Source organism: Streptomyces sp. NPDC005004 (assembly GCF_053600675.1).
On the sequence record NZ_JBSGAH010000010.1, the window covers coordinates 57,046 to 113,407 of the forward strand.

General features: G+C 68.7%; 55 protein-coding genes, 1 tRNA gene and 3 pseudogenes (2 of these 59 running past the window's edge). 9 read left to right on the top strand and 50 right to left on the bottom strand.

Annotated elements, in window-relative coordinates:
• The 4 genes from ACWEEU_RS16205 to ACWEEU_RS16220 form a co-directional block, all read right to left on the bottom strand.
• Positions 1–1,583 carry the 5' portion of an ATP-binding protein gene (locus tag ACWEEU_RS16205; protein ID WP_451732827.1) on the bottom strand. 904 nt of this gene lie to the left of the window's left edge, so 1,583 of the gene's 2,487 nt are visible here — the first part of the coding sequence; the start codon lies at positions 1,581–1,583; its stop codon lies off the left edge, out of view.
• A gap of 326 nt (positions 1,584–1,909) precedes the next feature.
• A complete protein-coding gene (locus ACWEEU_RS16210) occupies positions 1,910–2,233 on the bottom strand; it encodes an STAS domain-containing protein (protein WP_199587311.1) in 324 nt (107 codons plus the stop codon).
• 210 nt (positions 2,234–2,443) lie between these two features.
• A complete protein-coding gene (locus tag ACWEEU_RS16215; protein WP_451732830.1) occupies positions 2,444–3,292 on the bottom strand; it encodes a 3-hydroxyacyl-CoA dehydrogenase family protein in 849 nt (282 codons plus the stop codon).
• A gap of 183 nt (positions 3,293–3,475) precedes the next feature.
• Entirely contained in the window at positions 3,476–3,613 is a 138-nt protein-coding gene (locus tag ACWEEU_RS16220) for a hypothetical protein (RefSeq protein ID WP_451732833.1), read from the bottom strand.
• A gap of 44 nt (positions 3,614–3,657) precedes the next feature.
• Between ACWEEU_RS16220 and ACWEEU_RS16225 the strand changes: the two are divergent.
• Both ACWEEU_RS16225 and ACWEEU_RS16230 read left to right on the top strand, forming a co-directional pair.
• A pseudogene (locus ACWEEU_RS16225) lies at positions 3,658–3,855 on the top strand (ABC transporter permease); the annotation flags it as partial.
• 13 nt (positions 3,856–3,868) lie between these two features.
• Complete coding sequence (locus ACWEEU_RS16230) at positions 3,869–4,441, top strand: cob(I)yrinic acid a,c-diamide adenosyltransferase (RefSeq protein WP_385747870.1); 573 nt, start codon at positions 3,869–3,871, stop codon at positions 4,439–4,441.
• 63 nt (positions 4,442–4,504) lie between these two features.
• Here the strand turns inward: ACWEEU_RS16230 and ACWEEU_RS16235 are convergent, their stop codons facing one another.
• Genes ACWEEU_RS16235 through ACWEEU_RS16250 form a run of 4 tightly spaced genes read right to left on the bottom strand, consistent with a single transcriptional unit; the run spans position 4,505 to position 7,358 of the window.
• Positions 4,505–4,720, bottom strand: a complete 216-nt coding sequence (locus ACWEEU_RS16235) for a hypothetical protein (RefSeq protein ID WP_451732837.1) — start codon at positions 4,718–4,720, stop codon at positions 4,505–4,507.
• Positions 4,720–5,133, bottom strand: coding sequence for a hypothetical protein (locus ACWEEU_RS16240; RefSeq protein ID WP_451732840.1), 414 nt, complete (start codon positions 5,131–5,133; stop codon positions 4,720–4,722). The genes ACWEEU_RS16235 and ACWEEU_RS16240 overlap by 1 nt, the downstream gene beginning before the upstream one ends.
• Before the next feature lie 54 nt (positions 5,134–5,187).
• The gene (locus tag ACWEEU_RS16245) at positions 5,188–6,666 is read right to left on the bottom strand and encodes a sensor histidine kinase (RefSeq protein ID WP_451732843.1); all 1,479 of its coding nucleotides are present in this window, start codon (positions 6,664–6,666) and stop codon (positions 5,188–5,190) included.
• Positions 6,663–7,358, bottom strand: a complete 696-nt coding sequence (locus ACWEEU_RS16250; protein WP_451732846.1) for a response regulator transcription factor — start codon at positions 7,356–7,358, stop codon at positions 6,663–6,665. The genes ACWEEU_RS16245 and ACWEEU_RS16250 overlap by 4 nt, the downstream gene beginning before the upstream one ends.
• Positions 7,359–7,541: 183 nt before the next feature.
• On the opposite strand from ACWEEU_RS16250, the gene ACWEEU_RS16255 reads away from it, so the two are divergent.
• Positions 7,542–9,368: a glycosyl hydrolase family 18 protein gene (locus tag ACWEEU_RS16255; protein WP_451732849.1), complete on the top strand. Its 1,827-nt coding sequence runs from the start codon at positions 7,542–7,544 to the stop codon at positions 9,366–9,368.
• Between the two features lie 90 nt (positions 9,369–9,458).
• On the opposite strand, the gene ACWEEU_RS16260 is transcribed toward ACWEEU_RS16255, so the two are convergent.
• From ACWEEU_RS16260 to ACWEEU_RS16380, 25 genes are all read right to left on the bottom strand, one after another.
• Entirely contained in the window at positions 9,459–9,905 is a 447-nt protein-coding gene (locus tag ACWEEU_RS16260; RefSeq protein ID WP_385749874.1) for a DUF2550 domain-containing protein, read from the bottom strand.
• 174 nt (positions 9,906–10,079) lie between these two features.
• The gene (locus ACWEEU_RS16265; RefSeq protein ID WP_385749877.1) at positions 10,080–10,457 is read right to left on the bottom strand and encodes a F0F1 ATP synthase subunit epsilon; all 378 of its coding nucleotides are present in this window, start codon (positions 10,455–10,457) and stop codon (positions 10,080–10,082) included.
• A gap of 125 nt (positions 10,458–10,582) precedes the next feature.
• Complete coding sequence (gene atpD, locus ACWEEU_RS16270) at positions 10,583–12,019, bottom strand: F0F1 ATP synthase subunit beta (RefSeq protein WP_385749880.1); 1,437 nt, start codon at positions 12,017–12,019, stop codon at positions 10,583–10,585.
• Positions 12,020–12,937 carry a F0F1 ATP synthase subunit gamma gene (locus tag ACWEEU_RS16275; protein ID WP_385749882.1) on the bottom strand — a complete coding sequence of 306 codons (918 nt, stop codon included), beginning with the start codon at positions 12,935–12,937 and terminating at the stop codon, positions 12,020–12,022.
• A gap of 21 nt (positions 12,938–12,958) precedes the next feature.
• Positions 12,959–14,551: a F0F1 ATP synthase subunit alpha gene (gene atpA, locus ACWEEU_RS16280; protein ID WP_385749885.1), complete on the bottom strand. Its 1,593-nt coding sequence runs from the start codon at positions 14,549–14,551 to the stop codon at positions 12,959–12,961.
• 125 nt (positions 14,552–14,676) lie between these two features.
• Complete coding sequence (locus tag ACWEEU_RS16285; protein ID WP_385749887.1) at positions 14,677–15,492, bottom strand: F0F1 ATP synthase subunit delta; 816 nt, start codon at positions 15,490–15,492, stop codon at positions 14,677–14,679.
• Entirely contained in the window at positions 15,489–16,034 is a 546-nt protein-coding gene (locus tag ACWEEU_RS16290) for a F0F1 ATP synthase subunit B (protein WP_451732856.1), read from the bottom strand. Before ACWEEU_RS16290 ends, ACWEEU_RS16285 begins: the two co-directional genes overlap by 4 nt.
• A 38-nt stretch (positions 16,035–16,072) precedes the next feature.
• On the bottom strand, positions 16,073–16,321 hold the full coding sequence (locus ACWEEU_RS16295) for an ATP synthase subunit c family protein (protein WP_018544514.1): 249 nt from the start codon (positions 16,319–16,321) through the stop codon (positions 16,073–16,075).
• Between the two features lie 79 nt (positions 16,322–16,400).
• A complete protein-coding gene (gene atpB / locus ACWEEU_RS16300; protein ID WP_018544513.1) occupies positions 16,401–17,237 on the bottom strand; it encodes a F0F1 ATP synthase subunit A in 837 nt (278 codons plus the stop codon).
• A gap of 210 nt (positions 17,238–17,447) precedes the next feature.
• A complete protein-coding gene (locus ACWEEU_RS16305) occupies positions 17,448–17,888 on the bottom strand; it encodes a hypothetical protein (RefSeq protein ID WP_451732860.1) in 441 nt (146 codons plus the stop codon).
• A gap of 279 nt (positions 17,889–18,167) precedes the next feature.
• Entirely contained in the window at positions 18,168–19,490 is a 1,323-nt protein-coding gene (locus ACWEEU_RS16310; RefSeq protein WP_385749894.1) for an MraY family glycosyltransferase, read from the bottom strand.
• A 150-nt stretch (positions 19,491–19,640) separates the two neighbouring features.
• Entirely contained in the window at positions 19,641–20,879 is a 1,239-nt protein-coding gene (locus ACWEEU_RS16315) for a serine hydroxymethyltransferase (RefSeq protein WP_451732863.1), read from the bottom strand.
• A gap of 104 nt (positions 20,880–20,983) precedes the next feature.
• Complete coding sequence (locus ACWEEU_RS16320) at positions 20,984–21,643, bottom strand: arsenate reductase/protein-tyrosine-phosphatase family protein (protein WP_018544509.1); 660 nt, start codon at positions 21,641–21,643, stop codon at positions 20,984–20,986.
• Positions 21,644–21,695: 52 nt separating this feature from the next.
• Complete coding sequence (locus ACWEEU_RS16325; RefSeq protein ID WP_385749899.1) at positions 21,696–22,343, bottom strand: L-threonylcarbamoyladenylate synthase; 648 nt, start codon at positions 22,341–22,343, stop codon at positions 21,696–21,698.
• A 50-nt stretch (positions 22,344–22,393) separates the two neighbouring features.
• Complete coding sequence (gene prmC / locus ACWEEU_RS16330) at positions 22,394–23,233, bottom strand: peptide chain release factor N(5)-glutamine methyltransferase (RefSeq protein WP_385749905.1); 840 nt, start codon at positions 23,231–23,233, stop codon at positions 22,394–22,396.
• 97 nt (positions 23,234–23,330) lie between these two features.
• Positions 23,331–24,407 carry a peptide chain release factor 1 gene (gene prfA, locus ACWEEU_RS16335; protein ID WP_018544506.1) on the bottom strand — a complete coding sequence of 359 codons (1,077 nt, stop codon included), beginning with the start codon at positions 24,405–24,407 and terminating at the stop codon, positions 23,331–23,333.
• 106 nt (positions 24,408–24,513) lie between these two features.
• Positions 24,514–24,738, bottom strand: a complete 225-nt coding sequence (rpmE, locus tag ACWEEU_RS16340) for a 50S ribosomal protein L31 (protein WP_164587688.1) — start codon at positions 24,736–24,738, stop codon at positions 24,514–24,516.
• Positions 24,739–24,993: 255 nt separating this feature from the next.
• The gene (locus ACWEEU_RS16345) at positions 24,994–26,106 is read right to left on the bottom strand and encodes an LCP family protein (protein WP_451732868.1); all 1,113 of its coding nucleotides are present in this window, start codon (positions 26,104–26,106) and stop codon (positions 24,994–24,996) included.
• A gap of 387 nt (positions 26,107–26,493) precedes the next feature.
• Positions 26,494–28,467, bottom strand: a complete 1,974-nt coding sequence (rho, locus tag ACWEEU_RS16350; RefSeq protein WP_385742349.1) for a transcription termination factor Rho — start codon at positions 28,465–28,467, stop codon at positions 26,494–26,496.
• A 407-nt stretch (positions 28,468–28,874) separates the two neighbouring features.
• Positions 28,875–29,792, bottom strand: a complete 918-nt coding sequence (gene thrB, locus ACWEEU_RS16355) for a homoserine kinase (RefSeq protein WP_451732871.1) — start codon at positions 29,790–29,792, stop codon at positions 28,875–28,877.
• A gap of 357 nt (positions 29,793–30,149) precedes the next feature.
• Positions 30,150–31,208: a threonine synthase gene (thrC, locus tag ACWEEU_RS16360; protein ID WP_451732874.1), complete on the bottom strand. Its 1,059-nt coding sequence runs from the start codon at positions 31,206–31,208 to the stop codon at positions 30,150–30,152.
• 6 nt (positions 31,209–31,214) lie between these two features.
• On the bottom strand, positions 31,215–32,507 hold the full coding sequence (locus tag ACWEEU_RS16365) for a homoserine dehydrogenase (RefSeq protein WP_451732877.1): 1,293 nt from the start codon (positions 32,505–32,507) through the stop codon (positions 31,215–31,217).
• Positions 32,508–32,665: 158 nt separating this feature from the next.
• Entirely contained in the window at positions 32,666–34,057 is a 1,392-nt protein-coding gene (gene lysA, locus ACWEEU_RS16370) for a diaminopimelate decarboxylase (RefSeq protein WP_385742341.1), read from the bottom strand.
• 43 nt (positions 34,058–34,100) lie between these two features.
• Positions 34,101–35,099 carry an ArgS-related anticodon-binding protein NrtL gene (gene nrtL / locus ACWEEU_RS16375; protein WP_451732880.1) on the bottom strand — a complete coding sequence of 333 codons (999 nt, stop codon included), beginning with the start codon at positions 35,097–35,099 and terminating at the stop codon, positions 34,101–34,103.
• Between the two features lie 279 nt (positions 35,100–35,378).
• The gene (locus ACWEEU_RS16380; protein ID WP_385742357.1) at positions 35,379–35,888 is read right to left on the bottom strand and encodes a response regulator; all 510 of its coding nucleotides are present in this window, start codon (positions 35,886–35,888) and stop codon (positions 35,379–35,381) included.
• 100 nt (positions 35,889–35,988) lie between these two features.
• Here ACWEEU_RS16380 and ACWEEU_RS16385 point away from each other — a divergent pair.
• The 3 genes from ACWEEU_RS16385 (at position 35,989) to ACWEEU_RS16395 (ending at position 38,438) form a co-directional block, all read left to right on the top strand.
• Positions 35,989–36,060, top strand: a tRNA-Arg gene (locus ACWEEU_RS16385).
• An 847-nt stretch (positions 36,061–36,907) separates the two neighbouring features.
• Positions 36,908–37,378: a GNAT family N-acetyltransferase gene (locus ACWEEU_RS16390; protein WP_451732883.1), complete on the top strand. Its 471-nt coding sequence runs from the start codon at positions 36,908–36,910 to the stop codon at positions 37,376–37,378.
• A gap of 451 nt (positions 37,379–37,829) precedes the next feature.
• Positions 37,830–38,438, top strand: a complete 609-nt coding sequence (locus ACWEEU_RS16395) for a hypothetical protein (RefSeq protein ID WP_451732886.1) — start codon at positions 37,830–37,832, stop codon at positions 38,436–38,438.
• A gap of 73 nt (positions 38,439–38,511) precedes the next feature.
• Here the strand turns inward: ACWEEU_RS16395 and ACWEEU_RS16400 are convergent.
• The 13 genes and pseudogenes from ACWEEU_RS16400 to ACWEEU_RS16460 form a co-directional block, all read right to left on the bottom strand.
• Positions 38,512–39,884 (bottom strand): annotated as a pseudogene (locus ACWEEU_RS16400) (tyrosine-type recombinase/integrase).
• The gene (locus ACWEEU_RS16405; RefSeq protein ID WP_451732889.1) at positions 39,881–40,075 is read right to left on the bottom strand and encodes a helix-turn-helix transcriptional regulator; all 195 of its coding nucleotides are present in this window, start codon (positions 40,073–40,075) and stop codon (positions 39,881–39,883) included. Before ACWEEU_RS16405 ends, ACWEEU_RS16400 begins: the two are co-directional and overlap by 4 nt.
• Positions 40,051–41,370, bottom strand: a complete 1,320-nt coding sequence (locus tag ACWEEU_RS16410; RefSeq protein ID WP_451732892.1) for a replication initiator — start codon at positions 41,368–41,370, stop codon at positions 40,051–40,053. Before ACWEEU_RS16410 ends, ACWEEU_RS16405 begins: the two co-directional genes overlap by 25 nt.
• Before the next feature lie 132 nt (positions 41,371–41,502).
• Positions 41,503–41,760 (bottom strand): SpdD protein, encoded by a 258-nt coding sequence (locus tag ACWEEU_RS16415; protein ID WP_451732895.1) that lies wholly within the window; start codon positions 41,758–41,760, stop codon positions 41,503–41,505.
• A gap of 14 nt (positions 41,761–41,774) precedes the next feature.
• Complete coding sequence (locus tag ACWEEU_RS16420) at positions 41,775–41,969, bottom strand: hypothetical protein (protein WP_023588145.1); 195 nt, start codon at positions 41,967–41,969, stop codon at positions 41,775–41,777.
• A 10-nt stretch (positions 41,970–41,979) separates the two neighbouring features.
• A complete protein-coding gene (locus ACWEEU_RS16425; RefSeq protein WP_392225077.1) occupies positions 41,980–42,171 on the bottom strand; it encodes a mobile element transfer protein in 192 nt (63 codons plus the stop codon).
• The gene (locus ACWEEU_RS16430; RefSeq protein ID WP_451732899.1) at positions 42,171–42,362 is read right to left on the bottom strand and encodes a hypothetical protein; all 192 of its coding nucleotides are present in this window, start codon (positions 42,360–42,362) and stop codon (positions 42,171–42,173) included. Before ACWEEU_RS16430 ends, ACWEEU_RS16425 begins: the two co-directional genes overlap by 1 nt.
• Positions 42,363–42,380: 18 nt before the next feature.
• Positions 42,381–43,010 carry a DUF2637 domain-containing protein gene (locus tag ACWEEU_RS16435; RefSeq protein ID WP_451732902.1) on the bottom strand — a complete coding sequence of 210 codons (630 nt, stop codon included), beginning with the start codon at positions 43,008–43,010 and terminating at the stop codon, positions 42,381–42,383.
• Positions 43,011–43,091: 81 nt separating this feature from the next.
• The gene (locus tag ACWEEU_RS16440; protein WP_451732905.1) at positions 43,092–44,465 is read right to left on the bottom strand and encodes an FtsK/SpoIIIE domain-containing protein; all 1,374 of its coding nucleotides are present in this window, start codon (positions 44,463–44,465) and stop codon (positions 43,092–43,094) included.
• 5 nt (positions 44,466–44,470) lie between these two features.
• Positions 44,471–44,821 (bottom strand): SCO3933 family regulatory protein, encoded by a 351-nt coding sequence (locus ACWEEU_RS16445; protein WP_400903614.1) that lies wholly within the window; start codon positions 44,819–44,821, stop codon positions 44,471–44,473.
• A 126-nt stretch (positions 44,822–44,947) separates the two neighbouring features.
• Entirely contained in the window at positions 44,948–45,676 is a 729-nt protein-coding gene (locus ACWEEU_RS16450) for a GntR family transcriptional regulator (protein ID WP_451732909.1), read from the bottom strand.
• Between the two features lie 89 nt (positions 45,677–45,765).
• Positions 45,766–46,203, bottom strand: a complete 438-nt coding sequence (locus tag ACWEEU_RS16455; RefSeq protein WP_451732912.1) for an ATP-binding protein — start codon at positions 46,201–46,203, stop codon at positions 45,766–45,768.
• A gap of 280 nt (positions 46,204–46,483) precedes the next feature.
• Complete coding sequence (locus ACWEEU_RS16460) at positions 46,484–47,224, bottom strand: GntR family transcriptional regulator (RefSeq protein WP_451732915.1); 741 nt, start codon at positions 47,222–47,224, stop codon at positions 46,484–46,486.
• Positions 47,225–47,309: 85 nt separating this feature from the next.
• On the opposite strand from ACWEEU_RS16460, the gene ACWEEU_RS16465 reads away from it, so the two are divergent.
• The 3 genes from ACWEEU_RS16465 to ACWEEU_RS16475 all read left to right on the top strand — a co-directional run bounded on the left by ACWEEU_RS16465 (position 47,310) and on the right by ACWEEU_RS16475 (position 53,542).
• Positions 47,310–48,404 carry a DUF1152 domain-containing protein gene (locus tag ACWEEU_RS16465; RefSeq protein ID WP_451732918.1) on the top strand — a complete coding sequence of 365 codons (1,095 nt, stop codon included), beginning with the start codon at positions 47,310–47,312 and terminating at the stop codon, positions 48,402–48,404.
• A 789-nt stretch (positions 48,405–49,193) separates the two neighbouring features.
• A complete protein-coding gene (locus ACWEEU_RS16470) occupies positions 49,194–51,011 on the top strand; it encodes a site-specific DNA-methyltransferase (protein ID WP_451732921.1) in 1,818 nt (605 codons plus the stop codon).
• The gene (locus tag ACWEEU_RS16475; RefSeq protein ID WP_451732924.1) at positions 51,008–53,542 is read left to right on the top strand and encodes a DEAD/DEAH box helicase; all 2,535 of its coding nucleotides are present in this window, start codon (positions 51,008–51,010) and stop codon (positions 53,540–53,542) included. Before ACWEEU_RS16470 ends, ACWEEU_RS16475 begins: the two co-directional genes overlap by 4 nt.
• Before the next feature lie 987 nt (positions 53,543–54,529).
• Here ACWEEU_RS16475 and ACWEEU_RS16480 read toward each other — a convergent pair.
• The 4 genes and pseudogenes from ACWEEU_RS16480 to ACWEEU_RS16495 form a co-directional block, all read right to left on the bottom strand.
• Positions 54,530–54,913 carry a DUF6083 domain-containing protein gene (locus tag ACWEEU_RS16480; protein WP_385742299.1) on the bottom strand — a complete coding sequence of 128 codons (384 nt, stop codon included), beginning with the start codon at positions 54,911–54,913 and terminating at the stop codon, positions 54,530–54,532.
• A gap of 138 nt (positions 54,914–55,051) precedes the next feature.
• A pseudogene (locus ACWEEU_RS16485) lies at positions 55,052–55,249 on the bottom strand (IS3-like element ISAar45 family transposase); the annotation flags it as partial.
• A 264-nt stretch (positions 55,250–55,513) separates the two neighbouring features.
• Positions 55,514–56,212, bottom strand: a complete 699-nt coding sequence (locus tag ACWEEU_RS16490) for an HNH endonuclease signature motif containing protein (RefSeq protein WP_451732927.1) — start codon at positions 56,210–56,212, stop codon at positions 55,514–55,516.
• A 45-nt stretch (positions 56,213–56,257) separates the two neighbouring features.
• A protein-coding gene (locus ACWEEU_RS16495) for a DNA adenine methylase (RefSeq protein WP_385742295.1) crosses the window boundary here: on the bottom strand, positions 56,258–56,362 show its final stretch. It continues 861 nt past the right edge of the window; only the last 105 of its 966 coding nucleotides appear in the window; its start codon lies beyond the right edge, outside the window; the stop codon is at positions 56,258–56,260.

The following is a 56,362-nucleotide window of genomic DNA, read 5'->3' on the forward strand; positions in this document are numbered from 1 at the left end:
AACTCATGGTGGAAGTAAGCCTGTTCGGCCGTGTCACCGGCGAGCCGGGCGGCCTCGGTGCCGACGCGCAGGGTGCGCTGCCAGGCGTTCCAGTGGAGTCCGGCGGCGAAGGCGGCGCAGGCCGCGTGGGCGAGCCGTACCGCGCAGTTCTCCTCCGCGTCCTCCTCGCTCCCCTCCCCCTCGGGCCGCCGGCGTACGGCGGGGGCGAGCAGGGCGAGTGCGGCGAGCACCGCGTCGGCCTCGGCGCACACCCGCTCGGGTGCGACCGAGGGGTGACCGGCCCACCAGGCGTAGTGCCGGGCGGCGGTGAGGGCGCGTTCGGCGGCGTCGTCGCCGTATCCGGCGGCCTCCAACTGGGTGCGGATGCTGGACGCGAGCCGGTAGCGGGCACCGGCGCGGGAGACCAGGCCGCAGGCGGACAGCTCGGCGAGCGCGGCGTCGGCGTGGGTGTCGCCCACCAGCGCGGGCAGATGGGCCTGGTGGGGCACCTCGCCCTCCAGCGCGACGGCGAAGCGGAGGGTGGCGCGGGCCGAGGCGCTGAGCCGGGAGGCGATCAGCGGGGCGGGGGCGGCGGCCTCGCCGAGGGAGGGCAGCGGGACCTCCTCGGCCTCGTCCTCCTCGACCGGTACCCCGAACACCGCCTCGACGGCGGGCCGTACGTCCTGGAAGACGCCGTACTCGTCCACCACCCCGGCGCCCGCGCGCAGTTGCTCACGCTGCCGGAGCAGGGCGCCCGCCTGGACGAACCGGAGGGGCAGGCCCTCGGACTCGAACCACAGGTCACCCGCCCAGTTGGCCTCCTCCTCGGTGAGCGCGCGGCCGAGCGTGCGCTCCAGGATCCGCACGCTGGCGGCGCGGTCCAGGCCGGGGAGTTCGACCTCCTCGACCTCCAGGTCGGCGGCGGGGGCGGGGATGTCGGGGGTGGCGCCGAGCAGGAAGGCGCACTCGGGGGTGGAGTCGAGCAGGTCGGCGAGGGAGGCGCCGCCGAACTCCAGGTCGTCCACGACGACGACGGCACCGATCCCCTTGACCAGCGCGCGCAGTTCGTCCGCCCCGGGGTGGCGGGTCGGGGCGTCGTAGACGGTGTGGAAGAGGTCGCGCAGGAGGTCGTCGGCGGTGCGGTGGGCGCCGGTGAGCCGGACGACGCCGTCGGGGGCGAGGTCGGTGCAGTCCTCGGCGACGAGGTCGAGCAGGGCGGTGCGGCCCGCGCCCGCCGGGCCGGTCAGGCGCACGGAACGCCCCCGGGTGAGCAACTGGACGAGGCTCTCGCGCAGCTCCTGCCGGGAGAGCAGCTCGACCTCGTCCTCGTCGGCGCCGGGCGGCAGGGCGGCGTACTCGGCCTCGGCACGCTCCTCGGCGCTGCGCTTGCGGGGCGTTCCGGTGCCCGGGGTGCCGGGCGGGACGGGCGCGATCTCGCTGCCGTCGACGGGGTTGACGGTCAGCAGGAAGTCGCCGGCGACGACGCGGGTCGTACGGGCGAGGGCCGGGGCGCTCTGGACGAGGTCGGCGGTGAGGGAGTCGCGGGGCGGCCGGCGGCTCGGCGCCCGGTCGTGCTCCTCGGCTCCCGGAGTGATCGGGTCCATGGGTTCTCCCCAAAAGCGTCGTGTGCCCTGTCTCGGCCCCCACCGGCCTGCCGCACATCGCGCTGTCGCTTCTGGTCCGGTCCCGCTCGAAGGGATACGAGGCAGCGGGCGACCGAACCTTAAACCTTCGGACGGCATCCGCGACAGGGCGGGGTGCCGGGCGGTCCGAGAGATCACGGTCCGGTGAGGATTGCCCCCGACGTGCGGTTCGGCGTCCGTGTCCGGCCTTGCGGCTTCGCGGCGCACCCCGCCGCGACCGCGCCACGTGACCGCCGTACGTCCGCCGCGAACCGGCGTGCGCGGGCAGGACCGTTACTGCCCGCCGGTCACACCCGGGGCAGCGATTCGACGCCGATGCCGCCCTCGATGGCGAGGATGCGGTGCAGCCGGGTGGCGACCAGCAGGCGCTGCATCTGCGCCGGCACGTCGCGCAGCACCAGGCGGCGGCCGCAGCGGCCGGCCCGCCGGTGGGCGCCCATGATCACCCCGAGCCCCGTGGCGTCCCAGGAGTCCAGTTCGGACAGGTCGAGCACGAGATCGCCGATCCCGTGGTCGACGGCCGCGTGCAGGGCCGTACGGGCGTCCGCCGCGCTGCGGACGTCGAGGCGCCCCCCGACGACCAGCTCGGCGTGGTCGCCCCTGATGTACATATGCGCTCCCCGTTGAGTGCGAGTGGCGTACTCCGTGTCGGTGCTGTGCACCGTCTGACTGTGTGAGGGGCAGAGCGGTTGCTCTTTGTAAGCGAACCGATACCGAATTCACCCCCGGGAGTGATACTCCGGGGGCGCTTGTCCGGATGCGTACGGATCGGTACCGGGTCGACACCGGTCGGTGCCGACCCGGTACCGCGTCGGTACGGATCAGTACGTGTAGAAGCCCTGCCCGCTCTTGCGTCCGATGTCACCGGCGTCCACCATCCGGCGCATCAGCTCCGGCGGGGCGAACTTCTCGTCCTGGCTCTCGGTGTAGATGTTGCCGGTGGCGTGCAGCAGGATGTCCACGCCGGTGAGGTCGGCGGTGGCCAGCGGGCCCATGGCGTGTCCGAAGCCGAGCTTGCAGGCGAGGTCGATGTCCTCGGCCGTGGCGACGCCGGACTCGTAGAGCTTGGTGGCCTCGACCACGAGGGCGGAGATGAGGCGGGTGGTGACGAACCCGGCGACGTCGCGGTTGACGACGATGCAGGTCTTGCCGACCGACTCGGCGAACTCCCGTGCGGCGGCGAGGGTTTGGTCACTGGTCTTGTAGCCCCGGACCAGCTCGACGAGCTGCATCATCGGCACCGGCGAGAAGAAGTGGACGCCGACGACGCGCTCGGGGTGCTCGGTGACGGCCGCGATCTTGGTGATCGGGATGGCGGAGGTGTTGGAGGCGAGCACGGTGTCGGGCCGCACGATCTTGTCGAGCGCGCGGAAGATCTCGTGCTTGATCTCCAGCTTCTCGAAGACCGCTTCGACCACGATGTCCGCGTCCGCCGCCGCGTCCAGGTCGGTGGTCGGGGTGATCCGGCCGAGGGCGGCCTCGGCGTCGGCCGCGTCCAGCTTGCCCTTGGCCACGAACTTGTCGTACGAGGCCCGGATGCCGTCGGTTCCGCGCTTGAGAGCCTCGTCGGTGACGTCACGCAGAACGACGTCCCAGCCGGCCTGAGCGGCGACCTGGGCGATCCCGGACCCCATGAGCCCGGCTCCGATGACGGCGAGCTTCCCAGCCACTCCCACACCCCTTACGCGCTGTTTATGGTTCCTCTCGGCGGACATTAGCGCTCGGGCGCGGCCGTGAGGACCGTAAGTAACGCGTGTCACGGTCTCAGGGCGTGAGACACCCGTCACGTTCCGGTTCCGCCGCCGCGGGGCGTCAAATCCGTACGCTTTCGCACCCTTTGACGGGTGGTTGGGTCAGCGGGGTTCCCGGATCGCGTGGTTCGGGACCTGCCCGCTCGGCAGCTCCTCGATGCCGTCCGGGAGGACGAGCACCTCTCGGGAGACCGCGCCGGGTCGCGCCGGGTTCGCACCGGCTTCGCGCCGGGCGAGCATGGCGCCCCGATGGCGGCGGAGACCGTCTGGTGGACCCGGCAGATCCGATGAGGCTGGGTCCCCGGTGGCTGGACCTGCTCTCGCACCTCGTGCCGTTCCGCTGTCTGGTGGACGCGGTGCGCGACGCCTACGTGAGCCGGTACCCGAGCGCCCACATGCCGTACGGCTCGCTCGTCCCCGTGGGATTCGCCGTGCTCGCCGTGGCGGTGGGCACACGGGTGTTCCGTACGGCCGGGGCGTAACTACGCTGGCCGCATGGTCAATCTGACGCGTATCTACACGAGGACCGGCGACAAGGGCACCACCGCCCTCGGCGACATGAGCCGGACCGCCAAGACGGATCTGCGGATCTCGGCGTATGCCGATGCCAACGAGGCGAACGCCGTGATCGGTACCGCGATCGCGTTGGGAGGGCTGGAGGAGGAGATCGTGACCGTCCTCACCCGGGTGCAGAACGATCTGTTCGACGTGGGCGCGGATCTGTCGACGCCGGTGGTGGAGAACCCGGAGTTCCCGCCGCTGAGGGTCGAGCAGTTCTACGTGGACCGGCTTGAGGCGGACTGCGACCGGTTCAACGAACGCCTGGAGAAGCTGCGGTCGTTCATCCTGCCGGGCGGCACCCCGGGCGCGGCCCTGCTGCACCAGGCGTGCACGGTCGTACGGCGGGCGGAGCGGTCCACCTGGGCTGCCCTTGAGGTGCACGGCGACGCGATGAACCCGCTCACCGCGACCTACCTCAACCGCCTCTCCGACCTGTTGTTCATCCTGGCCCGCACGGCGAACAAGGAGACCGGGGACGTGCTGTGGGTGCCGGGCGGCGAGCGCTGAGGCAGGGAACCGAGGGACACGAGAGAGGGTCGGGACGCCTGAGGTGTCCCGACCCTCTCCCCGCTACTTGTCCGCGTCGCTCGTCGCGTCGCGGTCCGCCGCGGCGGCCGCCGACTCGGCGGCGTCGACCTTCTTCTTCATGTCCGCGTAGCCGGACGGGGTCGCGGTGACGGTCGCCGACGGGCTCCCGGTGCCCGGGGTCGTCGCGGCGTCGTCGTGGCCGCAGCCCGTGGCGAGGACCGCGAGCGCCGTCAGCAGGACGGCCGCGGCGACGCGCATCAGCTGCCCGCCTTGCCGTCGTCGTTCTTCGCGCACCAGTCCTCGACCGAGTTCAGGTCCTTCTGGCGCTGCTCCAGGTTGGTGCGCAGCGACTTGCGGAAGTCCAGCCGGTCCTGGAGGAAGGTGGCAATCTCGGAGTGGTCGGCCTTCTTGGCGTTGTCCACGCGCTGCTGGAGCCGGGCCACCGAGCCGCGCCGGGCCTTGCCCGCGTCCAGCCGCTTCAGGGCGCGGTGCAGCCGTCGGTCGATCTTGGGGACGCGCTTGCACAGCGCCTTGGCGCCGCCCCCGGTGGGTCCGGCGGCCTTGGGGGCGGGCGTGGCGTCGGCGGCCGTGGCGATCCCCGCCGAGCCCGCCAGGACTGCCGCGGCCGCGAGTCCGGCCAGGAGGGTGCGGGCCTGGGGTCGTATGGGCATGTGCCTCTCCTTCGCTTCCGGGGCGGCCGGGCCGGCCGTCCGTCGTGGAAGAAGCTAGGAGCCTTCTTTGGGGAAACTCTGTGACCGGTTCGTCCCGCCCGTGACGCCGTGGGCGGCGGTGCCGATCAGCCAGTCCCGGCGGCCGGGTTGCCCCGGGCCGCCGAGCGGCAGCCGTACCTCGAAGCGCGCCCCGGTGCCGTCCGGTCCTTCGGCGACGGCCACGCTGCCCCGGTGCAGCGCCGTCTGCTGGGCGACGAGGGTGAGACCGAGACCGGAGCCCTGACTGTCCGGGCCGCGCCGGAACCGCTCGAAGACCCGCTGCCGGGCCTCGGGCGGTATGCCGGGCCCCCGGTCGGTCACCGTGAGGACGGCGTCGTTCCCGGCGCGGTGCGCGCTCACCCGTATCCGGGCTGCGCCGGTCGCGTCGCGGCCGTGGGCCAGCGCGTTGGCGAGCAGGTTGTCGAGCAGCAGCCGCAGTCCCGGCTCCCAGCCGTGCACGGACAGTCCCGGCTCCGCCGCCAGGGTGATCCCGGCGTCCCGGTCCCGGCGGCGGGCCTCGGCCACGGCAGCGTCGGCGACGTCCCCGAGGTCGACCGGCGCGAAGGTCTCCGCCTCCACCAGGTCGCCCCGCCCCAGCTCCCGCAGCATCACCAGCAGGCCGAGCAGCCGGGCGTGTTCGATCCTGAGGTCCGCCAGCACCTCCTCGCGGTCGCCGTCGGGCAGCCCGGGGAAGCCGAGGATGTCGAGGTTGGTGCCCATGCTCATCAGCGGGGTGCGCAGTTCGTGCGCGGCGGCGGCGGAGAAGGAGCGGGCGGTGTCCAGGGCCTCGGCGGTGCGCGCGGCCTGCTCGTCGTAGCGGGCGAGGACGGTGCGCAGGGTGGCGGCCAGCTCGTCCACCTCGGTGACCCCGGTGCGCTCCTGCCCGGGCCGGTCCCCGCTGGTGCGCGGGTCGAGCCCGGCCGTACGGCGCGTCAGGCGCCGCAGCGGGGCGCTCGCGCCGCTCGCGACGCCCCAGGCGAGCAGCCCGGACAGCGGCGCGGCGAGCAGCGCGGTCAGCACCACCCGGCGCCGCACCAGTCGGACCTGGGCGCGGTCGGCGGTGTCGGGGGCGAAGACCCAGAGCGTGCCGCGCGCGCTCCCGGCGCGGACCGGCCGGGCCAGGACCTGCCAGGCGCGGCCGCCGTCCCGGACGGTGACCGGTCCGGCGCCGGGCGCGGGCAGCCGGGCGGAACCGCCGGGTTGCGGTCCGCCGCTGAAGGAGACTCCCCCGCCTTCGACGCGCACGCCCACGTCGAGAGCCGCGCTGAACAACTGGCGCTCGCGCACGTCGGCCATCCGGGGGCGGCCGTTCGCGGAGGCGCGCAGCAGGGCGCGGGCGTCGGGGGCGACGGCGGTGGCCCGCCGGCGCAGATGCTCGGTGCCCGCGCCGCGCAGATCGCGCGCGACCAGGTGCAGCAGCAGCCACCCGGAGGCGAGCACGAGCAGCGGCACGGTGCAGCCGACGGCGAGACCGACCCGGGTGGAGAGTTTCACGGCGCCTCCCGGAGGACGAAGCCGACGCCGCGCACGGTGTGGATCAGCCGGGGTGAGCCGTCCGCCTCCAGCTTGCGCCGCAGATAGCTGACGAAGGTGTCCACGGCGTCGGTGCGCACCTCGAAGTCGTAGCCCCAGACGCGTTCCAGGAGCTGGTCGCGGGTGAGCACGAGACCGGCGTTGCGGGCGAGCACCTCCAGAAGGTCGAACTCGCGTCGGGTCAGCTCCAGTTGGCGGCCGTCCCGCTCGGCGGTGTGGGCGGCGGGGTCGATCACGAGTCCGGCCGCGCGCAGCAGTTCGCGGTCGGCGGGCGGGCTGCGGCGCAGCAGGGCGCGCAGCCGGAGGACCAGCTCCTGGAGGGCGAAGGGCTTGACGAGGTAGTCGTCGCCGCCCGCCTGGAGCCCGGCGATGCGGTCGGCGGTCTCGTCCAGCGCGGAGAGCATGAGCACGGGCAGTTCGCGGCCCTCGGCGCGCAGCCGGGAGCACACCTGGATGCCGTCGAGGCCGGGCATCGACACGTCGAGCACCAGCACGTCGGGCGGTTCCTCGGTGACGGCGGCGAGCGCGCGGGCGCCGTCGGGGGCCGTGCGCACCGCGAAGCCGTTCAGCCGGAGCCCGCGTTCCAGGGAGCGGCGGATCGCCGCGTCGTCGTCGACCACCAGGACCGTCCCGGACCGTGGTGCGTCACCCATGCGCTCTCCTCATCAATCTACCTACAGAAGAAGGGAGTTGAGAATTTCCCCGACTTCCCTCCCATATGGTCCAGACCTATTGACCGGTGGTCCAGACCTTTCTATTCTCGCGGCAGCATGGGCGTGAAGGCTCAGTCATGCCCCCCATGCCTCCTGACACCCCCAATACGAGGGAGGCGCAGTATGCGCTTCAGACTCAGAGCCGCGGCCGCAGCCGCGACCCTGGTGCTCCCCCTGGCCGGCCTGGTCGGCATCGCAACTCCCGCGCAGGCCGCGACGAACGTGACGGCAACCTACGTCAAGACCCAGGACTGGGGCACCGGCTTCGAGGGCAAGTGGACCGTCAAGAACACGGGTTCCACGGCCATCGACTCCTGGAAGATCGAGTGGGACTTCCCCTCGGGCACCTCCGTCTCCTCCGCCTGGGACGCGGACGTCACGTCCTCCGGCACCCACTGGACCGCCAAGAACAAGTCCTACAACGGCTCGGTCGCCCCCGGCGCCTCGGTCTCGTTCTCCTTCAACGGCGCGGGCTCCGGCTCCCCGTCCAACTGCAAGCTCAACGGCGACAGTTGCGACGGCACCACGGTCCCCGGAGACGCGGCGCCCTCCGCTCCGGGCACCCCGACCGCCTCCGAGGTCAAGGACACCTCGGTCAAGCTGTCCTGGTCGGCCGCCACCGACGACAAGGGCGTCAAGAACTACGACGTCCTGCGCGACGGCAACAAGGTCGCCACCGTCACCACGACCTCGTACACCGACAGCGGGCTGAGCGCGGCCACGGACTACTCGTACACCGTGCAGGCCCGTGACACCGCCGACCAGACCGGCCCGGTCAGCGGCTCCGTCGCGGTGCACACCACCGGCGGCGGCACCAACCCGCCGCCCGCCACCGGCGACAAGGTCAAGCTCGGCTACTTCACCGAGTGGGGCATCTACGGCCGCAACTACAACGTCAAGAACATCGTGACGTCCGGCTCGGCCTCCAAGATCACGCACATCAACTACGCCTTCGGCAACGTGACCGGCGGCAAGTGCGCGATCGGCGACTCCTACGCCGACTACGACAAGGCGTTCACCGCCGACCAGTCGGTCAGCGGCCAGGCCGACACCTGGGACCAGCCGCTGCGCGGCAACTTCAACCAGCTCCGCGAGCTGAAGGCCAAGTACCCGAACATCAAGGTGCTGTGGTCCTTCGGCGGCTGGACCTGGTCCGGCGGCTTCGGCGAGGCGGCCAAGAACCCCGCCGCGTTCGCCCAGTCCTGCTACGACCTGGTCAAGGACCCCCGGTGGGCCGACGTCTTCGACGGCATCGACATCGACTGGGAGTACCCCAACGCCTGCGGTCTGTCCTGTGACACCAGCGGCGCGGCGGCCTTCAAGAACGTCGTCTCCGCGCTGCGCGCCAAGTTCGGCTCCAGCGCCCTGGTCACCGCCGCGGTCACCGCGGACGGCTCCAACGGCGGCAAGATCGAGGCCGCGGACTACGCGGGCGCTTCCCAGTACGTCAACTGGTACAACGTCATGACGTACGACTTCTTCGGCGCCTTCGACGCCCAGGGTCCGACCGCCCCGCACTCCCCGCTCACCTCGTACAACGGCATCCCGAAGGCCGGCTTCACCACCGCCGACGCGATGGCCAAGTACAAGGCGGCGGGCGTCCCCGCGAGCAAGCTGCTCATCGGCATCGGCTTCTACGGCCGCGGCTGGACCGGCGTCACCCAGGACGCCCCGGGCGGCACCGCCACCGGCGCGGCCCCGGGCACCTACGAGGCCGGCATCGAGGACTACAAGGTCCTCAAGGGCTCCTGCCCGGTCACCGGCACCGTCGCGGGCACGGCCTACGCGCACTGCGGCAGCAACTGGTGGTCCTACGACACCCCGTCGACCATCGCCGGAAAGATGAGCTGGGCCAAGAACCAGGGCCTGGGCGGCGCGTTCTTCTGGGACTTCAGCGGGGACACCAGCAACGGTGAACTCGTGACGGCCGTGAACAACGGCCTGTCGTAAGGAAGTACGAAGGGTCGCACGACCCTGAGCGACGTTGACGCTCCCCCCGGACTTCGTCCGGGGGGACCCCCACCCAGAGGGTGAACGTGGCTACGCCACGTTCACCCTCTGGCCGGGCGGGGCTGCCTCCAGCCACGCGAGAAACCCGGTCAGCGCGTCTTCGCTCATCGCGAGTTCCAGGCGGGTGCCCTGGTGGACGCAGGCGAGGATCACCGCGTCGGACAGCAGGGCCAGCTCCTCCTCGCCCTCGGGCAGCCGGCGCCCGGCCACCTCGATGCGGGAGCGCTCCAGGACGCGGCGCGGCCGGATCGCGTAGGAGAAGACCCGGTACCACTCGATGCGGTCGCCGTTGTAGCGGGCGACGCCGTAGCTCCAGCCCTTGCCGCTGGTGTCCGGGTCGGTGGAGACGTCCCAGCGCAGCGAACAGTCGAAGGTGCCGCCGGAGCGCTGGATCAGCCTGCGGCGCAGGCCGAACAGGAACAGCCCCACCAGCACGAGCGCCACCACGGCTCCGCACACAGTCAGAGCGAGGACCATCGACACCGACCTCCTCGTCTTCCTGGTAGGGGAACTGCGGACGACACCAGGTAATGAAACCGCAGTGCCAGGTAATGGAACCGGAAAAACACCCGTATTCGCCACAGCCGCGACCGGCACCGGAATGTTCCGGGCCGGCCGCGGCTGAATGACATGGTCACACGGCGCGGTGGGTCACTTCGCCGCGGTCGCCGTCCGCAGACGGACATCGGCGCGACGCTCGGCGTCCGCGTCCTCGTCCGCCTTCGCGCGCTCCAGCTCCCGCTCGACGCGCTGGACGTCGATCTCCTCCGCCAGCTCGGCGACCTCGGCCAGCAGCGACAGCTTGTCGTCCGCGAACGAGATGAAACCGCCGTGCACCGCGGCGACGACGGTCCCGCCGTCGCTCGTGCGGATGGTCACCGGGCCCGACTCCAGCACACCGAGCAGCGGCTGGTGACCGGGCATGACGCCGATGTCGCCGGACGTGGTGCGCGCGACGACCAGGGTGGCCTCGCCGGACCAGACCTGGCGGTCGGCGGCGACCAGCTCGACGTGCAGCTCAGCAGCCAAGGTTGGCTCCTCGGGTCACCACCCGGCGGTAGTGCCGGGTGTTGGGTCAATTCTAGTGGGCGTGAAGGAGGGGGCGGGACGGACCCCGCCCCCTCCTCAAGAGCACGAGCTCAAGAGCACGAGACTCAGGAGACGCCGAGCTCCTTCGCGTTCTTCTTCAGGTCCTCGATACCACCGCACATGAAGAACGCCTGCTCCGGGAAGTGGTCGAACTCACCGTCGCAGATCATGTTGAACGCGCGGATCGTCTCCTCCACCGGAACGTCCGAACCGTCCACGCCGGTGAACTGCTTGGCGACGTGGGTGTTCTGGGACAGGAAGCGCTCCACACGACGGGCACGGTGGACAACGAGCTTGTCCTCCTCGCCCAGCTCGTCGATACCGAGGATCGCGATGATGTCCTGGAGGTCCTTGTACTTCTGCAGGATGTTCTTGACGCGCATCGCACAGTCGTAGTGGTCCTGCGCGATGTAGCGCGGGTCCAGGATCCGGGACGTGGAGTCCAGCGGGTCCACGGCCGGGTAGATGCCCTTCTCCGAGATCGGACGGGAGAGAACCGTCGTCGCGTCGAGGTGGGCGAACGTGGTGGCCGGGGCCGGGTCGGTCAGGTCGTCCGCGGGGACGTAGATCGCCTGCATCGAGGTGATCGAGTGACCGCGGGTCGACGTGATGCGCTCCTGGAGGAGACCCATCTCGTCGGCCAGGTTCGGCTGGTAACCCACGGCGGACGGCATACGGCCGAGCAGCGTGGAGACCTCGGAACCGGCCTGCGTGAAGCGGAAGATGTTGTCGATGAAGAACAGCACGTCCTGCTTCTGGACGTCACGGAAGTACTCGGCCATGGTGAGGCCGGCCAGCGCGACGCGCAGACGGGTGCCCGGGGGCTCGTCCATCTGGCCGAAGACCAGGGCGGTCTTGTCGATGACGCCCGAGTCGGTCATCTCCTCGATGAGGTCGTTGCCCTCACGGGTGCGCTCACCGACACCGGCGAACACGGAGACACCGTCGTGGTTGTTGGCGACGCGGTAGATCATCTCCTGGATGAGCACCGTCTTGCCGACACCGGCACCGCCGAACAGACCGATCTTGCCGCCCTTGACGTACGGGGTCAGCAGGTCGATGACCTTGACGCCGGTCTCGAACATCTCGGTCTTCGACTCGAGCTCGTCGAAGTTCGGGGCCTTGCGGTGGATGGACCAGCGCTCGCCCTCGTGCTTCTCGTCGGAGTTCAGCACCTCACCGAGGGTGTTGAACACCTTGCCCTTGGTGAAGTCGCCGACCGGGACGGTGATGCCGTCGCCCGTGTCGGTCACCGCGGCCTGGCGGACCAGACCGTCGGTGGGCTGCATGGAGATGGTGCGGACCAGGCCGTCACCCAGGTGCTGGGCGACCTCCAGGGTCAGCGTCTTCTTCTCGCCCTCGCGCGCCGGGTCGGCGACCTCGACGGTCAGGGCGTTGTAGATGTCCGGCATCGCGTCGACGGGGAACTCCACGTCGACGACCGGGCCGATGACCCGGGCGACGCGGCCCGTAGCCGTCGCGGTCTCAACAGTGGTGGTCATTTATCGGTCACTCCCCGAGCTCGCGTCGGCCAGGGCACTGGCGCCACCGACGATCTCGCTGATTTCCTGGGTGATTTCGGCCTGGCGGGCCGCGTTGGCAAGGCGGGAGAGCGTGTTGATCAGCTCACCCGCGTTGTCGGTGGCCGACTTCATCGCGCGCCGCGTGGCGGCGTGCTTCGAAGCGGCCGACTGGAGCATCGCGTTGTAGATGCGGCTCTCCACATACCGCGGCAGCAGGGCGTCGAGGACGTCCTCCGCCGAGGGCTCGAAGTCGTACAGCGGGAGGATCTCCCCCGTGGGGGCGGCCTCCTTGGCGACCTCGTCGAGACGCAGCGGGAGCAGCCGCTGGGCGACCGCCGTCTGCGTCATCATCGACACGAACTCGGTGTAGACGAGGTACAGCTCGTCCACGCCGCCTTCCGAGTCGGGGGTCTCGATGGCCTTGATGAGCGGCTCGGCGACCTTCTTGGCGTCCGCGTACGTCGGCTCGTCGGTGAAGCCCGTCCACGACTCCGCGACCTTGCGCTCACGGAAGTTGTAGTGGGCGATACCGCGCCGGCCGACGATGAACGTCTCGACCTGCTTGCCCTCGCGCTCGAGGCGCTCGGTGAGCTGCTCGGCCGACTTGATCGCGTTGGAGTTGAAGGCGCCGGCCAGGCCGCGGTCGCTCGTGAGGAGCAGGACCGCGGCACGGGTCGGGTTCTCCGCCTCCGTGGTCAGCGGGTGCTTGGTGTTCGACCCGGTGGCCACCGCCGTGACGGCGCGCGTGAGCTCGTCCGCGTACGGCTTGGAGGCCGCCACCTTGCGCTGCGCCTTGACGACGCGCGAGGCGGCGATCATCTCCATCGCCTTGGTGATCTTCTTGGTCGCGGTGACGGATCGGATGCGACGCTTGTAGACCCGGAGCTGGGCTCCCATGAGTCAGGTCCCTTCCTTACGTCACTTGGCGGCAGTGGCGGGGGTGTCCTCGCCGAGCAGCTTGCCCTCGGAGGTCTCGAACTGCTTCTTGAACTCCGCGATCGCGTCGCCCACGGCCTGCAGGGTGTCGTCCGACATCTTGCCGCCCTCCCGGATGGAGGTCATCAGGCCCTGGTGCTTGCGGTGCAGGAACTCCAGGAGCTCCTTGTCGAAGCGGCGCACGTCCTCGACCGGCACGTCGTCCATGCGACCCGTACCACCGGCCCAGATCGAGACGACCTGGTCCTCGGTGGACATCGGCTGGTACTGGTTCTGCTTGAGCAGCTCGGTCATGCGGGTACCGCGCTCGAGCTGGTTCTTCGAGGCCTGGTCCAGGTCGGAACCGAAGGCGGCGAACGCCTCCAGCTCGCGGTACTGGGCGAGGTCCACGCGCAGTCGGCCGGAGACCTGCTTCATCGCCTTGTGCTGCGCGGAACCACCGACTCGGGAGACGGAGATACCGACGTTCAGCGCGGGGCGCTGACCGGCGTTGAACAGGTCCGACTCCAGGAAGCACTGGCCGTCGGTGATGGAGATGACGTTGGTCGGGATGAACGCCGAGACGTCGTTGGCCTTGGTCTCGACGATCGGCAGACCGGTCATCGAGCCGGCACCCATGTCGTCGGAGAGCTTGGCGCAGCGCTCCAGCAGACGGGAGTGCAGGTAGAAGACGTCACCCGGGTAGGCCTCACGGCCCGGCGGGCGGCGCAGCAGCAGGGAGACGGCGCGGTAGGCGTCGGCCTGCTTCGACAGGTCGTCGAAGACGATCAGGACGTGCTTGCCCTGGTACATCCAGTGCTGACCGATGGCCGAACCGGTGTACGGCGCAAGGTACTTGAAGCCGGCCGGGTCGGACGCCGGGGCGGCGACGATGGTCGTGTACTCCAGCGCGCCGTTCTCCTCCAGCGCGCGGCGCACGCCGGCGATGGTGGAGCCCTTCTGGCCGACGGCGACGTAGATGCAGCGGACCTGCTTCTTCGGGTCGCCCGAGCGCCAGTTGTCGCGCTGGTTGATGATCGTGTCGACGGCCAGGGCGGTCTTGCCGGTCTGGCGGTCACCGATGATGAGCTGACGCTGACCACGGCCGACCGGGGTCATCGCGTCGACGGCCATGTAGCCCGTCTCCATCGGCTCGTGCACCGACTGGCGCTGCATGACCGTGGGGGCCTGCAGCTCCAGCGCGCGGCGGCCGTCGGTCTCGACCTCGCCGAGGCCGTCGATCGGCTTGCCGAGCGGGTCGACGACACGGCCGAGGTAGCCGTCGCCGACCGGCACGGAGAGCACCTCACCGGTGCGGTGCACCGGCTGGCCCTCCTCGATGCCGCTGAACTCACCGAGGACGATGGCACCGATCTCGCGCTCCTCGAGGTTGAGGGCGAGGCCGAGGGTGCCGTCCTCGAACTTCAGCAGTTCGTTGGCCATGGCCGAGGGCAGGCCCTCGACCTTCGCGATGCCGTCGCCGGCAAGGGTGACCGTACCGACCTCCTCGCGCGAGGCCGCGTCCGGCTTGTACGACTGGACAAAGTTCTCCAGCGCGTCCCGGATCTCCTCCGGCCGGATCGTGAGCTCCGCCATCTGGGTTCCCTGCTCTCCTTGTTGGGCCCGAAGTTTCACTTGGGGGGATGGGGACTCCCCCCTGAACGAGGTGAATCCTCTGCACGGCCCAACCAGGGCCGTAGGTACGTCTTGCGTGTTGAGTTCTAGCTCGCCATGCGGCGGGCGGCGTCTTCCAGCCGGTCCGCGATGGAGCCGTTGATGACCTCGTCACCGACCTGCACGCGCAGTCCGCCGACGACGTCGGGGTCCACGTCCAGGTTGAGGTGCATCCGGCGGCCGTAGAGCTTCGCCAGGGCGTCGCCCAGACGTCGCTTCTGCGTGTCGCTCAGCGGCACCGCGGAGGTGACCGTGGCCACCAGCCGGTCCCGGCGCTCCGCGGCCAGCTTGGACAGGGACTCCAGTCCCGCCTCCAGGCTACGTCCACGCGGCGCGGTGACGAGGCGCGTGACCAGACGCTCGGTGACGGGCTTGGCCCGTCCGCCGAGCAGCCGGTGCAGCAGCTCGGCCTTGGCCGAGGCGCTCGCGGCCCGGTCGGTCAGCGCCGCCCGCAGGGCGGTGTCGGAGGAGACGATCCGGCCGAACCGGAACAGCTCGTCCTCGACCTCGTCGAGCGTGCCGTCCTTCTCCGCCGCGGTGAGGTCGGCGATGTTCGCCAGTTCCTCGATCGCGTCCACCAGGTCGCGGGGCTGCGACCAGCGGGAGCGGGCCATCCCGGCCACCAGGTCGGCGGTCTGACCGCTCACCTGGCCGCCGATCAGGCGCTGCACCAGCTCGGCCTTGGCCTCAGCGGGCTGCGCCGGGTCGGTGAGGACCCGGCGCAGGCCGGCCTCGCGGTCGAGCAGCGCGGTGACGGCCGCCAGCTCGTCGGCGAGCTGCGCGGCGTTCACGGACGTGGAGTCCGTCAGCGCGTCGAGACGCTCCCGTGCGGCAGCCAGTGCCTCGCGGCTCGCTCCGTTCATCGCGTGGCCTCGGCCTTCTCGTCAAGCTCGTCGAGGAAGCGGTCGATCACACGGCTCTGCCGGGCGTGGTCCTCGAGGGACTCGCCGACGAGCTTGCCGGCCAGTTCCGTGGCGAGGGTGCCGACGTCCTGGCGCAGCGCGACGGAAGCAGCCTTGCGGTCGGCCTCGATCTGGGCGTGACCGGCGGCGATGATCTCCTCGCGCTGACGCTGGCCCTCGGCCCGCATCTCGGTGATCAGCTCCGCGCCCTGCTCCTGAGCCTCCTGGCGCAGCCGCGCGGCCTCGTGCCGAGCCTCGGCGAGCTGGGCCTTGTACTGCTCAAGGACGCTCTGGGCCTCGGTCTGCGCGGCCTCGGCCTTCTCGATACCGCCCTCGATGGCCTCGCGACGCTGCTCCAGAACCTTGTTGATGTTCGGGAGCAGCTTCCAGGCGAGGAAGCCGAAGACGATGACGAAGGCGATCAGGCCGATGACGAGCTCTGGGATCGGCGGGATGAGGGGGTTTTCGGCCTCCTCAGCCGCAAGCTGAACCAGGGGGCTCATATCAGTGCCTTTCGTCTATGGGTAACGCGGCGGTCGGGTCAGGAGGCCGGGTAGACGAACGGCATGACCAGACCGATCAGGGCGAGCGCCTCACAGAAGGCGAAGCCGAGGATCTGGTTGGCGCGGATCAGGCCGGCCGCCTCGGGCTGACGGGCGAGGGCCTGCGTGCCGTTACCGAAGATGATGCCGACGCCGACGCCCGGACCGATGGCGGCGAGACCGTAACCGATGGAGCCGAGGTTGCCCTTGATCTGGACGCCGGCGGCAAGGGTTTCGAGAGCGGACATGCCGGTTCTTCCTTCTCTTTCAATGACCGGTGGGGGATGGCCACCGGATGTCTGGATGGGTGTGACGGAGCGGGCTGGCTCAGTGGTGCTCGGCGAGCGCGCCCTGGATGAAGCTGCACGTCAGGAGCACGAACACGTACGCCTGGACAGCCTGGATGAAGAGCTCGAAGGCCGTCATCACGATGACCATCACGAACGAGACGGCGGAGTAGGCGATGCCGATGCCGTTCAGCATGTACCAGCTGGCGATCGTGAAGAGCAGCAGCAGCGTGTGGCCCGCGAACATGTTCGCGAAGAGTCGCACGGCGTGCGTGAAGGGCCGGACGAGCAGGTTCGAGAACAGCTCGATCGTCATCGACAGCGGGAGAACCGCGCCGAGCGACTTGTCGTAGCCGGTGAAGTTCTTGAAGGCGCCGACGAAGCCCTGTCGCTTGAAGGTCAGCGAGACCCACAGGACGTAGACGATGAGGGCCAGGATGGCGGGGTACGAGATGATCGCCGTCACCGGGAACTGGGCGACCGGGATGATCGACCAGAGGTTCATCATCCAGACGAAAAAGAAGAGCGAGACGACGAGAGGTACGTACTTCTCGCCTTCCTTCTTTCCGATCGTCTCGTAGACGACGCCACGCCGGATGAAGTCGTAGCCGGACTCGGCGATCATCTGGAGCTTGCCCGGGACAACCTTCGGCCGGGCGAACGCGGCCCAGAAGAAGCCCACGACGACGATGGAACCGAGCAGCGCCAGCAGCATCGTCTTGTTGAAGTACAGGTTGCTGTCCGCGTCGCCCCAGAGCGGCTTGAACAGGAACGAGTGCAGGCCCGGAGCCGGGAAGCCGCACCCGGTGAACAGGTGGCAGCTCGTGTCGAAAGCGAGCGTCTGCGTCGGATCAGCACTCACCGCGGGCTCCTTCATCGTGGCGCATGGGTACGGCAACCTCGTTGTGTCGGCGCGGCACAGGGCCGCGGTTCGGCACGGGACTGGTGGTTCGGATGTGGGGGCGGCTCGGGGGCATCTCGCCTCGCGATGGAACAGGCGTCAGCTGGGATGCCCGCGTCCGCGATGCCGCAGTTGGCACCGGACGATAGCAGGATCTCGCATGTGCCTTTATCCCGGCCCTACCTCTCACGACGGGCGCTCCGTCTTCTCGGGCTTGTCACCCTTCGACGGAGCATCAGGTTCGACGTAGAGGACCTTTGCCTTCATGTGGGCACGTGCCTGCGCGGCGATCCACGTGAGGGTGGAGACGACGAGCACGATGGCGAAGGCGCGGGGGTTGAACAGCGTCGTGTTCTTGAACACGGCGATGAAGATGACCAGCAGCAGGAGTTGGGCCGCGTAGAGCATCAGGCCCATCATCTGGAACAACTGCGGGAAAGACTTGGCGGTGCGCTGCAGCACGAAGAGACCGAGCCCCATGAAGAGGAGCACGACCGCTGTCGCGATGACTGCCCCGATGGCTCCCTTGCCCCCCGCGACCACACCGCTGACGACGGTGGCGATCGCACCGACGGCAACCGTGGGCACGGCGGCCTGGGCCAGAATCCGGACGTCATTGGACGGCATGGCGGCAACTCCGCTTTCACAGGGGGCAGGTGTCGTCATGGACGAGCGTAGTCCCGGGCAGAGCGATCGATTACTCACACCAATGGACCGTCGCATTACGGTCCTTCGGTTCTCTCCGGGGTTCTCGTGAACCGTATCACAAACTATTTGATGAGGTCTTTACCCACCTGGTGTGCCCGGGGTCACACATGAGGGTGATCCTGCGCGTCTGTGCAAAAACCACGCCTACTTGTCTGGTATTGGGGGACTTTGCTCCCCCACGAGTTGGCAATGCTCTAGTCAGATTCTTACCTTGCGACCCTTACCGGAGCGGGGCCGGGAGCCCAGCGCGGTGGCGCCGTTGACGCCCGCGACGGCCGCCGCGACGGGCTCGGGGGACGCCGGTTCCGCCGGGTCGTCGCCGCCGCTCTCCGGGGCCTCGGCGGCCTTCCGGCGCCTGCGGTAGCGCGGCGGCACGAAGCCCTCCGCCCAGCGTGGGGTGCGCGGGGTGAAGCGCGGGAGGAGCAGGAGGACGAGGCCGATGGCGCTGAGGAAGACGACGCTCAGCACGATCCACATGGACGCCGAGTTGACCGAGTAGGCCAGGGCGCCGAAGCCGATCAGCGCCGACCAGAAGTACATGATGAGCACGGCCCGGCTGTGCGAGTGGCCGACCTCCAGCAGACGGTGGTGCAGATGCCCGCGGTCGGCGGCGAACGGCGACTGGCCGCGCCAGGTGCGGCGCACGATGGCGAGGACCAGGTCGGCCGCCGGGATCGCGATGATGGTCAGCGGCATCAGGAGCGGGATGTAGACCGGCACCATCTGGTGCACCGCGCTGCGCTCGGAACCACCGGCGAACAGCTCCATGTTGTCGGGGTCGATCTGGCCGGTCACCGAGATCGCGCCGGCCGCCAGCACCAGGCCGATGAGCATGGAGCCGGAGTCGCCCATGAAGATGCGCGCGGGATGCATGTTGTGCGGCAGGAAGCCCACGCACATGCCCATGAGGATGGCGGCGAACAGCGTGGCCGGGGCGGCCGCCTCGATGCCGTAGGAGTACCAGATCCGGTACGCGTACATGAAGAACGCGCCCGCCGCGATGCACACCATGCCCGCCGCGAGACCGTCGAGGCCGTCCACGAAGTTGACCGCGTTGATGGTGACGACCACCAGCGCCACCGTCAGCAGGGTGCCCTGCCACTGGGTCACCGCGACCGTGCCGATGCCCGGCACCGGGAGCCAGAGGATCGTCAGACCCTGCATGACCATCACGCCCGCGGCGATCATCTGGCCGCCGAGCTTGATCAGGGCGTCGATCTCGAACTTGTCGTCCAGGACGCCGATCAGCCAGATCAGGGCGGCTCCGGAGAGCAGCGCCCGCGGCTCGTTGGAGCGGACGAAGACCTCGTTCAGGCTGCCGAGGTGGTCCGCGACCAGCAGGCCCGCGCACAGTCCGAAGAACATCGCGATCCCGCCGAGGCGCGGAGTGGGTTCGCGGTGCACGTCACGTGCCCGGATCTCCGGCATCGCCCCGGCCACGATCGCGAACTTCCGTACCGGTCCCGTCAGGAGGTACGTCACCGCGGCCGTGACACAGAGCGTCAGCAGGTATTCACGCACGGGCTTCCCCACAGATCTCGCTGGCCATCACAGCCCCACACCCTAGCGAGCGGGGCATACGGATGAGGACTTCCGGGTAGTGACGATGGTTGCACCACCCCCCGTGCACCACCCGCTCACCGGACCGTACGGCCTACCGTCTACCCCTGCTCAGGCGGGGTAGGGCGAAAACGCGCCAGTCAGCTCGCGCACCTCGCCGCGCACCGCGCCGGGAGCGACGTCACCCCGCACCACGCCTCCCAGCAGCGCGGCGACGCGCTCCATCTCCCGCTCCCCCATCCCCTGCGTGGTCACCGCGGCCGTGCCGAGGCGCAGTCCCCGCTCCCGGGTGTGCGGCAGCGGGCAGCAGTCGAGGACGAGTCCCGCGGCGGCGAGCAGTCCGCGCGCGGTGCGGCCGTCCTCGCCGAGCGGGGCCGGGTCGACGGTGATCAGGTGGGTGTCGGTGCCCCCGGTGGTCACGGTGAACCCCTCGTCGGCCAGCCGGTCCGCGAGCACCCGGGCGTTGGCGACGACCTGATGGGCGTAGACCGCGAAGGCCGGCCTCGCCGCCTCCCCGAACGCGGCGGCCTTGGCGGCGACGACGTTCATCTGCGCGCCGCCCTGGGTGAAGGGGAACACGGCCCGGTCCACCCGCCCGGCCAGTGCCCCGCCGCACAGGACGAGACCGCCGCGCGGTCCGCGCAGCACCTTGTGCGTGGTCGCGCACACGATGTCGGCGTACGGCACCGGGTTCGGCGCCGCTCCCCCGGCGACCAGACCGACGGGATGCGCCGCGTCCACGATCAGACAGGCGCCCACCTCGTCGGCGACCTCGCGGAAGAAGGCGTAGTCGAAGTGACGGGAGTAGGCGATCGAGCCGCACACCACGGCCTTGGGGCGGTGCGCGCGGGCCAGGCGGCGCACCTCGTCGTGGTCGACGAGGCCGGTGGCGGGATCGAGACCGTAGGCGACGAAGTCGAACCAGCGGCCGGAGAGGTGCGCGGGCGAGCCGTGGCTGAGATGGCCGCCGTCGGGGAGCCCCAGGGCGAGGACGGTGTCGCCGGGGCGCAGCACGGCGGCGTAGGCGGCGAGGACGGCCGAGGAGCCGGTGTGCGGCTGGACGTTGGCGTGCTCGGCGCCGAACAGCTCCCGGGCCCGATCGGCGGCGAGGTGCTCGGCGGCGTCGGCGAGGGCGCAGCCCCCGTGGTAGCGGGCGCCCGGGTAGCCCTCGGCGTACTTGTTGGCCAGCGGGGAGCCGAGCGCGGCGAGGACGGCCGGGGAGGCGAAGTTCTCGGCGGCGCTGAGCTGGAGGGTGGTCGACTGCCGGTCCAGCTCGCCCCGCAGGATGTCGGCCAGCTCCGGGTCCTGGCGGTGCAGGACGTCCGGGTCCAGGGCGGGGGTGACCGGCATGAAGGGCTCCGGCGGTCGGAAGTGGACTTACGTCCAATGTAGGCCCGGGGCGGAAGGGGCGCTCGGCCGCTCCGCCCCGGTTCCGCTTCCGTACCGGGGCGGGGTCACATGTGCGCGGGGACGCCGGTCAGCGCGGTGACGACCGGGTCCAGGGCGTCCCGTATCTCGTCCCCGATGGAACGGAAGAAGGGCAGCGGGGCGCCGTAGGGGTCGTACACCTCGTCCGCCTCGGCGGTCGGGGCGAGCAGCCAGCCGCGCAGCGCGGCGGCGGCCCGCACCAGGGCGCGGGCGCGCAGCACGACGCCGTCCTCCAGGGGCGGCAGAGTGGCCGGATCTATCGCCCGCACCAGGCGGGTGAACTCCTTCAGCGTGAAGGTGCGCAGGCCGGCGGAGTGGCCCATGGAGATGACCTGGGCGCGGTGGTCGCGGGTGGCGGTCAGCACGAGGTCGGCCATGATGACGTGCTCGTCCAGCAGCTCGCGCCCGGTGAACCCGGCCGCGTCCGCGCCGAACTCGGCCAGCACGGTCTCCGCGTTCTCCTCCATGGGCGCGCCCTCGTGCCCCCAGGTTCCGGCGCTCTCCACGATCAGACCGCCGCCGAGCACGCCGAGCCGCTCCGCCACGAGGTGCCGGGTCAGCCGCTCGGTGATGGGCGAGCGGCAGACGTTGCCGGTGCTGACGTGGAGGATGCGGAAGGTGTCGCGCGGAAACCCGAAGGTGGTGGTCTGCTCCGCCGCGCTCTCCCCGCCGCCTATGCCGCGCATGGGGTGACCCCCTGCTCGGGCGGGACGGTGAGGACGGGGGGCTCGGCGGCCGTCAATTCGCCACCTCAAGGTCGGGTACGACCTTGCGCAGCTCCTCCGGGGAGATGGCGCCCGCGCGCAGCAGCACCGGGACGTCGCGGGAGACGTCCACGATGGAGGAGGGCACGTTGCCCGGGGTGGGGCCGCCGTCGAGGTAGACGGAGACGGAGTCGCCGAGCATCTGCTGGGCGGCGTCGCAGGTCTCCGGGGACGGGTGGCCGGTGAGGTTGGCGGAGGAGACGGCCATGGGGCCGAACTCGGTGAGCAGCTCGATGGCGACCGGGTGCAGCGGCATCCGGACGGCGACGGTGCCCCGGGTGTCCCCGAGGTCCCACTGCAGGGACGGCTGGTGCCGGGCGACCAGGGTGAGCGCGCCGGGCCAGAAGGCGTCGACCAGGTCCCACGCCTTCTCGGAGAAGTCCGTGACGAGGCCGTGCAGGGTGTTCGGGGAGCCGATGAGCACGGGAGTGGGCATGTTGCGGCCCCGGCCCTTGGCGGCGAGCAGGTCGGCGACGGCCTCGGAGGAGAACGCGTCGGCGCCGATGCCGTAGACCGTGTCGGTCGGCAGCACCACCAGTTCGCCGCGACGGACGGCGGACGCGGCCTCGCGCAGACCCGTCACGCGGTCGGTCGCGTCGTTGGTGTCGTATCGCCGTGCCATCTAGCGGGCCTCCTCGTACGGGTACTGCGGGGATGAAGTCGGGTGGGTGCTCACGGCATCGCCTTGCGGGCGGTCGCGAAGCGCGGGCGGTTGTTGAGGTCGGGGTGGTCGGCCGCGTCGGCCCAGCCCCGCTCCTCGGTGAAGATCCACGGCACCTGGCCGCCCTGGGTGTCGGCGTGCTCGACGACGACGACTCCGCCGGGGCGCAGCAGCCGGTGCGCGGTGCGCTCCAGGCCGCGGATCAGGTCGAGGCCGTCCTCGCCGGAGAAGAGGGCGAGGCCGGGGTCGTAGTCGCGGGCCTCCGGGGCGACGTACTCCCACTCGGTGAGCGGGATGTACGGCGGGTTGGAGACGACGAGGTCGACCTGCCCGTCGAGGTCCGGGAAGGCGGTCAGGGCGTCGCCCTGGCGCAGATCGACCCTGGACCCCTCCATGTTCTTGCGGGTCCACTGCAGGGCGTCCTCGGACAGCTCCACGGCGTGGACGCGCGAGCGCGGCACCTCCTGGGCGAGGGCCAGCGCGATGGCGCCGGAGCCGGTGCACAGGTCGACGATGCAGGGCTCGACCACGTCCATGGCGCGCACCGCGTCTATGGCCCAGCCGACGACCGACTCGGTCTCGGGGCGGGGGACGAAGACGCCGGGGCCGACCTGGAGCTCCAGATAGCGGAAGTAGGCCCGCCCGGTGATGTGCTGGAGCGGTTCGCGCTGCTCACGGCGGGCGACGACCTCCCAGTAACGGGCGTCGAAGTCGGCGTCCTTCACGGAGTGGAGCTGGCCGCGCTTGACGCCGTGCACGAACGCCGCGAGTTCCTCGGCGTCGTTGCGCGGCGAGGGCACACCGGCGTCGGCCAGCCGCTGGGTGGCCTGGGCCACCTCCGCGAGCAGCACGCTGCGGGGGCTCGGGGGTCGCCCCCCGAAGTCTTGCTGCACGCTTCTCCTCCGGTCTCGTGCTCGTCGTGCGGTGGGTGCTGTCGTGCGGTGGTGCTTACGCGGCGGCGAGCTTCGCCGCCGAGTCGGCGTCGACGCAGGCCTGGATGACAGCGTCGAGGTCGCCGTCCAGGACCTGGTCCAGGTTGTACGCCTTGAAGCCGACGCGGTGGTCCGAGATGCGGTTCTCCGGGAAGTTGTACGTGCGGATCTTCTCGGAGCGGTCGACCGTGCGGACCTGGCTGCGGCGGGCGTCCGCGGCCTCGGCCTCGGCCTTCTCCTGGGCCGCGGCGAGCAGCCTGGAGCGCAGGATACGCATCGCCTGCTCCTTGTTCTGGAGCTGGCTCTTCTCGTTCTGGCAGGAGGCGACGACACCCGTGGGCAGGTGGGTGATGCGCACGGCGGAGTCGGTGGTGTTCACGGACTGGCCGCCGGGGCCGGAGGAGCGGTAGACGTCGATGCGCAGGTCGTTGGCGTGGATCTCGACGTCGACCTCCTCGGCCTCGGGCGTGACCAGCACGCCGGCGGCGGAGGTGTGGATGCGGCCCTGCGACTCGGTCGAGGGCACGCGCTGCACGCGGTGCACACCGCCCTCGTACTTCAGCCGGGCCCACACGCCCTGGCCGGGCTCGGTGGCGCCCTGGCCGCCCTTGGTCTTCACCGCGACCTGGACGTCCTTGTAGCCGCCCAGCTCGGACTCGGTGGCGTCGATGATCTCGGTCTTCCAGCCCACGCGCTCGGCGTACCGCAGATACATGCGCAGGAGGTCGCCGGCGAACAGGGCGGACTCGTCGCCGCCCGCGCCCGCCTTGATCTCCAGGATGACGTCCTTGTCGTCGCTCGGGTCGCGCGGGACGAGCAGGAGGCGCAGCTTCTCGGTCAGCTCCTCGCGCTGCTTGTCCAGCACCTTGACCTCGGCGGCGAAGTCCGGGTCGTCGGCCGCGAACTCGCGCGCGGTCTCGATGTCGTCGCCGGTCTGCTTCCAGGAGCGGTACGTGGCGACGATCGGGGTCAGCTCGGCGTAGCGCTTGTTCAGCTTGCGCGCGTTCGCCTGGTCGGCGTGGACCGAGGGGTCGGCGAGCTTCTGCTCCAGATCGGCGTGCTCGGCGACGAGTTCCTCGACGGCCTCGAACATCTTTCGGCTCCTGTACTGCGGGTGAAGGGCTGGCGGGCGACCAAAAACGCCGGTCCCGGGCACGCCCCGGACGGGGCGTGGCCGTGGACCGGCGGTTTCGCGCTCGCTACTTCTTCGAGCCGGCGGCAGCCTTGCCGAAGCGGGCCTCGAAGCGGGCCACGCGGCCACCGGTGTCGAGGATCTTCTGCTTGCCCGTGTAGAACGGGTGGCACTCGGAGCAGACCTCGGCACGGATGGTGCCGGAGTCGATGGTGCTGCGGGTGGTGAACGACGCGCCACAGGTGCAGCTCACCTGGGTCTCGACGTACTCGGGGTGGATCTCGCGCTTCAAGGTGTCTCCTAGGTTTCGGGAGGGCGCCGGGTCGCTGCCGCGGGGTGCGGGGCGTGAACCGGAGCCGACGTACCAGTCTGCCAGGACTGGCGCCATCCCCCAAAACCGGGGGAGTCCCTTTTCTATTCCCCCGGGGGTGTGGGGCGCCTTTCGGGGCGCGGAGGGCGCCTTTCGCCGTGCCGGGGGCGGTGCGGGTGCGGGTGCGGGTCCGGGTCCGCTCGGGCCGGCCGTGCAGTTCCCCGCGCCCCTGTGCGGCTACCCCTGCGGGGTGCCGATCACCTTGCCCGCGTTGCCCGTCGCCGCGTCCGCCGTCGCCGAGGCGGGGACCCTTCGGTCCTCCTTCAGTGCCTTCCAGACCTGGGCGGCCCGGTGGGGTTCCAGGAGGACGCGGTTGGGGTTGGCGGGGTCGTACTGGACCGGCATGGTCACCATCTGGATGCGGGAGGACTTCACTCCCTTGAGGCCGCTGGCGAAGTCCGCGAGGGAGTTGACCGAGCCGAGGTCGGAGTCGGTGGTGACGGACTTGGTGGCGGTGTCGGCGAGGTCGTAGAGCCGCTTGGGGTCGCTGAACACGCCGACGTGCTTGACCTGGTCCATCAGCGCCTTGACGAACGCCTGCTGGAGTTGGATGCGGCCGAGGTCGGAGCCGTCGCCGACGCCGTGCCGGGTGCGGACCAGACCGAGGGCCTCGGTGCCGTCGAGCGTGTGGGTGCCCGCGGGGAGGTTCAGATGGCTCTGCGGGTCGTGGATGGCCTGGGTGGTGGTCACCGGTACGCCGCCGAGGTCGTCGACGAGCCGCTGGAAGCCCGCGAAGTCGACCTCCAGGTAGTGGTCCATGCGCAGCCCGGTGAGCGACTCGACCGTCTTCACGGCGCAGGGGGCGCCGCCGGTGGCGTACGCGGAGTTGAACATCACGCCCCGGGCGGCCGGGTAGCTGTGGCCCTTGGCGTCGGCGCAGGCGGGGCGGTCGATGAGGGTGTCGCGGGGGACGGAGACCACGGTGGCCTTCTTGTGGCCCTTGTAGACGTGCACGATCATCGCGGTGTCGGCGCGGGCCCCGCTGTCGGCGGCGCCGCCGCCGAGTCTGTGGTTGGCGCCCGCGCGGGTGTCGGAGCCGAGCACCAGGACGTTCTCGGAGCCGGTCGCGCCCTTGGCCGGGCGGTGGCCGCCGAGGATCTGGTTGATGTCGACGCTCGTGAGGTTGCCGTTGAGCTTGAAGTAGACGTATCCGGCTCCGGCGCCGCCCAGGACGACGACGCCCGCGGCGGCCCATGCGGTGGCGAGCAGCGCCTTGCGGCGCGTGCTGCGGGGCTTGCGGCGATGGCCCTTGCTTCGGCGGCCGGGCGCCGGGGTGCTCTCGGCGGACACGTCACTCCTAGGTCTCGTCCGGTTGGTTACCCCCTGCGTTCAGGGTCGGGTGCAGTCGTCATGCACCATCGTCGCCCCACCTGGTCATACAGGGAAACTCGGGACAGGCTCGCACAGCCGCAGGTGCCGCCCCTGTGCGCCGAAGGTCACGGAACGTGAGCGGCGCGGGCCGACGGTCCCGCGCTCACCTGGGGTTTCGAGGGAACGGGCGACGGGGTACCCGGGCGGCACGAAAGGGACCATGTGTGGGAAAGGTCTCGCACGGCCCCGCAGGACGTCGTACCGCGCGGAGGCGGACGGCGGAGTTGCGCAAAGAGGCCGCCCCCGGCGGAAGATCCGACGGGGGCGGCCTCAACGCCCTTGCGGGCGGGGGGTGTTCGGTGTGACTCAGTCGCCGTTGCCCGGAGCGGGCGTGTTCTTCTGAATCTGCGTCAGGAACTCGATGTTCGACTTCGTCTGCTTCATCTTGTCGAGCAGCAGCTCGATCGCCTGCTGCTGGTCGAGCGCGTGCAGCACGCGACGCAGCTTCCAGGTGATGGCCAGCTCCTCGCTGCCGAGCAGGATCTCCTCCTTGCGGGTACCGGACGCGTCGACGTCCACCGCGGGGAAGATGCGCTTGTCGGCGAGCTTCCGGTCGAGCTTGAGCTCCATGTTGCCGGTGCCCTTGAACTCCTCGAAGATCACCTCGTCCATGCGGGAGCCGGTGTCGACGAGCGCGGTGGCGAGGATGGTCAGCGAGCCGCCGTCCTCGATGTTGCGCGCGGCACCGAAGAAGCGCTTCGGCGGGTACAGGGCGGTGGAGTCGACACCACCGGAGAGGATGCGGCCCGACGCCGGGGCGGCGAGGTTGTACGCACGGCCCAGACGCGTGATGGAGTCGAGCAGCACGACCACGTCGTGACCCAGCTCCACCAGGCGCTTGGCGCGCTCGATGGCCAGCTCGGCGACCGTGGTGTGGTCCTCGGCCGGGCGGTCGAAGGTCGAGGAGATGACCTCGCCCTTGACCGACCGCTGCATGTCGGTGACCTCTTCCGGACGCTCGTCGACCAGGACGACCATCAGGTGGCACTCGGGGTTGTTGTGCGTGATCGCGTTGGCGATCGCCTGCATGATCATGGTCTTGCCGGTCTTCGGCGGGGCCACGATCAGACCGCGCTGACCCTTTCCGATCGGCGACACGAGGTCGATGATGCGGGTCGTCAGGATGCCGGCCTCGGACTCGAGGCGCAGCCGGTCCTGCGGGTACAGCGGCGTCAGCTTGTTGAACTCCGGCCGTCCGCGGCCGTGTTCGGGCGCCATGCCGTTGACGGAGTCGAGGCGGACGAGCGCGTTGAACTTCTCGCGGCGCTCCCCCTCCTTCGGCTGGCGGACCGCGCCGGTGAGGTGGTCGCCCTTGCGCAGGCCGTTCTTGCGGACCTGGGCGAGGGAGACGTACACGTCGTTCGGACCGGGCAGGTAGCCGGAGGTCCGGATGAAGGCGTAGTTGTCGAGGATGTCGAGGATGCCCGCGACGGGGATCAGGACGTCGTCCTCGTTGACCTGCGGCTCGGCGACCTCGTCGCGGCCACGGCGGCCCCGGCGGTCGCGGTAGCGGCCGCGACGGCCACGGCGGCCGCCCTCGAAGTCGTCGTCGTCCTGCTGCTGCTGGCGGTCCTGACGGCCGCCGCCCTGCTGCTGGCCCTGCTGACGCTGGCCGCCCTGCTGGTCGTCGCCCTTGCCGCCGCGGCGGTCGCGGTCACGGTCACGGCCCCCGCGGTCACGGTCGCGGTCGCGGCGGTCGCGGCGGCCACGGCCCTCACCGTCGGAGGAGGCGTCGCCCTTGGCGTCGCCCTGCTGCTGCGGCTCGGACTTCGGCTCGCCCTTGGGCTCGGCGGCGGTCTCGGCCGCCGGGCTGCCCGCCTCGGCGGTCGCGCGGCGGCGACGGCGCTCACCGGAGGTGTCCTCGGCGGCGGCCTGCTGCTCGGGCTGGCCCTTCGGGGAGGGCTGGCCCGGGATCTCGATCTGGGCGGCGGCCTTCTCGGCGGACTTCTCCGCCTTCGCCTCGGCGGCCTCCTCACCCGTACGGGTCTTGGAGGTGGCGCGGCGCTTGGGCTTGGTCTCGGCGGCGGCCTCGGCCTTGGGGGCTCCGCCCCCGGCCTGGGCCTCCTTGATGACCTCGATCAACTGGCTCTTGCGCATCCGCGCGGTGCCCTTGATACCGAGGCCGGAGGCGACCTGCTGAAGCTCGGCCAGCACCATGCCCTCGAGGCCGGTGCCTCGGCGCCGCCGGGAGCCGGCACCGGTGGCAGGCGCGGAGTCCGTGGCGGGCGCGGCAGCGGTCTCCTCGACACGTGCGCCCATCAGATCGGTGGTGTCGCTCACGAAGGGTCCTTCCCTGGAGCGGACGTCGGCCTGTCTGGCTCGGCGACCGGTTGTGCTGTCCGGCATCGGTTCTGTCAGTGAGTACCGAGCCGGGGCGGTGGTCCGCCTGGAAGCGGCGGAAGAGGAATTTCTGGTGATGACGCTCCCCGCGAGTCGTGACACTCGGTGTCACAGGGCGCGGCGGCGCCGATTCCGGAGCGGGTCCTGTGCCTCGCTCAGTGCCCCCATACGTCGTACTGCCCAGGTACGGCGCACGGAACACGGAGTGGCTTGGGAGGCTCCCGGAAGAATGTCTGTCCCTGACGGGGACACGAAGCACCTCGCCATGGTGGGGTCGGGTGCAGACTTGAGATTAACACTACCGGATGCAACAAACATTCCCCCTCTCCAAATCCGGCAACCGGGTGTCAGGGCGCAAGCGGCAGCACGCTCGCTCCCTGGAGGTCGAGGTCCAGCCGGTTGGCGGCCCACTCGGCCCCGGCCAGCGCCTGCACCTTGTCGGCCGTGCCCGCGTCGGCCAGAGCCATGACGGTGGGTCCGGCGCCCGAGATGACGGCCGGTACGCCGTCGGCGCGCAGCCGCTCCACGAGCGCGGCGCTGTCGGGCATCGCCGGGGCGCGGTAGTCCTGGTGGAGGCGGTCCTCGGTGGCGGGCAGCAGCAGCTCGGGGCGCCTGGTCAGGGCCTCGACGAGCAGGGCGGCGCGGCCCGCGTTGGCGGCGGCGTCGACGTGCGGCACGGTGCGCGGGAGCAGTCCGCGCGCGGTCTCGGTGAGCACCGGCTTCCCGGGCACGAAAACCACCGGAACGATGGAATCGTCGGGCTCCATCCTGATGGCGCGGGCGGCGCCGCGCTCCATCCAGGAGAGGGTGAAGCCGCCGAGGAGACAGGCGGCGACGTTGTCCGGGTGGCCCTCGATCTCGGTGGCCAGCTCCAGGAGCGCCGCGTCGTCGAGACGGCTCTCCCCGCCTATCGTCACGGCGCGCGCGGCGACGATGCCGGCGCAGATGGCGGCGGAGGAGGAGCCCAGGCCGCGGCCGTGCGGAATGCGGTTGGCGCAGACGATCTCCAGCCCGCGCGGCTGGCCGCCGAGCACGTCGAAGGCGGTGCGCAGGGCGCGGACCAGCAGATGGCGCTCGTCCCTCGGCAGGCTCTCGCCGCCCTCCCCCGCGATGTCGATGTGCAGCCCGGCGTCGGCCACCCGGACGACCACGTCGTCGTAGAGCCCCAGCGCGAGGCCCAGGGCGTCGAAGCCCGGACCGAGGTTGGCGCTGGTGGCGGGTACGCGCACCCGGACGGCGGCGGCGCGGAACGCGGGACCGGCCATCGCTCGAGACTCTCCTTGAGCTGCGTGACTGCCCGAATGCGCCCTGCGGCGGACATTCGGTGTGGACATTCGATGACGTACGAAGACCCGTCGGGCCGCGGAGACGACGCGGCGCCGTGCCACACGCGTGGGCATGTGCGGTGGGCGGGTTGGCCCCAGCCTATCGAAGGAAGGTTCAGTGGCGACATAGGGCGCACAGGAGGCGCACGATGCGTGTCGTAAGCCCCCCGTGCATCCGTTCCGGCCGCCGCGGCCCGCTTTCGGGGTTTCGCAGGTCGCGGCGGCTGCCGGACGGGGACTGTGCCCTCTTCGCGGCCGGGCCGGACGAGCCTCGGGACCTGGGGACGCCCCCCGAGGTCAGACCAGGCCGAGGCGCTTGGCCGCGACCGCCGCGTCGACCGGCACGACGACCGGCTGCGGGGCGCCCTCGGTGGCCCAGCCCGGGTCCTTCAGGCCGTTGCCGGTGACCGTACAGACGATGGTCTGGCCCGGGTCGACCTTGCCCTGCTCGGCCGCCTTGAGCAGACCGGCGACCGAGGCGGCGGAGGCGGGCTCCACGAAGACGCCCTCCCGCGCGGCCAACAGCCGATAGGCGCGCAGGATCTCACGGTCCGTCACCTCGTCGATGGCACCGCCGGATTCGTCGCGCGCGGCGAGGGCGTGATTCCAGGAGGCGGGGTTGCCGATGCGGATGGCGGTGGCGAGGGTGTGCGGGTCCTTGACGATCTCGCCGCGCACGATGGGCGCGCTGCCCGCGGCCTGATAGCCCCACATGCGCGGGGTGCGGGTCGCGGGACCGTCGGCCTTGTACTCCGTGTAGCCCTTCCAGTAGGCCGTGATGTTGCCCGCGTTGCCGACCGGGAGGACGTGGATGTCGGGGGCGTCGCCGAGCATGTCGACGATCTCGAACGCGGCTGTCTTCTGGCCCTCGATACGTACCGGGTTGACCGAATTGACCAGCGCCACCGGGTAGTTGTCGCTCAGTGCGCGCGCGAGGTCGAGGCAGTCGTCGAAGTTTCCGTCGACCTGGAGGACGGTCGCGCCGTGCACGAGGGCCTGGCCCATCTTGCCGAGCGCGATCTTGCCCTGCGGGACGAGCACCGCCGAGACCATGCCCGCGCGGACCGCGTAGGCGGCGGCGGAGGCGGAGGTGTTGCCGGTGGAGGCGCAGATGACCGCCTGGGCGCCCTCCTCCTTGGCCCGTGTGATGGCCATGGTCATGCCCCGGTCCTTGAAGGAGCCGGTGGGGTTGGCCCCCTCCACCTTGAGGTGGACCTCGCAGCCGGTGCGCTCGGAGAGCACCTGCGCGGGCACGAGAGGCGTGCCGCCCTCGCGGAGTGTCACGACGGGCGTGTCGGCGGTGACCGGCAGCCTGTCCCGGTACTCCTCGATGATTCCGCGCCACTGGTGGGTCATTGCCGCTTACTCCCCTTCAACCCGCATGATGCTGGCGACACCCCGCACGGTGTCGAGCTTGCGCAGCGCCTCGACGGTCCCGGACAGGGAGGCGTCGGAGGCCCGGTGGGTCACGACGACGAGGGATGCCTCGCCGTCCTTGCCCTGCTGCCTGACCGTATCGATGGACACCCCGTGCTCGGCGAACACCGTGGCGACCTGGGCGAGGACACCCGGTTTGTCCGCGACGTCGAGGCTGATGTGGTACCGCGTGACGACGTCCCCCATCGGGGAGACCGGCAGCGCCGCGTACGCCGACTCGCCCGGACCCGTCGTACCGCTGAGCCGGTTGCGGCAGACCGCGACGAGGTCGCCGAGGACAGCGGAGGCGGTGGGCGCGCCGCCGGCGCCGGGGCCGTAGAACATGAGCTGTCCGGCGGCGTCGGACTCCACGAAGACCGCGTTGTACGCGCCGCGCACCGAGGCCAGCGGGTGACTGAGCGGGATCATCGCGGGGTGCACGCGCGCGGTGACGGAGGCGCCGTCCTCGGCGCGCTCGCAGATGGCGAGCAGTTTGATGGTGCAGCCCATGCGCTTGGCCGAGCGGAAGTCGGCGGCGGTGATCTCGGTCATGCCCTCGCGGTGCACGTCGTCGAGGCGGACCCGGGTGTGGAAGGCGATCCCGGCGAGGATGGCGGCCTTGGCGGCGGCGTCGAAGCCCTCGACGTCGGCGGTGGGGTCGGCCTCGGCGTATCCGAGCGCGGTTGCCTCGTCCAGGGCCTCCTGGTAGCCCGCGCCGGTGGAGTCCATCTTGTCGAGGATGAAGTTGGTCGTGCCGTTGACGATGCCGAGCACGCGGTTGACCTTGTCGCCCGCCAGCGACTCGCGCAGCGGACGGATCAGCGGGATGGCACCGGCGACGGCGGCCTCGTAGTAGAGGTCCTTGCCGTGCTCATCGGCGGCGGCGTGAAGCGCGGCGCCGTCCTGGGCGAGCAGGGCCTTGTTGGCGGAGACGACGGAGGCGCCGTGCTCCAGCGCCGTGGTGATGAGGGTGCGGGCGGGCTCGATGCCGCCGATCACTTCCACCACCACGTCGATGTCACCGCGCTTGACCAGCGCGGTCGCGTCCGTGGTGACGAGCGCGGGGTCGATGCCCGCGCGCACCTTGGCGGGGCGGCGCACGGCGACACCGGCCAGCTCCACCGGGGCGCCGATGCGGGCGGCGAGGTCGTCGGCGTGCGTCGTCATGATGCGCGCCACCTCGGAGCCGACCACTCCACAGCCCAGCAGCGCCACCTTCAGCGGACGCGTACGCATCATCCGACCTCGTTTCCCTCATACCGTGTGCGGTGGGACCAGTCTCACTCACCGGACGGCGGTTTCTACCCTTGGTCCGGATCCTGAGACATGTATTTCATTTCCCCGGCCGGGGACGCAGGAGGTTTTCCGGGCGTCCCGGCCGAGGGCTCTCCCATGGCTCAGCCGACGTCGAGGCGCAGCAGGTCCTCCTCGGTCTCACGCCGGACGATCACACGCGCCTCGCCGTCGTGGACGGCGACGACCGGCGGGCGGAGCACGTGGTTGTAGTTGCTGGCCATGGAGCGGCAGTACGCGCCGGTGGCGGGTACGGCGATGAGGTCGCCCGGCGCCAGGTCGGCGGGCAGGAACGCGTCCTTGACCACGATGTCCCCGCTCTCGCAGTGCTTGCCGACGACCCGGGCGAGCATGGGCTCGGCGTCGCTGGTGCGCGAGACGAGGGCGACGCTGTACTCGGCGTCGTACAGCGCCGTACGGATGTTGTCCGACATGCCGCCGTCGACCGAGACGTAGGTGCGCAGCCCCGCGAGCGGCTTCACGGTGCCGACCTCGTACAGCGTGAACGCGGTGGGTCCGACGATCGCGCGGCCCGGCTCGACGGAGACGCGCGGCACGCTCAGCCGGGCCGCCTCGCACTCGCGGGTGACGATCTCGGTGAGCGCCTTGGCGATCTCGTGCGGCTCGCGGGGGTCGTCGTCGCTGGTGTAGGCGATGCCGAGACCGCCGCCGAGGTCGATCTCGGGCAGTTCGACGCCGTGCTCGTCGCGGATGTCCTTCAGCAGGCCGACGACGCGGTGCGCGGCGACCTCGAATCCGGACATGTCGAAGATCTGCGAGCCGATGTGGCTGTGGATGCCGACGAGTTCGAGCCCGTCGAGGGTGAGCGCCCGCCGTACGGCCTCGGCGGCCCGGCCGCCCGCGAGCGGGATGCCGAACTTCTGGTCCTCGTGCGCGGTCGCGATGAACTCGTGGGTGTGCGCCTCGACGCCGACGGTGATGCGGATCTGCACCCGCTGCCGCTTGCCGAGCCCCTGCGCGATGTGCGCGACGCGGGCGATCTCCTGGAAGGAGTCGAGCACGATCCGCCCGACGCCGGCCTCGACGGCGCGGGTGATCTCCTCGACGGACTTGTTGTTGCCGTGGAAGGCGATGCGCGCGGGGTCCATCCCGGCGGACAGCGCGGTGGCCAGCTCGCCGCCCGAGCAGACGTCGAGGTTGAGCCCCTCCTCGTCCAGCCAGCGCACGACGGCGCGGGAGAGGAACGCCTTGCCCGCGTAGAACACGTCGGCGCCCTCGCCGAACGCGGTGCGCCAGGCGCGCGCCCGGGCCCGGAAGTCGTCCTCGTCGAGGATGTACGCGGGGGTGCCGAACTCCTCCGCGAGCCGGGTGGCGGGGATGCCGCCGACGGTGACCACGCCGTCCTCGTCCCGGCGCACGGTACGGGCCCACACCTTGGGGTCCAGTGCGTTGAGGTCGGCGGGCGGGGCGGAGTAGTGCCCCTCGGGGAGGACGTCGGCGTGGCGGGGCCCGGCGGGGTGGGCGGAACGGCTCATGACCTTGGCTCTCTGTGTCGCGCTGGGGCTTCTTGCGGTGCCCTCAGAGGTGTTCGGGTGCGTCGATGCCGAGCAGGGACAGGCCACCGGCGAGCACCGTCCCGGCCGCTTCGGCGAGCGCCAGCCGGGCGCGGTGGGCGGCCTCGGGTTTCTCCTCCCCGAGCGGCAGGACCGCGGGCAGCAGGGGGAAGAGCGCGTCCGCGACGGCGACGAGGTGCCGGGCGAGACGGTCGGGGGCGTGGTGGGTGGCGGCGGCGGTGAGGACGCGGGGGTGGGCGGCGAGGGCGGTGAGGAGGGTGTCCTGGCCGGTGGCGCCGGTGTCCCCGGCTTCGGCGGCGAAGCCGAGGAGGCGGGCGGCGCGGGAGAGGGAACGGACCCGGGCATGGGCGTACCGCACCCGGAAGAGGGGGTTGCTCTCGCGCTGCACGAGGTGATCGGCGCTGATCCGGGGCCGATCGTGAGCGGCCGGGTACAGCAGGGCCCACTGGGCGGCGTCGGGACCGAGGGGGGCGGGGTCCTCGGGGGCGGGGACGGGACGGAGGACGCCGGTGCTCCGGTCGTCGTATGGCTTGAGGTGCTCGATCTCGGCACGACCGCCCTGGGTGGCGACGACACGGGCGACGGCGTCGGCGACGACCTCGGCCCGCACCTCGTACGGCACCCTCAGCACGACGACCCGCCCGTCGAGCGCGCGGCCGTGCCCGTAGGCGGTGCCGCGCGTGAGGACGTCGCCGACGAGCCCCGCGGTGAGGTCGCTTCGGGCGGCGAGGCGGATGTTGAGGAAGCCGGGCCCCGTGATGACGACGTCGCGGATGCCGTCGGCGTCGGCGAGGTGGGGCCGCAGTATCTCGGCGACGCGCAGCGGGGTCTGTCCGGCGGGCCGGGCGAGCCGCAGGGCGACGTTGGTGGCGAAGTCCCCGCATCCCCCGGGCCCCGGCCGGTCGACGACAACCCGCTCGGGAAGGTCCACGCTCAGCTCCCCCGCGTCCACGGCACACCGCACGGCGTCCAGGACGGTCCGGGAGAGGTCGAGGGGGGTCACGGGACAAGCGTAGGGGAGGGGAGTGGAGGGTGTGGACGGTGACTGGGATGTGGACAGTGGGGGGCTTGACCGCGGACGGGGGCGCTTGGCCGCGGAGGGGACGGTCGTGGTCGACGGGAGGTGGCCGTGGCCGACAGGGGGCGGGCTTGACCGGCAGGGGGCGACCCCTTGGTCGACGGCGGACGGGCTTGACCGGCAGGGACGCCATTGACCGGCCGGGGGCGGTGCGGTTGGCCAGCCATGCACAGGTCCGGCCCCGGCTGCCCCTCCCCTACCTACTCACAACCCCACACCCACCCGCGACCCACCGTTGACGTCGTCGTCGCCACCCTCGCCGGGCTGTCCCCGCAGTCGCCCCGTCCTCCGCTCCATGAGCCCCTTGACGAGCCGGACGAGTTCGTCGGGCTCGAAGGGCTTGGGGAGGAAGGCGTCGACGCCGGCACCGATCCCGCTCTCGACCTCGTACTGGGTGCACGCGCTGATGATGGCGAGCGGGAGATGACGCGTACGGGGGTCGGCCCGCAGGCGGGCGGCCGTACTGAGCCCGTCGAGCCGGGGCATGACGACGTCGAGTGTCACCACGTCGGGGCGCACGTGATGCACCACGTCCAGACACTCGGCACCGTCGACCGCGGTCACGACCTCCAGCCCTTCCAGCTCGAGGTTGACCCTGATCAGCTGCCGGATGACGTTGCTGTCGTCCACGACGAGCACCCGGCCAGTGGCGCCTGACACAACTCGAGAGTAGGTCGGCCCGAGCCGCCGCGTCCCGGTTTTCCCCACTTCCAGCCTCCCGGGGGACACCGCCCCCAAACCCGTTCCTGATCACCTCGAAAGACCTGCTAGGGTTCTACCCGTCACCGCGAAGCGCCCAGCGCCCGCCCGACACGCCCCCGTAGCTCAGGGGATAGAGCAACGGCCTCCGGAGCCGTGTGCGCAGGTTCGAATCCTGCCGGGGGCACCTTGGATGAGGTGCCCAAAGACCCCGTCACCAGCGGAAACGCTGAGGCCGGGGTCTTCGCGTATGTGCAGGCGTGCGCCGCCCGGAGCGGCCGTATGCCGGGGTCTGTGGACGAGGTGTGGACGGGATCTTGACGCGTCTGCCCAGGTCAGCCCCGGCAAACGGCAAGACCCCCGGACAAGTCCAGGGGCCTGACGATCGGTTCATCGGCGGTGCCCTGCCGTAGCCGATCTCGGTCGGCTGACCGTCGCGGTAGAGCACAGTGCAGCGGCCGCACCCTGAGGGCAAAAAACAGTCCCCAGTAGATCTGCGCGTGTCCTGAAACCTCAGTCGTCACTGTTGCTTCGGTATCGCGCCGGCTTGCTGGGGGCCTTAACCACATCACTGTCCAAGTCACTAGCCGGCTAGACGTCCTCATCGACTTTGCGACTCTTTCGGCGTTATGGCCTACTAGCTACGATCCACGCCAGATGCCATAAGTCAATAGCCTTTCGGTAAGTTTCGGAGGAAACCTCTCGCGATCACCTGCGACTGCGACACCGGGCTCGTCCGCGGGTCGACGGGGAGCGGGTCGCGGCCGAGCGATTACCCAGGTCAGCCCATCTGACTGACGAAGGGGCCTGCGCATGCGCATCGCCACGTCAGGCCAGGTTGCTCTCGTGGGAGCTGCCTTGGACGCGGTCACAGCCCGGCGTGCCAGTCCCGCTCCAGATCGCCTGTGCCGAATACGCTGCGAAGACGTCCGACCTGGATGCCTCGACAACGCGGATGCGCGGTAATGCCGCCCGGTGGCGGCACTGCACGTAGGCCGGGACGGCGCAGCTGCCGGATGCGGAAGGGGTGTGGCATGAGATCCCCGAGCGTGCACCTACGGGAGATCACCGACGACGACCGGGATGCCGTCCGTGCCCTCCGCGTCCGACGTGACCAGAAGCAGTTCGTCGCCTCCGTGTCCCACTCCCTCAAGGAGGCAGCGAAGAAACCGGAGGCCAATCCCTGGTACCGCGCCGTGTACCGCGGCGATGAGCCAGTCGGCTTCGTGATGCTGTCGTGGAAACCGCCGGCCGGTCTTTACAAGGGGCGACACTTCCTCTGGCGCCTCCTCGTCGACAAGCGGTACCAGGGGCGAGGGATCGGCCGAGAGGCGCTCACGCAGGTAGCCACCCTGGTTCGCGCGGACGGCGCCACCGAGCTGCTGACCAGCTACGAGCCCGGCGACGGCGAGCCGTGGCCCTTCTACCAGAAGTTCGGGTTCGAGCCCACGGGGGAGATCGACGACGGCGAGATCGTTCTGCGACTCACCTTCCCCGCTCGGTGAGCTGTTTTACGGAAGCGCGGACAGTTTTGACCTGAGGTGGTCACACCACGAGAGGCTGGTGGGCACCTGGAAGTCGATGCCCGCCAGCTGCACGTCCGCCCCAAGTGACCGTTACCCCGCATCTGGCCATTCCTCCGGAGACTCTGGCGGTTATGAGGCCGAGGGTCTTCGCGTAAGTGCACGCGTGTGCCGTCTGGAGCGGTCGTATGTCGGCGTCCGTGGACTATTCGTGGACAGGATCTTGGAGCGTCTGCCCAGGTCAGACCCGACCAACGGCATGACATCTGAACAGGTCGAGAAGTCGGGCGGTAGGCATCACGGCGATCAAGCCGCCGGCAGCACCATGTCCGCAGCGGCTCCCATCAGCAATAGCCGCGATCGGACCGACCCATGCGGCTCTGTTAGCTACTGTCTGCACATCGGAAAGCTCGCGTGAGTGCCAGGGGTGGGGATGTCCGGCGCAACACTTTCTTTGATCGTCGCAATCGTTGGGGTTGGCGGCACGCTGGCCTCAGCAGTGATCACTCAAGTTCTGGCTCAGCGAGCCGAGTCGCAGAGGCTCGAGCGTGAGGAACGTGTCCGTCTCGCGGAGCAGCGAGCTTCTGAAGATCAGCGCAAGATCGACCAGCTCCGGGACTGCTACGTTCAGTTGAACGCCCGTGATCGTCACTATCGAGACGCGATGCTGGCGTACGCCTACGCGCTCAAATCGGGATCCGCCGAGGCGGAGGCAACGGAGGTAAGTAGCGCGCGGCGTGCTCAAAGGGACACTCGTGCTGAAGCTCAGCTGGTTGCCAGCGACGCAGTGCTCGAGATCGAAGGCCGGGTGAATGCCCAGCTTACGATCGCCTACAGGCGCCTAATGGAAGTAGCGGGCGAGTCGGAGTCACCCACTCGTGAGGCGAGGCTCCACCAGGTCATTGACCTCTTGGATTCCATCATTTCGCAGCAGGGGCATGTGCGAGCACTCATGCGCCTTGAGGTGGGCGCCACGGAAGAGCTTCCGGGCTGGTATAACCCGAAGATCGGGCTGCCACAGCACCAGTTGGCCGACCACTGATGACCGCACTTCGACCTCGCTGAAGGGGCAAGCCCCCGGATGACGCGGGAGCTTGCCCCTGGCAGAGCTGTGATCACTCGTACTCGCGAAGCAGATCCTCGATGCGCCGGTTGGCGACGTCCTGCCGTCCGTCGAGGCACTTCGCGTAGCGGGTCAGCAGGACCTCAACGCTGTTGCCGGCACGCTCGGCAACCTCGGTGGGATCAACTCCGGCGTTGAGCCACGTCGACAGCGCCGAGTGCCGAAGGTCGTACGGCCTACTCGCGAGCGGCGAAGCCGCGACAGCCGGTGGAAGCGCCAGGAGCCGAGCATCCTGCCACACGCGGTAGTAGGTCGAGGACGGGACGACTGAGCCCTTCTCACTGAAGAAGAGCCGCCCGTCTTCCGCCGTGCCGAACGTGGCCAGGTGCTCGCGCAGCACGGCGACGAGCTGGGGCGGGATGGGCACACGCCGAACGTCCTCAGCCGGTCGATTCTTGAGCCCGCGGTCGTCGTGGGTCTCCCCCGAGTCCGTCCACTGCTTGCCGACCGAAGGACGGGTCCGGTGTAGCAGCGCCCCTCCCCAGCCCTGCTCGGGGAGGACGAGGTCAGTCTCGACCAGGCCGACTGCCTCAGCGGGCCGGAGTCCACCGAAGTACATAGCCGCGAACAGTCCGACGAGGCGCCGGCCGCGAGCACGCCGGTAGCCACCCACGTAGGACACCGCCGCCAGGAGGTTGCGTGCCTGCTCCGGATTGGCGACAACGCGCGGATCTACCTGGTTCGAGACCTTCGGCTTCTGCCAGCGAACCACCGTGACCGGATTCTCTCGCAGCTCCCCAGGTCGACCGCGAAGTTCGCAGCGTTGACGAGGGTCCGCCGCTTCCGCCGCACGGTCTCGGCAGCTGCCGCGGTGCCGTCGAGCTTGAGCTTCAGCCCGTCGAGCACCGCACGGGCCGTTGCCGGTTCAGCGAGGTCCGCCAGTGGCCGGGAAGCCTTCGCCACCCAGTGCAGAACGTTCCGGACGTTGTCCGGGACTTCCCGGTCGTCGGGCCCTGGCAGCACGAAGGCCCAGTTACGTAAGGCCTTGCGGATCTCCTCGTCGGACGGTCGCCCTGCGCGCTCCGCTAGCAGTTCCATGGTCACGCTGGTCAGAGATTCGTTGATGCCGTCTCGCGTATTGGGTGCAGCGTGCGGCCACTTCATTGCGAGATACCTGAGGGCGAAGTCGTACCAGGACAATGGCGACTTCTTCTCTTCCATCGAGGCTGGAAGACCAGTCTCCGTGTCGAACTCTTCGCCGCCCCGCATGGCACTCATGAGCTTCGCGCGGTAGTGATCGGCGAGTGCCTTGGTGCGGAACGAGTCAGAGAAGACGTTGCCGGCGACAGACCAGCGGACGCCGTACGAGGGCGTCTTGGTGTCCCGCTTGCGTACGCCCCAGACCTTGACGTCGAGAGACTTCACGCCGCCTCCTCCAACTGCCGGAGCCACGAGGTGAAATTACTGCGCCAGACCCGAAGCTCGCCGTTGGGGAGCTTGAACGCGGCCGGCCCCTGTCCCAGCTCGCGCCAGCGGTAAAACGTCCGTCGAGAAACGCCGCCCAGCTCGGCCAGGACTTGACGAACAGTCATCAGTTCGTCGCGGCGTGTGTCCATGTCGGTTCTCCTTCCGTTCCGGGGGCGGGTTCGAGGGATGCGGCAAGCCAGGCTTCGGCGCTCGACAGGCCGGTGCCGGCAAAGATCCAGTGCGCGAGGACGAGCGTGGTCTCACCGTCCTGCGGGACGGGCGGCGCGGCTTGGGCCCGGCGCCAGTCGGCGCGAGCGTCGCGGAGGGCGCCCAGGGTGGTGGAGTAGCGGCGGGACTTCGTGGAGAAGTGGCCGCGGAAGCCGAGCATGTGGGCCCAAGCCCGCAGGCGGAGTTCTGCCAGCTCGGCACGGGCGCCCAAGGTCCAAGCGGTGCGGATCATCCGCCGGGCATGTTCGCTGATCTGGACCTGTGCCAGCTCGGCGAGGAACCTGATAGGCCGGTCCAGGGTGCCGGTCGCGGTCTCTGCTCCCTTGGTGGCGTACTTGGCGATGTACGCCGCTACGGCCCGCTCGGTCAGCTCCTGGCCATCATCGAAGTCGGCGGAGCGGATCGTGCGGACGTCGAGCTGACAGCCGAAGACGAAGGTATGGGGCCGCCCGTCGATCACCGGCCCGCCGACACGCGCCGTAGGGGCAGCTGCCCGAACGGCATCGGTCAGCAGCTCGGCGGTGGCCCACGAGGGAGGAGCGGAGTCGCCACCCTCGGGGCCGTCGAGGCGGATCACGGCGTGGAAGTGGACGGCACCGCGCTTCTGGTACTCGGCCACCTTCGCGAAGGAGATCCGGGCGTGGTGCCGGAATGCTCGCTGCGTGAGGCCGGCCCGCTTGGCCACCTCGCGGCGGAGGTAGATCGAGAACCGCCGCCACAGTGCCCCTGCGTGCGCGTTCCACAGCACGGCCGCTTCGTAGTCATAGGACTCCGCGTCGAGTGGCGTCCCCAGGACAGCGTCACCTTCCTCGTGCCGGACGCCGCAACGGCAGTTCCGGCCGCCGGAGGGTCGGTTGTGGACTGGGCCGAAGCCGGGGGCGGTGAAGGTGGCAAAGACGCGCGGGTGTGTGCCGACCCTCTCCGGGGTGCCCTTGCCGCCGCTGAGTCCGGCGGTGATCAGGTGGTAGGTGTCGCGGCGGTAGGTCTCGGCGCAGGCCGCGCACCGGGTGGCGCGGCGGTTGTTGCAGCGGACGAGGAGCTGACCGGCCGGAAGGACCGACGAGTCCAGGTGGTGCAGAACGCGGCCGATCTCCCCGGTCGCCCGGTCCACCGCGTATTCGGTGCGGTGGCCGTCGAGGCGTACAGGGCGGGTGCAGCCGCCCAGGCCGGACAGTTGGCGGCCCAGCTCGGGCAGGGTGCCGAGGGAGGCCAGCATGGAGAGTTCCGCCAGCGGAGGCGGAGTCTGCCGGGTGATGATGGGAGTTCCTTTCGGCTGTCGTGACAGTTCGGAAGGGACGGCCCCGGGGCGGCGGGATGCTTGGCGGCTTGTTGCCGCCCCGGCGGCCGGTCAGCGCTTGTGTGCGCCGTTGACGAGCGAGCGCAGGACCATGGCGGCGATGGCTACGGACACGGCCGAGACGGCGACCGCCGCCAGGAGCGCGGTGAGCACGATCCCGACGACGACCACGGCGGCGACCGCGCCGGCACCGATGCCCACGTACGGAGCGACCGGACGACCGGCCGAGGGAACGGGAGCCTGCGTCTGCTGATGCGTGACGGTGGTCGTCGGCAGAGTCGGGACGGCGGGCAGCTTGGGACGGAACACGGCTGATCTCCTTGTCACTCGTGGGTGCCGTTGACGACATCGACCCCGGAGCGGGTGCCGGACTCGATGGCGGGGGCGAGGAAGGTGTGCGAGAGCCAGAAGCCGAAGAGGGCGATCACGACGGCGACCCAGAGCCGGACGCCGAGGAACTTGATCGCGGCCCAGGCGATGACGCCCAGGACGAAGACGAGCGGCAGCGAGACGGTCACGGAAGCTCCTTCAGCGGACGGCGCAGCGGTGGGTACGGGCGGCCAGCTCGGCAGCGGCGCGGCTGTCGTAGTCCGTGGCGAAGCCGCAGCGCGGAGCCGTGCAGGCGGCGGTGTGCTTCTCGCGGCCGCGGCCGTCGTAGTACGTAGCGACCTGCACCGGACCGATGCGGACGACGCGGCGGAAGCGACGGTTGGCAGGCATTAGGGGGTCCCCTTGAGGTCTTGGCCGGTGAAATCGGTGACGTGGTCGGCCAGCCAGCGCAAGATCTCGTCGCCCTCGTACTCGTCGGCGGCGAAGATCACGGGTTCGGCGATGAGCACGGCTTCGGTGAGGCGGTTCTGTCGGGTCAGCTCGGCGGCGCGCTTCAGCGCGCGGAGCGTGGACGGGCGCACGGGGGAAAGTCCTCCGGGTCAGGTCAGGTGGGCGGAGATGGCTTCGGCCAGCGGCAGCGGGACGCCGAGCCGGGCGCGAAGGGTCGAGGTGTCGATGGGTGTTCCAGTGCGGGCGCGGTGTTCGTCGGCGACTTTGCGCGCGAGCGTGACGAGCGCTGGCGGGACCGGGGGCGTGGAGGGTGGAGCCGGTTCCGGCTCCACAGCGAGCAACTCAGGTGCAGAGGCTGGCACTTCGGGAGTGATGGGCTCCGAGGTCGACTCGCGTTCCCCCGTCGAGGCCTCCGCGGTTGCTCCGTGGGCGAGCAGCGTCCCGCCGAGGAAGGCGATCGCGGGCCACCCAGCGACGAGGATGCCCAGCCAGTCCGGCACGGCGTTCAGGTCGAGGAGTCCGGCCGTGGCGACGTTGGCGCCGAGCGAGGCGGTCAGGGCGACGAGGAACCAGCACCACCCGGCCGTTTTCGCCTCACCGGAGCGCAGCCGCCGCCAGCCCGCGACCAACAGCAGGTCGACGGAGACCGGGTAGGCCCAGGCCTTCCAGCCGTCCTGTCCGGCGGCCAGCGCCAGGTCGTGCAGGTGGGCGAAGGACAGCGCCGCGGCGATCAGCGCTTGGACGAGTACGGCGTCGATACGGACGGACAGGGCACGCACGGCGCATCTCCTTCCGGTTCCAGGCATGGCAGGGGTAGGGACGTGGCACGGGACGGCCGTGCCGGCCGTGGGCGGGTGCGCTTACTCGGTGAGCGGGCGAGCCGTGGCAACGGGCCCGCACGCCTCCACCGACATCGGCGGGACGTACGGCCGGAAGGGGTGGAGCGCCGGTACGTCGGGGGCGAGGTTCGCCGTGGCGCGGCAGGTGGCCGCGGCGTCGGCGAGGGAAAGGTAGGGGGTGCGGATGCGGGACCAGCCGCCGGAGGTGTCGCCGACGACGGCCAGGCCGGGCAGCTCGGCGGCGATGGCGCAGGCCGCGAAGACGGCCTCAGGGGCGATGTCGCCGAGCGCCATCTTCGCCGAGGCTTCGTCGTTCACACGGTGGCAGACGCGGCCGTTGAGCTGGGCTCGGAGCATGGTCGCGCCCTTGCCCAGTTCGGAACCGAAGCGCTGTCCGCAGACTTCGAGGTAGATGCCGGCGGCCCGGCCGAGTTGGGCGAGCCGGATGAGGTGGGTGACCATCTCGTCCCGCCGCTCCTCCTCCTTCCGCGTGGCGACGAGGAAGAGTTCGGCCACCTCGTCGATGAACAGCACGATCGGAGCCGGGCGTTGGCCCTCTGGCAGTCCCCAGACGTCCGAGGTGATCAGTTCTTCCGGAGTGCCGGGCGCGATGCCCTGCTGGGCCTTGATCAGGTCGTATCGGTCCTCCATTTCCTTCACGAGCGCGGGGAGCAGTTCGGCCGCCTGGTCCGGGTCGGTCGCCAGGGCGGAGAGCCGAGGTGCGAAGGGCGCCAGCTCGACCCCGCGCTTGCAGTCGATCCCGACCAGGGCCACCTGCTGAACAGCGAGGCCGGTCAGCAGGTTCCGCAGGTACATGGACTTGCCCGAGAGCGTGGCCCCGAGCACCAGTTCATGCGGAACGGTCCGGTAGTCCCGCACGAACGCGGTCGCGTCCTCCCGTAACGCCGCCGGGATCCGAAGCGGTCCGCCGTCCAGCCGCCGGGGCATCCGCACCTTCCGCAGCACGTCGAAGCCGACGAGCCGCAGTTCGACGACGCCCGGCTTGACGTCCCGCACGTGGACGGCGTGGACACCCCAGGCGTGCCGGAGGCGTTCGGCGGAGGCCGCCACGTCCGCCGGCTCCTGCCCCGGAGCCAGCCGCAGCCGCATGCGCAGGCCGGTCGTGGTGGGACGGATGACACCCCGACGAGGAGGCACCGGCCGGACCTCACGGCGGGTGGTCGCCCGGACGGCCAGCACCCGCCACCGGGACGGTTCGACGGTCAGGCCGCAAGCGTCCATGGTCGAGGAGTACGAGGCCAGCAGCCGGACCACCGAGAGCGGCAGCCCGACCGTGGACCAGTACGCCGCCGGGTGGGCGTGCCGGGCGTAGGCGGCGCCGCCCATCGCGGCGAGCGAACCGCCCAGCTCGGCCCACGTCACCAGATCCGTCACGGCGGTCAGCCCGCCTGAGCCATCGAGAAGGCACCCGGAGCAACGGCGGTCGCCCGGTAGGCGATGCCGTGCCGTTCCCGGCCGTTGAAGACGCTCTGCCAAGGCCGTGCCACCAGACCCGGAAGCGAGACCGGAGCACCGACCGTCAGGCCCTCGGTCACGCCGCCCTCCGGGACGGTGACCTGGATCAGCGACGACTCACCCTCGTCGATGTAGACGACGCCGACGGTCATCAGCGCCTCACCGGTCATCGCATCCTTGGCGATCTCACCGGTCTGCCGGTCGCGCACCTTCGGCGCCGGAGCTTCGGTGAGCAGGATCGTGGCGGCCGAGGCGTCAACGCGGATCACACGCACAGGGATTGCTCCTTCTGAGAGTTGATCAACTCATCGACCTGACAAGTTGACTTAGCAAGTTCGAAGCTAAAGATGCCAGGTTGACTTGTCAAGCTGCTATCGCGGGATTTCACTCCTGGACCGGGATCAGCTCAGGCGGTAGGTGTCTTCGAGTTCTTGCCGGTCAGCAGGCAGGAGCACGTCAGCGACCTGCAAGGACCGGCCGGAGGCGTCACAGGCGACGACCAGGACACTCAGCACGGGCATACCGTCCGGCAGATCCAGCAGTTCGGCTTCACCCGCTTCGGGCAACCGGGCCGACACGCGCTCGACCACGTGGTCGAAGCGAACCTTCTTCCGCGTTTCGAGGTGCTCGCGGACACTCCCACTCAGAGGTTCGTCGACCCCCAGCTCAGTTCCCTCGACCAGGCCGGCGGGGAAGTACGACGAGACCAACTCGACAGCTTCGCCGTCCTCCTCGACCAGGAAGCGGCGCATGAGGACTTCGGCCTTCTTCGGCAGGCCGAGGGCCGAGGCGACCCGAGGCGGGACAGGAACGCGCCCGACTTCGATCAGCCGCCCGGCACCCTGCGACTCGTCGCGCTCCAGCGCCTCACGCCCCCGACGGTCCTTCTGCTCGACGACTTCCGGCCGACCGCGGACGATCGTGCCGTACCCCTGTCGGGACTCGAGCCAGCCGTCCCGCTTCAGCAGCTCCAGCGCCCGGACGACGGTCGGGCGGGACATCCCGAAGGACTGCACCAGCTGGTTCTCACTGGGTACGCGGGTGCCGGGCGCGTACGTGCCGTCCTCAATGCGCTGCTGAAGCGTCTGCGCGAGGCGCACGTACTTCGGTGGGTCCACTTCATACGCCATGAACGCCGCCTGTCGGGATTGGCCAAGTCAACTGGTCAATCAGCCTAGCGACACTTTCACACCGGCAGTAGGAGAGGTTAGCTATCCCATCACGCCAGCCAGGCATCAGCGACCACGAAGGAGACGACCGTTCCGCCGAGATGGCTGGGCCCGGAGTGCCAGGAGTCGGCGATGGAGTCGACCAGGAGCAGCCCCCGCCCGTGGGCGTCGTTGGCGTCCGGGCGCCGCAGCCGCACGTTCGCCGGGAAACCCGGGTTGTGCACCTCGACGCGGAGCGAGGTTCCCTCGCGGAACCACTCGACACGCACCAGCCACGGGTCATCGGACTTCCCATAGCAGATGGCGTTGGTCACCAGCTCCGAGATCATCAGGGTGCAGTCGTCGATCGAGCAGGCCGGGCGGTATGGAGCGATGAACTTCCGGAACCAGCGCCGCGCGCGAGATACGGACTCAGGCTCCGGATGCAAGGTCATCGCTCCGAGCCGCGGCGAGTCCTCACAGGGGTGGCGGTCGATCGTGTAGGCCATGCGTGCTCACTCCTTGCCGCTGCCGTCGCAGTCGAGGCAGCGCCGCTTCGACGTGGCACGGTCGCGGTCGTTGGCCGTGGAGAGCGCCAGCGCCGTTCGGGAGCCGACGCGCTTCCATCCACGCCCCCGACACCCCCGGCAAGCTGACCGCGCATCCTGCACCGGCCGCCGACTCGTCACGTCGTGCCCCCTTCTCCTCAAGTGGCCTTGGCCACTTCCTGGATAGTGGCATTAGCCACTTGAGAGGTGCAAGCGGTTCGCCGGAACTGGCGAGTCGTCGTCAGGTGAGCGGGTAGCCCTGCTCGAACGCCCAGCGGTGCGGCGGGTAGGTGGCTTCGGCGAACTCCAGGGGCCGGTCTTGGAGGTCAAAGACGACGTGATGGACGATGAGGACCGCGGACCCCGGCTCCAACCGCAGGTCGTCCGCCTCCTCGTCCGTGGCAGCCCGAGCGCACATCCGGTCTTCCGCGTAACTGCCTTGACGTCCCGTCATCCGCTCGACGTACATGAGCGTCCCCTCCTGGATCCGCTCGGGGTCCAGGAGCTTGGGTGCCCGCTGACCGACATCCGCAGCGAACCACGAAGTGGACAGGTTGATCGGGCCGTCCTGGTTGTTCGTCACCCGCCGGCGGTGCACGGCTCGGCGATCCTTCACCAGTCCCAGCGCCTGGGCGACGTAATCCGGAGCCTCCAGCCAACCGGTCGAGGTGATCACCGCATACTCTCCGGGCGTGTAGATCTTCCCGGTCTGCCGTGCGCGTCCGTACAACTCCCGTGCACGCCGGTTCACTTCGAGGCTGCGCACGTAGGTCCCCGAGCCCTGGCGCTTTTCGACCAGGCCCTGATGGCTCAGCGCCTCTAGCGACCGCGCAGCCGTGGGCCGGGACACCTTCCAGTCCGCGGCGAGCTGCCGTTCCGAGGGAACCTCGTCCCCCGGCCGCAGGTCCCCCCGAAGGATCTGGTCACGGATGTAGTGGGCGATCTGGAGATACTTCGGCTGGGTCTCTTCGATCTGCGGCATTTCCCCTCCCCTCCTCGCCTAAGTGGCTATGGCCTTTGGCCACTATAGGGTGAGTGGCCAACACGTGAACCCGTACTCTGAGCGCATGATGCGGTTGATCGTCGCAGCAGGAGGAGGGGGCGACGCAGTCGCCGCCGCCATGCTTCACGCCGCCCTCTACGGCGACGAGGACCAGGTGGTGATCCTCACGTACGCGTGGGACCGCCTCCTGATCGACCCACTCCCGGGACCACGGGGAGCCGACAGCTTCACGGGACTCGAACCCGTCACTCAGTCCGTCTGGTCGGTGCCGGCCGAGGCCCAGCCGATCGCCCCGGCGGGCTCCACACTCCCCCGACTCGCGGCAGAGCTTCCGCACACCCTAGCCCTGCTCGACCCGCACCACGGCGCCGAGGGCATCACTCGCCAGCTCGAAGAGCTGGTATCCCACCTGGCGCCGACATCCATCGATCTGCTCGACGTCGGCGGCGACATCCTCGCCCAGGGCGACGAACCCACCCTCAAGAGCCCACTCGCCGACGCCCTCACCCTCGCCGCCTGCTGCCAGGTCAACGCCCCGATCCGACTCCTGGTTGCTGGTCCCGGGCTGGACGGCGAGATCTCCCCCGACGACCTGCGCCCTCTGTTCGGCACTCCCGTCCACACCTTCACGACCGAGGACGTGGAGACGATCGGCAGCATCCTGGAATGGCACCCCTCAGAGGCCACCGCCATGCTCGCCGCAACAGCCCGAGGAGCCCGCGGCATCTGCGAGGTGCGCGACTCTGGCCTTTCAGTAGCTCTCACCGACGAAGGCCCCACGGTCCACGAAGTCGACCTGGACGACGCGGTCGGCCGTAACAGACTGGCCCGCGCCATCATGACTACCGCCGCCCTGGACGAGGCCGAGGCATACAGCCGCGAGATCTGCGGCTTCTCGGAGATCGACTACGAACGCAACAAGGCAGCATGGCTCACTGAGCGGCCCCCGACGAAGCTGGACCGCGACGACGTGCTGTCTCGGCTCGACCAGTTCCAGAGTGAGGCCCGAGCCCGCGGAGTCACCCACACGACGTTCCGCCACATCACCGAGGCCTTGAACCTCAGCGGCTCTTACAGGGACGCACTGCGTCAACTGCTCATCAGCAGCCGTCCGGAACAGTACGCAGCTCCGTTGTGGCGCATCCCATCCGACGACTGAGTTACAACCTTCTTCACGGGTTCAAGCCCCGGCTGCGCTCCGCTCCGCCGGGCGCGCTTCCCGGCTCCGCTCCGCGCGACGCTCCTGCCTTCGGCCCGCTCCGCGCGGGCTGCGCCGACGCGCGCCCACATGTGGATAGGGCCGGTGGCCATGAGCCGAGCACCGTAGAAGGTGGCTGACGGTCAAAGCATGCCTCCGGCGGGGGCGCTCAGGCTCCGAGATGGCGGGGGCGCCGTTCGCGAGTGCCGGCGGAGTGGTGGCGTGCGCGGGGAAGTCCCATCCCGTCTGCCGTCGGCCCAGGCAGAGCCGAGCAGACACAGCACCTGGCGTCCAGGTCGTTCGTACAGTGGCGCGCTCCACCTGGACGCCAGGCGCCGCGCCTGCTCCACGGTGTGTGGGCCGACGGCAGACGGGATGGGACCTGGGGGGGAAGTGGTGAGCTAGCGCTCATCGGACCCTCAGGTTCGAAGGGACCGGCGCGAAGCACGAATCAGACATCCTGCGCCCATCAGTTGCCGTCTGAGAGCTACCGCTTGATGCGAGCGGAGGGTGCATCCTGCCGAAGCAACTCACGTACTCCTAGGCGCTGGGCGCACCTGGCGCCGACAGCCGAACATCGCTGACCAAGGTGATCGCGGACTATAAGATCGCCGACGACTCGCCTAGATCGACACGAGGCCGATACGGTAGGCCTGCAACGTACTTGACGGCTCGTAAGGCCGCGAGCGTCGGGGGAGGACGCCGCACCAGTGCTCTTACAGCATCGGGCCGACCGCGGGGAGTGGGGACATGAACAAGGTTACGAAGCTTGAACTTTTGTGGCCCAATAAGGATCAATTCCTTCTTTCCCCCAAAGATGATACCGGCAAGCCCCTTTGGGTGCCACGAGATCACCCAGCCGCATCAGAAGTACGCATAGCCGACTTCACAGACGCTTTTGGCAAGGTCAACGACTTGGCGCCACACGCCGACAACCTCGTCATAACCGGCGACAGCCTCGACGTTTTGCGAATCCTCGCGGAAGTTCCAGAATTTCGCCGGGAATATCGAGGGAAGGTCAAGCTTTGTTATATCGACCCACCCTTTAACACGCGCCAGGTTTTCACGCATTACGATGACTGGATGGAGCACTCAACGTGGCTCTCATTCATGCGGGATCGGCTATTCCTCATAAGGGATCTACTCGCCCCTGATGGCACCATATGGATACATCTTGATAACGCCGAAGTGCATCGAATGCGCTGCCTCATGGATGAAATATTTGGCGCGGGTTCCTTTTTGAATCAAGTCATATGGAAGCGAACCCAAGGGAAATCATCCGCCCGGCGCGGTATGGGCACCATGTGTGACACCTTGCTCATATACAGCAAGACGGATTCCGGTTCGCTAAAGCCAGTCCTGCTACCGATGACCGAGAAGCATCTCGCTACAGAATACCGTTTCTCAGATCACCAGGGCCGCTACATGCTTGGCGACCTTAGCGCGCCCGGCGCTCGAAGTGGTGATTCAGGCGAGGTATGGCGAGGGCGTAAGCCGCCCGGGCGTGGACGGCATTGGGCAGCGCCCACCGTGCCCGGAATTAACGATGGCGATGCGGAATCGCTGCCTACGCGCCAGCGTCTGGACCTACTAGATACAGCAGGCTACATCCACTGGCCCGAGGGCGATGACACGGTTCCCAAATTCAAGCGGTATCTGCACGAGGATAGCGGAGTTGCAGTTGGGGACCTCTGGGATGATATTCAACGCGTAGGCAACTCCTCCAAAGAACGCGTTGGATACGACACTCAAAAGCCGGAAGCGCTGCTCGAAAGAATAATGCAGATGGCGACTAACCCTGGAGACATCGTACTAGATGTGTTCGGCGGTTCTGGCACCACTGCTGCTGTAGCCCACAAGATGGGGCGCAGATGGGTGACTGCCGACGTCAGCCACGAAAGCGTCGATGCGTATATCATCCCTCGTTTGCGTCGAGTTATCGACGGCACTGATGAGGCAGGAATCAGCCGCCGGATAGTCGAAGAGTCCGCTGTTGCGGATCTACCCGAGGGCATGACCTCTGACGACTTCGCGGGCGCTCACAAGGCGCTCAAGGCCGCCATATCTGCTGGTGTAGTAAGTGGTGAAGCTTCCGGCCTAGAGGAAACACTTAAGAAGCTGCAACAACTCGGCCGGAAAAAGAAGCGAGCGGAAATTCTCTGGTCTGGAGGCGGAGCGTTCAGATCAATGGCGGTCGGCCCCTCCATGTATGAGGTAACCGGATACGGCGTAATGCTCACCGAGTGGGCAACGAATGGGAAGTTCTCTCGGGCGGTGGCCGGCCAGTTGGGCTTTGAATGGATCGAAGGAGACGCACCATTTTGCGGTGTGCGAGGTCGGATGAAACTCGCAGTCTTCGATGGAGCTATCGGGCCTGAGGAAATCCAGCATCTCGTTTCCAGGCTAGACGAACGAGAACGGGCAACGGTGGTAGCCAAGGTCATTCTACCTGGCGCTGAAGAAGCACTAGCGAAGATCTCCCGCGGCTCTCGCATACACAAGGCTCCTAGGGATCTACTGACTAGTGCGGCGCGACGCATGCGCCGCCGTGGGGGGGTTGAGCTGTGAGCATTCCTTACGATGCACATCTCGTTGAGCATGTGGCACATACGCTCGATTTGCGTGCTCCAAATCAGGCCGCTTTAAACACTCTCGCGCGCAGACTGGACGACGCAGCAGACGGCACCGAGATGATCGCCGACTTGGCTACAGGCGTTGGCAAGACCTACATCGCCGGCGCTTTGCTGGACTACCTGTACGAGTCGGGAGTACGTAACGTCGTAGTCGTGACTCCGGGTACGACAATTCAAAACAAAACTGTTGCTAACCTGACGCCAGGTCACCCCAAATATCTGCGCGGCCTTCAGTCAAATCCGATGGTCATTACTCTCGACACCTTGGAGCGGGGTGACGTCGGCAATGCTCTAGAGGAAACGGATCGATTCAAAGTCTTCATTTTTACTGTGCAATCGCTCCTGCGCCCTAATACCCGCAGTGCCTACCGCGCGCATCGACCGCACGAAACACTCGGCCAAACTCTTTATGACTACCTGCGAGCAACTGAGGACCTCATAGTCATAGCGGACGAGCATCACGTCTACTTCTCCGGAAACGCGAAGAAGTTTCAGCAAGCGATTGACGACATGCGTCCGCTCGCGCTAGTAGGCTTGACAGCCACTCCGCACGACGCCACGCGCGACAAAGTTGTCTTCCGGTATCCGCTGTCTGAGGCCATTGCCGACGGGTATGTCAAGATTCCGGTGTTGGTATCCCGGCAGGATAACATCAGTGACCTGCGGACACAGATGGCAGACGGAGTCGCTCTCCTGAACGCTAAGGAAAGTGCCATGCGGCACTATTGCAAGAGCACCAGAAAGGAGTATGTCGAGCCAATCCTTTTCGTTGTGGCGCAAACCATCGAGGAAGCCACAAGCCTACGAGACATGTTGGCGAGTTCTGACTTCCTAGATGGCGAAGATAAGGTTCTGCTGGTAACCAGCGAAGAGCCTGACAAGACGCTTGCTCTGCTCGACACCCTTGAGACTCCCGGATCTCCGATTCGCGCCGTAGTTTCGGTATCCATGCTCAAGGAGGGATGGGATGTCAAAAATATCTACGTCATTGCTGCTGTCCGTGCAATGGAGTCCCAACTGCTCACTGAGCAGATACTAGGTCGAGGTATGCGGCTTCCGTTCGGGAGTCGCACTGGTAATCCAATGCTTGACACTGTTGAGGTCCTATCTCACCGATCCTTCACTAGCCTGCTGAAGCAGGCCAAGGCATTGCTCGAGCAGACACTGGGTGAGCGTACTGAGCAAGGGGTTATCGTAATCAACCCCATAGCCGGGAAGAACACCCCCGGACTTCCTATCCGAGAAGATGCAAATCTTCTATCTAGCGCTCTCAGTGACGGTGTATCCGCGATTGAGATTCGACTTCCCGGACCTGCAGCCACCGACTCAACTCAACCAGGCCTATTCGACGTTCAAGAGACCATCCCGCACGTGAGCCATGTGGGGATCGGTTTGGCCACAGTGGCTAGCCGAGTAATTGCAGCGGAGGCCTCCACCGCTACCTTGACTCGCAGATTGCATCCTCGCTCTCCTGGCGGCGTCAAAATCCCTCTTTATCTACCTCATGTCACGACGCGTTGGGAGCGAGACCCCTTCACGCTTACGCAAATTAATCACGCTGATGTGGAAGCGCTTGGGCGACAGTTCTCGAAAGACGACGCTCCAGCCCTGACCCGTAAGGCTCTTGATGCTCAGCGTGATGAGCAGGGTCGGGTGAAATCTGTTATCACGGATCAGACAGAATCCGTGGCAGCTACCCAGACCGCCATCGCCTTTGACACGATAGAAACCGACTTGGTCAAACGGCTTCTATCTACAAATGGAATAGCGGCTACAGTCGCAGAAGCCAATGCTGCAGTGGGGATAGCGCGAGCTTTCCTCGCTGGCGCCGGGGTGACTCAGCAGACCCCCTGGCGGACCGAACACGGGAGGCTGGCGACGGCACGACTGGCCGAATGGATTGGCGCGATGCAGACCTCAAGCCCGGCGCGTGAGGTCAAAGAAGTTACGCACGTTCGTTGGCCCGATCCGTCGGACCGTGTAGAGCCCCGTCCGCCGGCGGACCGGCACATTGTTGGCAGCAGCAGGGATTTTGTTCGCGGATATCCGTATGATGGATGGGCGAAATCCGTGTACGAGGTCAACTCATTTGATGCGTACTCAACTGAGTTCAATCTCGCTTCGCTCTTCGAGATTAGTTCGGGCGTCTCGGCTTGGGTACGGATAAACGAGACTGTCCCTATACGCATCACTTACTTGGTCGGCGCCATCCAAAGACAGTACGAGCCCGACTTCATTGTCATCGACAATGAAGGAGTTTACTGGCTAGTCGAGGGCAAGGCCGATACAGAGATGACCAATCCGATTGTAGCGGCCAAGCGTGATGCGGCCCGTGCATGGGTTTCCACGGTGAACTCAAGTCAGGAAGTCCAGGAAACGTGGGGTTATATCCTGGCCAGCGAGTCCGTGATCGCCAGTGCTTCAACGTGGGCCGCGCTGAAGAGTGGGGCTCAAACCTACCGGTAGCCGGCACAATCCAGCCCGTCACCCGCGTTGGGGCCTGCAGACCCTGGAGGACTTTGATTCAGTCCACTGCTAGCCGCGGGACCACATGTTGCTCGATGGGTCAATGCGAGTAGCCGTGGACTAGCAGTGGACAAAGAGATATCCAGTACGCCAGTTCAGCGCCGTGACTAGCAGTAATACGGCTAGCGCAATCGCCCTCCGGAGCCGTGTGCGCAGGTTCGAATCCTGCCGGGGGCACCCAGTATGAGGTGCCCAAAGACCCCGTTCACAGCGGAAACGCTGCGGCCGGGGTCTTCGCGTATGTGCAGGCGTGTGCCGTCCGGGGCGGGCGTGTGTCGGGGTCCGTGGACGAGGCGTGGGCGGGATCTTGACGCGTCTGCCCAGGTCAGCCCCGGCAAACGGCAAGGCCCCCGGACAAGTCCAGGAGCCTGACGATTGGTTCACCGGCGGTGCCCCGCCGTAGCTGATCTCGGTCGGCTGACCGTCGCGGTGGAGCACAGTGCAGTGGCCACACCTTGAGGGCAAAAAACAGTCCCCAGTAGTACTGCGCGTGTCCTGAAACTTCAGTCGTCACTGTCGTCTCGGTATCGCGCCGGCTTGCTGGGGGCCTGAACCACATCCTGTCCAAGTCACTTCGCCGACTAGACGTCTTCATCGACTTTGCAACTCTTTCGGTGTTATGGGCTACTAACTACGATCCTCACCAGGCGCCATAAGTCAAGAGCCTTTCGGTAAGTTTCGAAGGAAACCTCTCACGATCACCTTCGCCTGCGATATCCGGCTCGTCGGTGGGTCGGCGGAGAGCCGGTCGCGGCCGAGCGATTACCCAGGTCAGCCCATCCAACTGACGAAAATGCCTGCGCATGCGCATCGCCGCGTCAGGCCGGGGGCTCTCCTGGGAGCAGCCTCGGACGGGGTCTGCGGACTATCGGTGGACAAGCTCTTGGGGCATCGCCCCAGGTCAGACTGCCATTTCTGCGGTGCCCGTCAGCCGACGTCCGGCCATTCCTCAGCGGGCGGAGGCGGCTCGGGCTCGTTCTGCCGTTCTGCCTGGCGCCCGTTCTCCCCGCGGAGCGTCGTCAGCCACGGCCAGAGATCCGGCAGCGCCTGCGCCGGGCAAGCCAATCGGTGCTCGATGCGGCACCGCTGGAACTGATCGGGCGGACACACGCCGTACACGGTCACCCTCCCATCGGAGAGCTCGATCCACCGGTACTCCGCCGGCACCGTATGGGCCAAGGGAGCCATGTTCGGCTCCAACATCACCCAGTCGTGCTCCAGCGTGGCCACCCGGTCTCGCGGCAAGCCGCAGAATGGGCAGCGGGACTGGCCGCCATTCAGCCGACGCGATGCCTTCTCCAAAGCCCCCATAGGCCGAGGGTCCGCACCTCGGCGTCCCCTGCGTAGAGCGCGAATCGGACGGGGCGGCTGAGGCGGGGAATCACTCGAGAAACGTGATGCAACCCGGCAGGTGCACCTAGCAACCAAGGACCGATGAAGCCAGGCCGATACACGCCGAAGCGCCGCCCAGGTCCGGCGGTCGACGACGTTCTTCTGCAGCAGGGTGAAGAAGGATTCCATCGCCGCGTTGTCGCCTGCCGCGCCGACCCTGACCAGGGAGCCGACGATCCGGTGTTGATCAAGTGTCCGGACGAACTTCCGTGACGGGAACCGCGATCCGCGAGCGCTGTGGAAGTGGAGGCATCGCGCGTCCGAGGTCGGCGGCCACTTGCTCGACCGTCACGCCCGGGCCTTGGTTCCTCGCGATTCCCACCCGCCCTGCAGGGCAAGCCAGTTCAGATGTCACCCGATCGTGCAGCAGACTCCACCGCCGCGCCGGAGGCTTACGAGGCCATGCTCAATCGCACCAAAGTCGCTACGCCGACCTCTTAAGGCAAAATCCCTGCGCGGCGCGGGCATCACCAGGTGAAGTAGCTCAGAATGAAGGAATGCCGCTCAGGAAGCACCGTGTCAAAAATCGCGACCCCCGAGCATCCGCTTAACGAAATCACCGACAGACTCCCCGCGGGAGTTTGCCTCATCCTTCAGAGATTCGTAAACCTCTATTTCCATGCCCTGGAAAACAATATCAAGCTTTCGCTCTTGACGAGTGGCGACATGCGTATATTCCAGCGGGGACGCCCAGAAGCAACTCTTGCATACCGTTTCATCTTTCACAGAGAGATTGGCGCAATGTTCGCACGACCAGGACTTTGACCGGTTATCGGATGCACACAGAGGCATATAGTCCTCCAACCGCAACTCCGACTTGTCCCCGCCGACAATAAATGGAATTCGATGGTCGGCTTGCAGCTCCCTACCCTCGAAAACCCCGTTGCAGATTCCACATTTATTGTCGAACTCTCGGTTCAGATCGTCTCTGAATTTCTTAGGAATGTTCACCCGCCCAGCCTTGCCGGCGGTCATTTCCTCTACCAGAGTATATTGACGGATGCTCTTACCGGCGGAATTCTTTACATTCTGCCTGGCAATAGTCGCCCCCGCATCTTGCAGGTCACCGATAGCGCGAGGGGGGTGTACATAGCCCATCGCCGTCAGCTGTTCGGTCGTCAGAGAGCCGAACTCAAGCAGGTGGTCACGCGCTTTAGCAGCCCGCGACGACATGGGGAGAGCAGTAATCCAAGCAATGAATTCTTCACTATAGTTCATGGCGAGACTATAGACGGAAGATGATTGTCAGACTAGATCAGAGGGCTAGATCAGACTGTCCTGGCTCCACGACTGAGACCCCAGCCGCCGGTCGAGCCCCTCGACGCCACCGAGTCGTCGCAAAAGTGCAGGAGAAACGTACAAGGACTC

Bases quoted from the DNA above. Each gene is read 5' to 3' on its own strand.
- ACWEEU_RS16210 (WP_199587311.1), bottom strand. From the start codon at position 2,233: ATGTACATCAGGGGCGACCACGCCGAGCTGGTCGTCGGGGGGCGCCTC.
- ACWEEU_RS16220 (WP_451732833.1), bottom strand. From the start codon at position 3,613: ATGCTCGCCCGGCGCGAAGCCGGTGCGAACCCGGCGCGACCCGGCGCG.
- ACWEEU_RS16230 (WP_385747870.1), top strand. From the start codon at position 3,869: ATGGTCAATCTGACGCGTATCTACACGAGGACCGGCGACAAGGGCACC.
- ACWEEU_RS16235 (WP_451732837.1), bottom strand. From the start codon at position 4,720: ATGCGCGTCGCCGCGGCCGTCCTGCTGACGGCGCTCGCGGTCCTCGCC.
- ACWEEU_RS16240 (WP_451732840.1), bottom strand. From the start codon at position 5,133: ATGCCCATACGACCCCAGGCCCGCACCCTCCTGGCCGGACTCGCGGCC.
- ACWEEU_RS16250 (WP_451732846.1), bottom strand. From the start codon at position 7,358: ATGGGTGACGCACCACGGTCCGGGACGGTCCTGGTGGTCGACGACGAC.
- ACWEEU_RS16255 (WP_451732849.1), top strand. From the start codon at position 7,542: ATGCGCTTCAGACTCAGAGCCGCGGCCGCAGCCGCGACCCTGGTGCTC.
- ACWEEU_RS16260 (WP_385749874.1), bottom strand. From the start codon at position 9,905: ATGGTCCTCGCTCTGACTGTGTGCGGAGCCGTGGTGGCGCTCGTGCTG.
- atpD (WP_385749880.1), bottom strand. From the start codon at position 12,019: ATGACCACCACTGTTGAGACCGCGACGGCTACGGGCCGCGTCGCCCGG.
- ACWEEU_RS16275 (WP_385749882.1), bottom strand. From the start codon at position 12,937: ATGGGAGCCCAGCTCCGGGTCTACAAGCGTCGCATCCGATCCGTCACC.
- atpA (WP_385749885.1), bottom strand. From the start codon at position 14,551: ATGGCGGAGCTCACGATCCGGCCGGAGGAGATCCGGGACGCGCTGGAG.
- ACWEEU_RS16285 (WP_385749887.1), bottom strand. From the start codon at position 15,492: ATGAACGGAGCGAGCCGCGAGGCACTGGCTGCCGCACGGGAGCGTCTC.
- ACWEEU_RS16290 (WP_451732856.1), bottom strand. From the start codon at position 16,034: ATGAGCCCCCTGGTTCAGCTTGCGGCTGAGGAGGCCGAAAACCCCCTC.
- ACWEEU_RS16295 (WP_018544514.1), bottom strand. From the start codon at position 16,321: ATGTCCGCTCTCGAAACCCTTGCCGCCGGCGTCCAGATCAAGGGCAAC.
- atpB (WP_018544513.1), bottom strand. From the start codon at position 17,237: ATGAAGGAGCCCGCGGTGAGTGCTGATCCGACGCAGACGCTCGCTTTC.
- ACWEEU_RS16305 (WP_451732860.1), bottom strand. From the start codon at position 17,888: ATGCCGTCCAATGACGTCCGGATTCTGGCCCAGGCCGCCGTGCCCACG.
- ACWEEU_RS16315 (WP_451732863.1), bottom strand. From the start codon at position 20,879: ATGCCGGTCACCCCCGCCCTGGACCCGGACGTCCTGCACCGCCAGGAC.
- ACWEEU_RS16320 (WP_018544509.1), bottom strand. From the start codon at position 21,643: ATGCGCGGCATAGGCGGCGGGGAGAGCGCGGCGGAGCAGACCACCACC.
- ACWEEU_RS16325 (WP_385749899.1), bottom strand. From the start codon at position 22,343: ATGGCACGGCGATACGACACCAACGACGCGACCGACCGCGTGACGGGT.
- prfA (WP_018544506.1), bottom strand. From the start codon at position 24,407: ATGTTCGAGGCCGTCGAGGAACTCGTCGCCGAGCACGCCGATCTGGAG.
- thrB (WP_451732871.1), bottom strand. From the start codon at position 29,792: ATGGCCGGTCCCGCGTTCCGCGCCGCCGCCGTCCGGGTGCGCGTACCC.
- thrC (WP_451732874.1), bottom strand. From the start codon at position 31,208: ATGACCCACCAGTGGCGCGGAATCATCGAGGAGTACCGGGACAGGCTG.
- ACWEEU_RS16365 (WP_451732877.1), bottom strand. From the start codon at position 32,507: ATGATGCGTACGCGTCCGCTGAAGGTGGCGCTGCTGGGCTGTGGAGTG.
- lysA (WP_385742341.1), bottom strand. From the start codon at position 34,057: ATGAGCCGTTCCGCCCACCCCGCCGGGCCCCGCCACGCCGACGTCCTC.
- ACWEEU_RS16390 (WP_451732883.1), top strand. From the start codon at position 36,908: ATGAGATCCCCGAGCGTGCACCTACGGGAGATCACCGACGACGACCGG.
- ACWEEU_RS16395 (WP_451732886.1), top strand. From the start codon at position 37,830: ATGTCCGGCGCAACACTTTCTTTGATCGTCGCAATCGTTGGGGTTGGC.
- ACWEEU_RS16405 (WP_451732889.1), bottom strand. From the start codon at position 40,075: ATGGACACACGCCGCGACGAACTGATGACTGTTCGTCAAGTCCTGGCC.
- ACWEEU_RS16410 (WP_451732892.1), bottom strand. From the start codon at position 41,370: ATGCTGGCCTCCCTCGGCACCCTGCCCGAGCTGGGCCGCCAACTGTCC.
- ACWEEU_RS16425 (WP_392225077.1), bottom strand. From the start codon at position 42,171: ATGCCTGCCAACCGTCGCTTCCGCCGCGTCGTCCGCATCGGTCCGGTG.
- ACWEEU_RS16450 (WP_451732909.1), bottom strand. From the start codon at position 45,676: ATGGCGTATGAAGTGGACCCACCGAAGTACGTGCGCCTCGCGCAGACG.
- ACWEEU_RS16455 (WP_451732912.1), bottom strand. From the start codon at position 46,203: ATGGCCTACACGATCGACCGCCACCCCTGTGAGGACTCGCCGCGGCTC.
- ACWEEU_RS16460 (WP_451732915.1), bottom strand. From the start codon at position 47,224: ATGCCGCAGATCGAAGAGACCCAGCCGAAGTATCTCCAGATCGCCCAC.
- ACWEEU_RS16465 (WP_451732918.1), top strand. From the start codon at position 47,310: ATGATGCGGTTGATCGTCGCAGCAGGAGGAGGGGGCGACGCAGTCGCC.
- ACWEEU_RS16470 (WP_451732921.1), top strand. From the start codon at position 49,194: ATGAACAAGGTTACGAAGCTTGAACTTTTGTGGCCCAATAAGGATCAA.
- ACWEEU_RS16480 (WP_385742299.1), bottom strand. From the start codon at position 54,913: ATGGGGGCTTTGGAGAAGGCATCGCGTCGGCTGAATGGCGGCCAGTCC.
- ACWEEU_RS16490 (WP_451732927.1), bottom strand. From the start codon at position 56,212: ATGAACTATAGTGAAGAATTCATTGCTTGGATTACTGCTCTCCCCATG.